The organism is Novosphingobium sp. NPDC080210 (assembly GCF_050281025.1).
GTDB lineage: Bacteria > Pseudomonadota > Alphaproteobacteria > Sphingomonadales > Sphingomonadaceae > Novosphingobium.
On record NZ_JBNNWL010000005.1, the window covers coordinates 1 to 55762 of the forward strand.

At 65.3% G+C, this 55762-nt stretch carries 52 protein-coding genes (1 of these 52 cut by a window edge); 34 read left to right on the plus strand and 18 right to left on the minus strand.

Annotation, left to right across the window (positions count from 1 at the left end; genetic code table 11):
- The first annotated feature begins 2 nt into the window (after positions 1–2).
- Both ACQKOE_RS13375 and ACQKOE_RS13380 read left to right on the plus strand, forming a co-directional pair.
- Positions 3–3038, plus strand: coding sequence for a TonB-dependent receptor (locus tag ACQKOE_RS13375; RefSeq protein ID WP_427513221.1), 3036 nt, complete (start codon positions 3–5; stop codon positions 3036–3038).
- A 527-nt stretch (positions 3039–3565) separates the two neighbouring features.
- On the plus strand, positions 3566–4153 hold the full coding sequence (locus ACQKOE_RS13380) for a hypothetical protein (RefSeq protein WP_427513222.1): 588 nt from the start codon (positions 3566–3568) through the stop codon (positions 4151–4153).
- Here the strand turns inward: ACQKOE_RS13380 and ACQKOE_RS13385 are convergent.
- Entirely contained in the window at positions 4150–5451 is a 1302-nt protein-coding gene (locus tag ACQKOE_RS13385; protein ID WP_427513223.1) for a hypothetical protein, read from the minus strand. The genes ACQKOE_RS13380 and ACQKOE_RS13385 overlap by 4 nt on opposite strands.
- Before the next feature lie 101 nt (positions 5452–5552).
- Here ACQKOE_RS13385 and glpK point away from each other — a divergent pair, with 101 nt between their 5' ends.
- Entirely contained in the window at positions 5553–7049 is a 1497-nt protein-coding gene (glpK, locus tag ACQKOE_RS13390) for a glycerol kinase GlpK (protein ID WP_427513224.1), read from the plus strand.
- Positions 7050–7068: 19 nt separating this feature from the next.
- Here glpK and ACQKOE_RS13395 read toward each other — a convergent pair whose 3' ends face one another.
- Positions 7069–7254, minus strand: a complete 186-nt coding sequence (locus tag ACQKOE_RS13395; protein WP_427513381.1) for a hypothetical protein — start codon at positions 7252–7254, stop codon at positions 7069–7071.
- Between ACQKOE_RS13395 and ACQKOE_RS13400 the strand changes: the two genes are divergently transcribed.
- Both ACQKOE_RS13400 and ACQKOE_RS13405 read left to right on the plus strand, forming a co-directional pair.
- A complete protein-coding gene (locus ACQKOE_RS13400; protein WP_427513375.1) occupies positions 7177–7392 on the plus strand; it encodes a sigma-70 family RNA polymerase sigma factor in 216 nt (71 codons plus the stop codon). The genes ACQKOE_RS13395 and ACQKOE_RS13400 overlap by 78 nt on opposite strands.
- Before the next feature lie 36 nt (positions 7393–7428).
- A complete protein-coding gene (locus ACQKOE_RS13405; RefSeq protein WP_427513225.1) occupies positions 7429–8127 on the plus strand; it encodes a Crp/Fnr family transcriptional regulator in 699 nt (232 codons plus the stop codon).
- A 140-nt stretch (positions 8128–8267) separates the two neighbouring features.
- On the opposite strand, the gene ACQKOE_RS13410 is transcribed toward ACQKOE_RS13405, so the two are convergent.
- Positions 8268–8951, minus strand: coding sequence for an OmpW/AlkL family protein (locus ACQKOE_RS13410; RefSeq protein WP_427513226.1), 684 nt, complete (start codon positions 8949–8951; stop codon positions 8268–8270).
- Positions 8952–9220: 269 nt separating this feature from the next.
- On the opposite strand from ACQKOE_RS13410, the gene ccoN reads away from it, so the two are divergent.
- The 10 genes from ccoN to hemN all read left to right on the plus strand — a co-directional run bounded on the left by ccoN (position 9221) and on the right by hemN (position 18528).
- Positions 9221–10876: a cytochrome-c oxidase, cbb3-type subunit I gene (gene ccoN, locus ACQKOE_RS13415; RefSeq protein WP_427513227.1), complete on the plus strand. Its 1656-nt coding sequence runs from the start codon at positions 9221–9223 to the stop codon at positions 10874–10876.
- 14 nt (positions 10877–10890) lie between these two features.
- Positions 10891–11655, plus strand: coding sequence for a cytochrome-c oxidase, cbb3-type subunit II (ccoO, locus tag ACQKOE_RS13420; protein WP_427513228.1), 765 nt, complete (start codon positions 10891–10893; stop codon positions 11653–11655).
- On the plus strand, positions 11652–11840 hold the full coding sequence (locus ACQKOE_RS13425; RefSeq protein WP_374589567.1) for a cbb3-type cytochrome c oxidase subunit 3: 189 nt from the start codon (positions 11652–11654) through the stop codon (positions 11838–11840). The genes ccoO and ACQKOE_RS13425 overlap by 4 nt, the downstream gene beginning before the upstream one ends.
- Entirely contained in the window at positions 11830–12753 is a 924-nt protein-coding gene (ccoP, locus tag ACQKOE_RS13430; protein ID WP_427513229.1) for a cytochrome-c oxidase, cbb3-type subunit III, read from the plus strand. The genes ACQKOE_RS13425 and ccoP overlap by 11 nt, the downstream gene beginning before the upstream one ends.
- Positions 12740–14194 (plus strand): cytochrome c oxidase accessory protein CcoG, encoded by a 1455-nt coding sequence (gene ccoG / locus ACQKOE_RS13435; RefSeq protein ID WP_427513230.1) that lies wholly within the window; start codon positions 12740–12742, stop codon positions 14192–14194. Before ccoP ends, ccoG begins: the two co-directional genes overlap by 14 nt.
- Positions 14191–14652 carry a FixH family protein gene (locus ACQKOE_RS13440; RefSeq protein ID WP_427513231.1) on the plus strand — a complete coding sequence of 154 codons (462 nt, stop codon included), beginning with the start codon at positions 14191–14193 and terminating at the stop codon, positions 14650–14652. Before ccoG ends, ACQKOE_RS13440 begins: the two co-directional genes overlap by 4 nt.
- A gap of 62 nt (positions 14653–14714) precedes the next feature.
- The gene (locus ACQKOE_RS13445; RefSeq protein ID WP_427513376.1) at positions 14715–16784 is read left to right on the plus strand and encodes a heavy metal translocating P-type ATPase; all 2070 of its coding nucleotides are present in this window, start codon (positions 14715–14717) and stop codon (positions 16782–16784) included.
- Entirely contained in the window at positions 16781–16942 is a 162-nt protein-coding gene (gene ccoS, locus ACQKOE_RS13450; protein WP_374589563.1) for a cbb3-type cytochrome oxidase assembly protein CcoS, read from the plus strand. Before ACQKOE_RS13445 ends, ccoS begins: the two co-directional genes overlap by 4 nt.
- Entirely contained in the window at positions 16939–17169 is a 231-nt protein-coding gene (locus ACQKOE_RS13455; protein WP_427513232.1) for a hypothetical protein, read from the plus strand. Before ccoS ends, ACQKOE_RS13455 begins: the two co-directional genes overlap by 4 nt.
- 45 nt (positions 17170–17214) lie before the next feature.
- The gene (hemN, locus tag ACQKOE_RS13460; protein WP_427513233.1) at positions 17215–18528 is read left to right on the plus strand and encodes an oxygen-independent coproporphyrinogen III oxidase; all 1314 of its coding nucleotides are present in this window, start codon (positions 17215–17217) and stop codon (positions 18526–18528) included.
- A gap of 73 nt (positions 18529–18601) precedes the next feature.
- On the opposite strand, the gene ACQKOE_RS13465 is transcribed toward hemN, so the two are convergent.
- On the minus strand, positions 18602–18910 hold the full coding sequence (locus ACQKOE_RS13465) for a GIY-YIG nuclease family protein (protein ID WP_427513234.1): 309 nt from the start codon (positions 18908–18910) through the stop codon (positions 18602–18604).
- A 306-nt stretch (positions 18911–19216) separates the two neighbouring features.
- Between ACQKOE_RS13465 and ACQKOE_RS13470 the strand changes: the two genes are divergently transcribed.
- Both ACQKOE_RS13470 and ACQKOE_RS13475 read left to right on the plus strand, forming a co-directional pair.
- A complete protein-coding gene (locus tag ACQKOE_RS13470; RefSeq protein ID WP_427513235.1) occupies positions 19217–19972 on the plus strand; it encodes an SDR family NAD(P)-dependent oxidoreductase in 756 nt (251 codons plus the stop codon).
- Complete coding sequence (locus tag ACQKOE_RS13475; protein ID WP_427513236.1) at positions 19972–21483, plus strand: acetyl-CoA acetyltransferase; 1512 nt, start codon at positions 19972–19974, stop codon at positions 21481–21483. The genes ACQKOE_RS13470 and ACQKOE_RS13475 overlap by 1 nt, the downstream gene beginning before the upstream one ends.
- 314 nt (positions 21484–21797) lie before the next feature.
- Here the strand turns inward: ACQKOE_RS13475 and ACQKOE_RS13480 are convergent, their stop codons facing one another.
- Positions 21798–23834 carry a protein-disulfide reductase DsbD family protein gene (locus tag ACQKOE_RS13480; RefSeq protein WP_427513237.1) on the minus strand — a complete coding sequence of 679 codons (2037 nt, stop codon included), beginning with the start codon at positions 23832–23834 and terminating at the stop codon, positions 21798–21800.
- A 95-nt stretch (positions 23835–23929) separates the two neighbouring features.
- Between ACQKOE_RS13480 and ACQKOE_RS13485 the strand changes: the two genes are divergently transcribed.
- Together ACQKOE_RS13485 and ACQKOE_RS13490 are read left to right on the plus strand one after the other, a co-directional pair.
- Positions 23930–25609: an alkaline phosphatase family protein gene (locus ACQKOE_RS13485; protein ID WP_427513238.1), complete on the plus strand. Its 1680-nt coding sequence runs from the start codon at positions 23930–23932 to the stop codon at positions 25607–25609.
- 331 nt (positions 25610–25940) lie between these two features.
- Entirely contained in the window at positions 25941–27155 is a 1215-nt protein-coding gene (locus ACQKOE_RS13490; RefSeq protein WP_427513239.1) for an FAD-dependent monooxygenase, read from the plus strand.
- Positions 27156–27292: 137 nt separating this feature from the next.
- Here ACQKOE_RS13490 and ACQKOE_RS13495 read toward each other — a convergent pair whose 3' ends face one another.
- Genes ACQKOE_RS13495 through hemC form a run of 3 tightly spaced genes read right to left on the minus strand, consistent with a single transcriptional unit; the run spans position 27293 to position 29825 of the window.
- On the minus strand, positions 27293–28132 hold the full coding sequence (locus tag ACQKOE_RS13495) for a hypothetical protein (protein ID WP_427513240.1): 840 nt from the start codon (positions 28130–28132) through the stop codon (positions 27293–27295).
- A gap of 60 nt (positions 28133–28192) precedes the next feature.
- A complete protein-coding gene (locus tag ACQKOE_RS13500; protein WP_427513241.1) occupies positions 28193–28930 on the minus strand; it encodes a uroporphyrinogen-III synthase in 738 nt (245 codons plus the stop codon).
- Positions 28902–29825, minus strand: a complete 924-nt coding sequence (hemC, locus tag ACQKOE_RS13505) for a hydroxymethylbilane synthase (protein WP_427513242.1) — start codon at positions 29823–29825, stop codon at positions 28902–28904. The genes ACQKOE_RS13500 and hemC overlap by 29 nt, the downstream gene beginning before the upstream one ends.
- A gap of 43 nt (positions 29826–29868) precedes the next feature.
- Here hemC and tsaD point away from each other — a divergent pair, with 43 nt between their 5' ends.
- From tsaD to ACQKOE_RS13525, 4 genes are read left to right on the plus strand one after another with little or no spacing between them, the layout of a single operon-like run.
- Complete coding sequence (tsaD, locus tag ACQKOE_RS13510; protein ID WP_427513243.1) at positions 29869–31008, plus strand: tRNA (adenosine(37)-N6)-threonylcarbamoyltransferase complex transferase subunit TsaD; 1140 nt, start codon at positions 29869–29871, stop codon at positions 31006–31008.
- A complete protein-coding gene (locus tag ACQKOE_RS13515; RefSeq protein WP_427513244.1) occupies positions 31005–32000 on the plus strand; it encodes an NAD(P)H-dependent glycerol-3-phosphate dehydrogenase in 996 nt (331 codons plus the stop codon). Before tsaD ends, ACQKOE_RS13515 begins: the two co-directional genes overlap by 4 nt.
- Positions 31997–33478: a lipopolysaccharide biosynthesis protein gene (locus ACQKOE_RS13520; RefSeq protein WP_427513245.1), complete on the plus strand. Its 1482-nt coding sequence runs from the start codon at positions 31997–31999 to the stop codon at positions 33476–33478. The genes ACQKOE_RS13515 and ACQKOE_RS13520 overlap by 4 nt, the downstream gene beginning before the upstream one ends.
- 16 nt (positions 33479–33494) lie before the next feature.
- Positions 33495–34217 (plus strand): hypothetical protein, encoded by a 723-nt coding sequence (locus tag ACQKOE_RS13525; protein ID WP_427513246.1) that lies wholly within the window; start codon positions 33495–33497, stop codon positions 34215–34217.
- A 133-nt stretch (positions 34218–34350) separates the two neighbouring features.
- On the opposite strand, the gene uvrB is transcribed toward ACQKOE_RS13525, so the two are convergent.
- Genes uvrB through ACQKOE_RS13540 form a run of 3 tightly spaced genes read right to left on the minus strand, consistent with a single transcriptional unit; the run spans position 34351 to position 37619 of the window.
- A complete protein-coding gene (gene uvrB / locus ACQKOE_RS13530) occupies positions 34351–36537 on the minus strand; it encodes an excinuclease ABC subunit UvrB (protein ID WP_427513247.1) in 2187 nt (728 codons plus the stop codon).
- A 42-nt stretch (positions 36538–36579) separates the two neighbouring features.
- Positions 36580–36963 (minus strand): DUF5615 family PIN-like protein, encoded by a 384-nt coding sequence (locus ACQKOE_RS13535; protein ID WP_427513248.1) that lies wholly within the window; start codon positions 36961–36963, stop codon positions 36580–36582.
- A gap of 14 nt (positions 36964–36977) precedes the next feature.
- Positions 36978–37619: a DUF433 domain-containing protein gene (locus ACQKOE_RS13540; RefSeq protein ID WP_427513249.1), complete on the minus strand. Its 642-nt coding sequence runs from the start codon at positions 37617–37619 to the stop codon at positions 36978–36980.
- Positions 37620–38160: 541 nt separating this feature from the next.
- Here ACQKOE_RS13540 and ACQKOE_RS13545 point away from each other — a divergent pair.
- Positions 38161–38937, plus strand: a complete 777-nt coding sequence (locus ACQKOE_RS13545; protein WP_427513250.1) for an SDR family NAD(P)-dependent oxidoreductase — start codon at positions 38161–38163, stop codon at positions 38935–38937.
- Between the two features lie 172 nt (positions 38938–39109).
- Here ACQKOE_RS13545 and ACQKOE_RS13550 read toward each other — a convergent pair whose 3' ends face one another.
- Complete coding sequence (locus ACQKOE_RS13550; protein ID WP_427513251.1) at positions 39110–39826, minus strand: Crp/Fnr family transcriptional regulator; 717 nt, start codon at positions 39824–39826, stop codon at positions 39110–39112.
- A gap of 144 nt (positions 39827–39970) precedes the next feature.
- Here ACQKOE_RS13550 and ACQKOE_RS13555 point away from each other — a divergent pair, with 144 nt between their 5' ends.
- Positions 39971–40327 (plus strand): hypothetical protein, encoded by a 357-nt coding sequence (locus ACQKOE_RS13555; RefSeq protein WP_374591588.1) that lies wholly within the window; start codon positions 39971–39973, stop codon positions 40325–40327.
- Between the two features lie 8 nt (positions 40328–40335).
- Here ACQKOE_RS13555 and ACQKOE_RS13560 read toward each other — a convergent pair whose 3' ends face one another.
- Together ACQKOE_RS13560 and ACQKOE_RS13565 are read right to left on the minus strand one after the other, a co-directional pair.
- Entirely contained in the window at positions 40336–41466 is a 1131-nt protein-coding gene (locus tag ACQKOE_RS13560) for an acyl-CoA dehydrogenase family protein (RefSeq protein ID WP_374591590.1), read from the minus strand.
- Positions 41467–41478: 12 nt separating this feature from the next.
- Positions 41479–42672 carry an acyl-CoA dehydrogenase family protein gene (locus ACQKOE_RS13565; RefSeq protein ID WP_427513252.1) on the minus strand — a complete coding sequence of 398 codons (1194 nt, stop codon included), beginning with the start codon at positions 42670–42672 and terminating at the stop codon, positions 41479–41481.
- Positions 42673–43095: 423 nt separating this feature from the next.
- On the opposite strand from ACQKOE_RS13565, the gene ACQKOE_RS13570 reads away from it, so the two are divergent.
- The 3 genes from ACQKOE_RS13570 to ACQKOE_RS13580 all read left to right on the plus strand — a co-directional run bounded on the left by ACQKOE_RS13570 (position 43096) and on the right by ACQKOE_RS13580 (position 45315).
- Positions 43096–43635: a DUF3617 domain-containing protein gene (locus ACQKOE_RS13570; protein ID WP_427513253.1), complete on the plus strand. Its 540-nt coding sequence runs from the start codon at positions 43096–43098 to the stop codon at positions 43633–43635.
- A gap of 72 nt (positions 43636–43707) precedes the next feature.
- The gene (locus tag ACQKOE_RS13575) at positions 43708–44493 is read left to right on the plus strand and encodes an arginine deiminase family protein (protein ID WP_427513254.1); all 786 of its coding nucleotides are present in this window, start codon (positions 43708–43710) and stop codon (positions 44491–44493) included.
- A gap of 81 nt (positions 44494–44574) precedes the next feature.
- Positions 44575–45315 (plus strand): peptidase, encoded by a 741-nt coding sequence (locus ACQKOE_RS13580; RefSeq protein WP_427513255.1) that lies wholly within the window; start codon positions 44575–44577, stop codon positions 45313–45315.
- Here ACQKOE_RS13580 and ACQKOE_RS13585 read toward each other — a convergent pair whose 3' ends face one another.
- Positions 45316–45972 (minus strand): extensin family protein, encoded by a 657-nt coding sequence (locus ACQKOE_RS13585; RefSeq protein ID WP_427513256.1) that lies wholly within the window; start codon positions 45970–45972, stop codon positions 45316–45318.
- A gap of 172 nt (positions 45973–46144) precedes the next feature.
- On the opposite strand from ACQKOE_RS13585, the gene ACQKOE_RS13590 reads away from it, so the two are divergent.
- From ACQKOE_RS13590 to ACQKOE_RS13600, 3 genes are all read left to right on the plus strand, one after another.
- Positions 46145–47278 (plus strand): phosphoserine transaminase, encoded by a 1134-nt coding sequence (locus tag ACQKOE_RS13590; protein WP_427513257.1) that lies wholly within the window; start codon positions 46145–46147, stop codon positions 47276–47278.
- A gap of 114 nt (positions 47279–47392) precedes the next feature.
- Positions 47393–48976, plus strand: a complete 1584-nt coding sequence (gene serA, locus ACQKOE_RS13595; protein WP_427513258.1) for a phosphoglycerate dehydrogenase — start codon at positions 47393–47395, stop codon at positions 48974–48976.
- A 185-nt stretch (positions 48977–49161) separates the two neighbouring features.
- A complete protein-coding gene (locus ACQKOE_RS13600) occupies positions 49162–50280 on the plus strand; it encodes an ATP phosphoribosyltransferase regulatory subunit (protein WP_374591606.1) in 1119 nt (372 codons plus the stop codon).
- Between the two features lie 7 nt (positions 50281–50287).
- Here the strand turns inward: ACQKOE_RS13600 and ACQKOE_RS13605 are convergent, their stop codons facing one another.
- Positions 50288–50746 (minus strand): PA2169 family four-helix-bundle protein, encoded by a 459-nt coding sequence (locus ACQKOE_RS13605; protein WP_427513259.1) that lies wholly within the window; start codon positions 50744–50746, stop codon positions 50288–50290.
- 307 nt (positions 50747–51053) lie between these two features.
- On the opposite strand from ACQKOE_RS13605, the gene ACQKOE_RS13610 reads away from it, so the two are divergent.
- The 3 genes from ACQKOE_RS13610 to ACQKOE_RS13620 all read left to right on the plus strand — a co-directional run bounded on the left by ACQKOE_RS13610 (position 51054) and on the right by ACQKOE_RS13620 (position 54243).
- Positions 51054–52346: an adenylosuccinate synthase gene (locus tag ACQKOE_RS13610; protein WP_374591610.1), complete on the plus strand. Its 1293-nt coding sequence runs from the start codon at positions 51054–51056 to the stop codon at positions 52344–52346.
- Between the two features lie 110 nt (positions 52347–52456).
- On the plus strand, positions 52457–53188 hold the full coding sequence (locus ACQKOE_RS13615) for a class I SAM-dependent methyltransferase (protein WP_427513260.1): 732 nt from the start codon (positions 52457–52459) through the stop codon (positions 53186–53188).
- Between the two features lie 68 nt (positions 53189–53256).
- The gene (locus tag ACQKOE_RS13620) at positions 53257–54243 is read left to right on the plus strand and encodes a winged helix DNA-binding protein (RefSeq protein WP_427513261.1); all 987 of its coding nucleotides are present in this window, start codon (positions 53257–53259) and stop codon (positions 54241–54243) included.
- Positions 54244–54253: 10 nt separating this feature from the next.
- Here the strand turns inward: ACQKOE_RS13620 and arsB are convergent, their stop codons facing one another.
- Both arsB and ACQKOE_RS13630 read right to left on the minus strand, forming a co-directional pair.
- Positions 54254–55306: an ACR3 family arsenite efflux transporter gene (gene arsB / locus ACQKOE_RS13625; protein ID WP_427513262.1), complete on the minus strand. Its 1053-nt coding sequence runs from the start codon at positions 55304–55306 to the stop codon at positions 54254–54256.
- Positions 55306–55762 carry the 3' portion of an arsenate reductase ArsC gene (locus ACQKOE_RS13630; RefSeq protein WP_427513263.1) on the minus strand. It continues 47 nt past the right edge of the window, so 457 of the gene's 504 nt are visible here — the last part of the coding sequence; the start codon falls outside the window, past its right edge; the stop codon is at positions 55306–55308. The genes arsB and ACQKOE_RS13630 overlap by 1 nt, the downstream gene beginning before the upstream one ends.

The following is a 55762-nucleotide window of genomic DNA, read 5'->3' on the forward strand; positions in this document are numbered from 1 at the left end:
CCATCCAAATCCACCGCGCACGCCTCCAATCCAACAAGGCGTCGTCATATCCCACCAAACTCAACCCGAATACGTGGGCTCCTTGCAGCGGTTACGATGATGATACCAGCAGCACGGAAATCATCGTTACCGCGCAGCGCTCCAACCAGCGGCTTCAGGACGTTCCGATCGCGGTCAGCGCTTTCAATACCGAAGCGCTCGAAAAGCAGCAGATCAAGAACACGTCCGACCTGCAGCTCTCTCTTCCGAACGTTACCTTCACCAAGACGAACTTTACCAGCGCCAGCTTTACCATCCGCGGCATCGGTGACCTTTGCGTCGGCGTGACCTGCGACAGCGCGACCGCCATCCACATGAATGACGCGCCGCTGTTCGGCACCCGCCTGTTCGAAGGCGAGTTCTATGACCTGGCGCAGATCGAAGTGCTGCGCGGTCCGCAGGGCACCCTGTTCGGCCGCAACGCCACCTCGGGCGTGGTCAACTTCCGCACGGCGCGTCCGGACCTGACCGCTTTCGGTGGCAACGTCGAAGCCGAGTACGGCAATTACAACTCGGTCAAGCTGAAGGGCGCGGTCAACCTGCCGGTTGGCGATACCTTCGGCATCCGCGTTGCCGGTTTCTACCTGAACCGCGATGGCTACACGACCAACATCTTCGACAATTCGAAGATCGACGACCGCGACATGTACGGCGTGCGCGGCTCCATGCGGTTTGAACCGGCCGCTGGCACCACCATCGACCTGATGGCGCAATACTTCCATGAGCGCGACAGCCGCATGCGCATCCAGAAGCAGATGTGCCAACGCGATCCGACCGGGGTCCTGGGCTGCTTGAATGGCGACCGCAAGTTCGAGATGACCAACGCCAACAGCACCTTCGTGGGCGTGCTCACCTCGCAGCAGTTCTTTGCAACCCAGGGCGTACCTGGCGCATTCGCACTGGGCAGCCTCTATGGCACCGGCCACACGCCGGCCGCTCCGGTCTATGGCGTTGATGCCTACAGCTGGGCCGGGGGTACCAATCCGGCGGATTACCGCACGGTCAACACCGACTTCCCGACCTCGTACTTCACCCAGGAATGGATCGTTCAGGGCTCGATCGACCAGGATCTGGGCGGCGGCCTCAGCATGAAGGTCAGCGGTAACTATCAGAAGGTGGACCTGGATTCGAGCCAGGACTACAACCTTTCGGTCCAGAACCGCGCCCTTTATACTCCGGCGCTGACCGCGCTGAGCGGCGTTGCCACCACCGGCATCGGTCTGCCCGGCTCGGCAGCCTATTTCGCTCCGATCGCGGCGGCTCTGATCCCCAATGGTCCCAACGGCGTGCTCTGCACCTCGCTGCCGGAAGAAACCGGCACGGGCGCATTCGGTGGTCACCGGATCTGTTCCTCGACGCCGCAGGACTTCGACCGTTCCAACCAGAACCATTCGAACTGGACGGCTGAAGCAATCCTGTCGTCGGATTGGGACGGGCCGCTGAACTTCCTGCTCGGCGGGATCTACGGCAAGCTCCACATGACCGAGAACAGCTACTACATTGACTCGTTCGGGATTGACTACTTCACCAGCGTCTTCGGTTCGTTCACCGGTATCGGCAGCTTCAATCCGGACACGGGCACTTATGCCCTGCCGCCGGCCTATCTGGGTACGCCGACTTATCGCAACAACTCGGACGATCTGCGGGTGACCACTTACGGTCTGTTCGGCGAAGCCTATTTCAAGTTCGCTGACGACCTGAAGCTGACCGTCGGTCTGCGCTACAACAACGACAAGAAGGAAATCACGGCGCGCACCACGCTGGCCAGCTTCCTGGTCCCCTATGGTTCGACCAACGCCTATACTTCTCCGTTCATTGCCGCTTACGATGCGGATGCGGGTACTGCCGGCAATCAGCCGTTCCAGGTCCGCACCGCGAAGTTTGCGGAAGTGACGGGCCGTGCGGTGCTGGATTACAACATCACCCCGGACAACCTGCTCTATGCCTCGTACTCGCGCGGCTACAAGTCGGGCGGTATCAACCCGCCGCTTTCGCCGGTGTTCTCGGTTCCGGAAGCTTTCTCGCCGGAATTCGTCAATGCCTTCGAAATCGGTTCGAAGAACCAGTTCGGCAATGTGACGCTGAACCTGACCGGCTTCTACTATGACTACAAGGGTCTGCAGCTTTCGCGCATCGTTGCCCGCACCTCGGTCAACGACAACGTGGACGCCACGATCTACGGTCTTGAAGCAGAAGCCATCCTGCGTCCGACCCCGGAACTCACCCTCAACCTGACGGGCAGCTACCTGCACGCCGAGGTTTCGGGTGATAAGATGCTCGCCAATCCGCGTGACTTCGGTGCCGGCCGTGCCGACGCCGTGATCATCAAGGACATCACCAACGGTGCGAACTGCGCTGTCGCATCGAACAGCGGCAACGTGGCCGGGGTGAATGCCTTCGTGGGTGCGGTGAACAACATCATCAACGGCGGCGTCGACACCGATCCCACCAAGCCTGGCCTGGAAATCAAGCCCGGTGCAGGGCTTCAGACCACCACCTATGCCTTCCCGGCAGGCGGCGGCATCAACTCCACCGGTGCCTTCAGCATCTGCGGCATGTTGAGCGCTCTTGCCTCCACGGTGGGCGCGGCGCCGTCCATCGGCGGCGTGACGGTCTACTCGTCCGGTATCCCGACCAACATCAAGGGCAACAAGCTGCCGGGCGCTCCGGACTACAAGTTCTCGGCGGGTGCGCAGTATGCTGCTTCGCTCGGCGAACTGACCCTGACCCCGCGTGCGGACTTCGTCTACACCGGCAAGTCGGTGGGCAACATCTTTGGCGGCGTCGTCAACGAAGTGCCCAGCTTCACCCAGGTCAATGCCCAGATCCAGCTGGATGGCCCGGACAAGAAGTGGTTTGCCCGCGCCTGGGTGCAGAACCTGTTCGATAAGGACTCGATCACCGGTCTCTACGTGACCGACCAGTCCTCGGGTAACTACACCAACGTCTTTACTCTTGAACCGCGCCGCTTCGGCATCACCGCGGGGATGAAGTTCTAAGTCAGCAATCCCTGGGAGGGGTGCTTACGCGAGGGGCTCCGGACTTGTCCGGGGCCCCTTTGCCTTTGGCCGAGCGATGCGAAGTCCAGAAACCGAGAGCCCCGACCGGAATGAACCGGCCGGGGCAATGACGGGCGACGCCATAGCGTCAGACAGGAGACTGCGCGGGGACAGACCGCGCAGTCCGGTATTAATCATGCCAAGGTTTAACGTGGGTAACGACCCGTTAAGCAAAACCCCCCAGGCAGTTACGCGACGATCGAGGCTTCGATCGCGATGCGGATGGCTGGCCAAAAAATGCTCATGTCGGCAGAATCAAGAATTCGAGCGATTCCAAATTTAGCAAACGCGTACTAGGCGTGGATGGAACGTCTGTGCATCTGCATAGCGTCAACAATGCAAAGAAACCAAGCCGCTAGCGTGGCCGTTGTCCCTTCAAAGCGGCGCTCGGCGATTGCGTAGTCTTTGGGCCGTTTTGCTTGAGTCCTGCTCTCGACAAGCGCGGCCCCCTTGGGCAGGTATGCCGCATGAACTTGCGCCGCATCGCCCTGGGCTTGGTGCCCTGCCTGGTCGCCGGGGCGCTGCCCGTGGCGGTCCAGGCGCATGGGGCAGGGCAGGGCGCGAACGAGCTGCTTCCCGACAATACGGCAGCCTGCATCTACGAAACCATGCCCGCCGAAGACCGCGAAATCGCCCTGCTGCTGATCTCGCGCGAATTTGCCGGTGGTGGCCGGTTCGGCCAGTCCTCGCGCAATCTGGACACGATCAACGAACTGATCGAGGAATCGCACAGCCGCTGTCTGGCGCGGTTCAACTGGTCGGTCGGTCGCTCACAGTCCGCTACCGGCTATGCGCTGACCGCGATCCTGGCGGACGCTCTGGAGCAAAGCCTGCAATCCATCGGCCTGAGCGCGGCGCCCTTGCATGCATTCTATCGCGAAAACCGGCACCTTCTGACGGGCCGTGACCGCCTGCCTGCCGCGCAGCGGGATCGCCTGACGGCCTTCGTCAAGGCGCAGGGCTGGGCCGATCCCAAGGAGCCGGAACTGGCCTTGGCTGCGCTCTATGTTGAATCCTTGATGCTGAAGGACCAGGCGCAGCGCCAGTTCCGCTAGGGCAGGGCCGACAGCGAGAGCAGGGCACGATAGGCCTTGAGCCGTTTACCGGCGGGCAGGCTGTCGATTGCCTCGAAGGTTTCAAAGCCGAACCGGCACAGCTGCCCGCTGTCCATCCGGTCGGTCTGGCTGGCCGAGTGGGCGAGCAAGGGTGACACTTCCCGGTTGAAATAGCGTTCCGCCACCGCGGGTTTCAGCGCCTTGGCCTGTTCGGGGGAGAGCAAGAGGTCAGTCATCACCGCATCTTCTTCGGCGGTGAACCGGGTTTCTTCCGGATCTTCGGCCGGGGCGGCAAGGGTTTCGGGAAAGCAGCCGGGATAGCCCCGCGCGCGCTGATTGCGCGCGGCCAGGACATAGGCGGCCAGCGCCCGGTCAAGCAGCGCCTCGCTCGCCGTGGGCAACAGCTCAGCCGCCTGGACGATCAGCGCGGCGCGGCCGATCCGCGTCGCCTCGGCCAGGGAATAGCCGCTGTTCGCGCTGCGCCAGATGTCTCCCACCGCCGTCTCGGTCGGCGCGGGCAGGCGGGTCATGGCGGCGCGCCACAAGGGCTGTTCCAGCAAGGCGGCGCGCACTGCATCGCGCGTGATCGCGCCGGGCGGAGCGGGCACTTCGGATGTCTCGGCCACACGGCTGACCAGGTGCGAGGACAGCAATTGCTCCTGATCCGGCAGCCACATGTTCTGGTGGTCAAAGCCCAGCGCCTTGTCGATGAAGGCGGGGTCCGCGCCTGCCATTTCATAGGCCAACCGCAGCGTGTCGTTGCCGTTGACGCCGAACACCAGGGTCGAATCCAGCTTGCGGTCGGTCGGTGGGCGGACCCCGGCGGTATTGCCATTCTCATCTACCATCACTGCCTGATGAAAACCCAGCCGCGCCAGCGGGCCGATCACGCGCTGCTGGCCCGCCGCGAAAATCTGGGTGCAGGCCGAGGCGCAGTAATATTCGACATAGGTGTCCAGCCGCCGCTTGCGCACCAGGGCCGAAACCAGCCGCCCCTCGATCGTGAACCCGCCGGAGGAAGAAAGGTGCACCCGCCGGACTCGGGGCGCCTTGTCCAGTGCCGCTTTGACCTGATGGAACGCCCCGTCGAGGAACATGCCGACGAGGTACAGCGTCTCGCCATCCGCCGACAGGCTGACCTTCAGCGGCGGTTCGGGCGCTTGCGGCACCGCCGGAACGGGCCTGGCGGCAGGCGGCAGGGGCTGCGCGGCTACCGGCGGGGAAGCGCCGGCGAGGGCCAGCAAAACAGCGCCAAGGCTGGCAAGCGGGGGAGTGCGGCGCGGCATAAGCAGAAACATGGCACAATCCCCTGCCAACTGGAACACCCGCGCAATTGGCGGATTGGAAGCGGCCTGCGGAAATGGCATAGCGCAGCAAACGAAAAACACAGGGAAAGCAGATGTCAGGCTATATCGGGTCGATCGATCAGGGCACCACCAGCACGCGCTTCATCATCTTTGATGCCAAGGGTGAGATCGTGTCGCTGGCCCAGACCGAGCATGAGCAGATCATGCCCCGGCCCGGCTGGGTCGAGCACGATCCGCTGCAAATCTGGACCAATACCCGCGACGTGATCGGCGCGGCGCTGGCCCACGCCAATATCGCTGCGCACGAACTGGCCGCCGTGGGGATCACCAACCAGCGCGAGACGACCCTGCTGTGGGATCGCCAGACCGGCCAGCCGGTGCACAATGCGCTGGTCTGGATGGATACGCGGACCGACCAGCTCGTCGCCGAATTCGCGGCCAATGGCGGGCAAGACCGCTTTCGCGCGCGCACCGGCCTGCCGCTGGCCACTTACTTTTCCGGCCTGAAGCTGCGCTGGCTGCTGGACAATGTCCCCGGCGCGCGGGACCGGGCCGAGCGGGGCGAGCTGCTGTTCGGCAATGTCGATACCTGGCTAGCCTGGAACCTGACCGGCGGGCCGCAGGGCGGGCTGCACATCACCGACGTCACCAATGCCTCGCGCACGCAGATGATGGATCTCGAACGGCTTGACTGGGACGAGGAAATTCTGGCGGAATTCGGCGTGCCGCGCGCCTGCCTGCCGCAGATCCGCAGCTCCAGCGAAGTCTATGGCCAGTGCACCGGCGTGCTGGACGGCGTGCCGCTGGCCGGAATTCTGGGCGATCAGCAGGCCGCGCTGTTCGGGCAGGCCTGCCTTCACCCCGGCGAGGCGAAGAACACCTATGGCACCGGCTGCTTCATGCTGATGAACACCGGGGAAAAGCCGTTCCCGTCAAAGGCCGGACTGCTCACCACGCTGGGGTACAAGCTGGGCGATGCGCCGGCGGTCTATGCGCTGGAAGGGTCGATCTCGATTGCCGGGGCGCTGGTGCAATGGCTGCGCGACAACCTGGGCCTGATCCAGCACGCCAGCGAGATCGAGGATCTGGCCGCGAGCGTGGAGGACAATGGCGACGTCTATTTCGTCCCCGCCTTTCCCGGGCTCTACGCGCCGCACTGGGATGCCAGCGCGCGCGGGGTGATTGCCGGACTGACGCGCTTTGCGGGGAAAGGCCACCTGGCCCGCGCCGTGCTGGAGGCCACGGCCTTCCAGACCCGCGAAGTGCTGGATGCGATGACGGCCGACAGCGGCGTGGCGATCCGCGAGCTGCGCAGCGATGGCGGCATGGTGATGAACGAGCTGCTGATGCAGTTCCAGTCCGACATCCTGGGTGTTCCGGTGGTCCGGCCCAAGGTGGTTGAAACGACGGCGTTGGGCGCAGCCTATGCGGCTGGCCTGGCGGTTGGTTACTGGGACAGCCCCAGCCAGATCGCAAGCAACTGGGGCGAGGACAAGCGCTGGAACCCGGCCATGGACGAAGCGCGGCGCAGCCTGCTTTACGGCAAATGGAACAAGGCGGTCGCCCGCAGTCGGGACTGGGTGGATTGAAAATAAGCGGTCTTATCGCTCACATTCGCGCGAAGCGCCTGATCGGGTACAGTTTGAATCCATCGATGACGCCTATGCCGACAGCGACTCGGCCTTTGCCGACGAACGGCCCGATGCCTTCGCGATCCTGGCCGACGAGGAACTTCGCGACCGCCTTGCAGTTGCAATTTCCCAGCTGCCAGAACGGCTGCAATTGATTGTACAATTGTACTTCGTGGAAGAGCTAAACCTGTCTGAAATCGCTGAAACAATTCAGGTTTCGGTGCCGCGCGTGCACCAGCTGAAAGCCCAGGCAATTGATCGATTACGTGTCGCTTTGGCGGGAATAGCCGACATCATCTGACTTGAACTTTGCGAGCCAGGGGAGCAATGAGGCCCCATGTCCGCCTGCGATACCTGCGTTGTCCGTAACCGTGCCATCTGTTCTTCGCTGGATAACGAGGAACTGAAAGCGCTGAACGCGATCGGTCGCCGCCGCACGCTGGAACCCGGCGAATCGCTGATGTGGGAAGGGGAGGACTCGGTTCTCGTCGCCAACGTCATCGACGGGGTGCTGAAGCTGTCCACCGGGACCGAGGACGGGCGCGAGCAGATCGTGGGCGTCGTCTATCCTTCGGACTTCATTGGCCGCCCCTTCGGCGCCACTTCCGGGCACGGCGTTACCGCGCTGACCGAATCCAAGGTCTGCGTGTTCTCGCGCCGCGATTTCGATGCCTTTGCGCGCGAGCATCCGGGGCTGGAGCACAAGCTGCTGCAACGCACCCTGGCGGAACTGGACCGCACGCGCCGCTGGATGCTGCTGCTGGGCCGCAAGTCGGCCAGTGAAAAGCTGGCGACGTTCCTGCTGGAAATGTCCGAACGCCTGGTGCAGCCGGGCTGCGTCGACGCGCCGGACCAGCCGCTCAAGACCTTTGCCCTGCCGTTCTCGCGCCAGCAGGTTGCCGACGTGCTGGGCCTTACCATCGAGACGGTGAGCCGTCAGTTCACCCGGTTGAAAGCGGAGGGGATCATCGATCTGCCTTCCCGCCGCGAGGTGGCGATTGTCGACCGCGATGCCTTGATGGCCGAAGCGGGATGAAAGCCGGGCGCTCCCCCCCATCTGCTGCAAAGCAAAGGGGGAGAGCCTGCACCGCCTGCGAAAGCCTGGCAGACCCTCCCCCGACCCCGATCTTGCGACAGGGGAGCTGGGTGGCGGCTGCCGCAGCAGCCGCCGAAAGCTCAGAAGCGGTAGGAAACGCCGCCCGAGACAACCCACGGATCAAGCTTGTGATCGGTGGAGAGCACTTCGGTCGTATCCGCATAGAAGTGCGTGGTCGTCTTCATGAAGTACTTCTTGGCGTCCAGGCTGATGCCCAGGCCAGCGTCGTTCACCGGAACGTCAACACCGGCTTGCAGGGCCACGCCCAGCTTGTTGTCAAGCTTCAGGCTGGTGGCGCCCAGACCGGCGGGAACAGTGCCGGGCTTTTCGTTGAAGTAGAAGAACAGCGACGGGCCGACGCCGACATAGGGCTTGACCGGGCCGACATTGGCATGGGCCTTCAGCGTTACGGTGGCGGGCAGGATCAGCACGTCATTGGCGATGTTCGCGCCGTTGATCGAACCGGTGCCGGTCACCTTGTGCTTGGTGAAGCAGCAGATCGTTTCGACCGAGAAGTTGGGCGAAACGAAATATTCCACGGCCAGGGTCGGCACCCAGTTGTCGTTGGCGACGGTATCGGGCGTCGCGCCGAGAGCGGTGGCGACAGCGGGGGCAGCCGAATTGACCTTGTCGATCTTGCCATCGGGCAGAACGCCGGTGGCCATGACCTTGACCTGCAGCTTGCCTTCGGCACTGCCGGCCTGGGCGGGAGCGGAAAGCATGGTGGCGGCAGCAAGGGCCGCAGCGATGGTGAGCTTCTTCATAGTGTCCCTCATGTTCCTTTTGTCCGACGGGGCCCCGCAAACGGTTGCACTTGCAGCCAGGGTTGCGGGCGGCGTCGAACGGGCTTTTGCGCCAATGCTGCACGTGCAAACATTGATCGAAAGCAATTTACCGCTGATTTCCTGTATTTTTTATTACCGCTGCGGAATTTGATCCCGGTCAATGCCGCATTGCAGTGAGAGGTCGAAACGGGTAGTGGACTGCTGTATTAGCACATCCTGATTAAACCCATCTTGAGGGGAAGGGGCCAATGGAATCTCTGGTAGCCCGCGCTGGCTGGTGGCTGGTAGCGTTGCTCTTCGCCATGTTCATGTTCGCGAATTCGCTTGATACCGGATTCGCGATCCACATGGCGATTTTTGCTCTGGCGGCACTTGCCGGGCTGGTACTCAGCCTGCGCAATGCCGACTATAAACTTGCGGTGGCCGGTCTGCGGCCGACCGTGGACCAGTCCCGTTACGACGATGGCCTGGTCCGCGCCGGGGTTATCCTGACGACCTTCTGGGGTTGCGTCGGGTTCCTGGTCGGTCTGTACATCGCGCTTCAGCTGGCCTTTCCGGTGCTGAACCTGGGCTTTGAATATACGACCTTCGGGCGGCTGCGGCCGCTGCATACGTCGGCCGTGATCTTTGCCTTCGGGGGCACGGCGCTGATTTCGACCAGCTTTTACATCGTGCAGCGCACCTGCCGCGCGCGCCTGGCTTTCCCGGCGCTCGCGAAGTTCGTGTTCTGGGGCTATCAGCTGTTCATCGTCCTGGCCGCGACCGGCTATGTCCTGGGGGTTACCCAGGGCAAGGAATATGCGGAACCGGAATGGTACGTCGACCTGTGGCTCACGCTGGTCTGGGTGGCCTACCTGGTGGTTTTCGTCGGCACGATCATCAAGCGTACCGAACCGCACATCTATGTGGCCAACTGGTTCTTCCTCAGCTTCATCCTGACCGTTGCGATGCTGCACCTGGTCAACAACGTGAACATTCCGGTCAGCCCGTTCGGGTCCGCATCCTATCCGCTGTGGGCCGGGGTCCAGGGCGCGCTGGTGCAGTGGTGGTACGGCCATAACGCGGTCGGCTTCTTCCTGACCGCCGGCTTCCTGGCCATGATGTACTACTTCGTGCCGAAGCAGGCAGAGCGTCCGGTCTATTCCTATCGCCTGTCGATCGTGCACTTCTGGGCGCTGATCTTCCTCTACATCTGGGCCGGTCCGCACCACCTGCACTATACGGCTCTGCCGGACTGGGCGCAGACCCTGGGCATGGTCTTCTCGATCATCCTGTGGATGCCCAGCTGGGGCGGCATGATCAACGGCCTGATGACGCTGAACGGCGCCTGGGACAAGGTCCGCACCGACCCGGTCATCCGCATGATGGTGATGTCGATCGCGTTCTACGGCATGTCGACCTTCGAAGGCCCGATGATGTCGATCAAGTCGGTCAACTCGCTGTCGCACTATACCGACTGGACGATTGGCCACGTGCACTCGGGCGCACTGGGCTGGAACGGCCTGATCACCTTCTCGGCCGTCTACTTCCTGGTCCCGCGCCTGTGGAACCGTGAACGGATGTATTCGCTGCGCATGATCAACTGGCACTTCTGGCTCGCCACCATCGGCATCGTTTTCTACGCCGCCTCGATGTGGGTTGCGGGGATCACCCAGGGCCTGATGTGGCGCGAATATGGCGCTGACAACTATCTGGTGAACTCGTTCGCCGAAACGGTCGAAGCGCTTCACCCGATGTACCTGGCCCGCGCATTCGGCGGTGTCCTGTACCTCTCGGGCGCTCTGATCATGGCCTACAACGTGTGGCAGACGATTGCCGGCAACCTCCGCCAGGAAGAGCCGCTGCGCCAGGCTGCCTATGACCAGAACGCCGACCGTCCGCTGGTCGCCGTGCCGGCCGAATAAGGGGGATCTTCAAAATGTCTTCTGAAACCAAGAAAGAGCCCTGGGCCCGGCACAAGAAGCTGGAAAAGAACGTGGCCCTGCTCGGCGTCTGCGCCTTTGCGGTGGTCACCGTGGGCGGCATCGTGGAAATCGCTCCGCTGTTCTGGATCGACAACACGATCGAGAAGGTGGAGGGGATGCGCCCCTACACCCCGCTGGAGCAAGCCGGGCGCGACATCTATGTCCGCGAAGGCTGCTATGTCTGCCACAGCCAGATGATCCGTCCGTTCCGCGACGAGGTCGAACGCTATGGCCACTACAGCCTGGCCGCGGAATCGATGTACGACCATCCGTTCCAGTGGGGTTCCAAGCGGACCGGGCCGGACCTGGCCCGCGTCGGCCTGAAGTACTCGGACGAATGGCACGTCCAGCACCTCAAGAACCCGCGTGACGTAGTGCCGGAATCGGTCATGCCGCCCTATGCCTTCCTGGCCGAGCGGGAACTCAATCCCGGCGACATGGGGGCCAAGCTGACCGCGCTCTACCGCGTCGGGGTTCCCTATACCGCGACCGACATCAAGCAGGCCAATGCCGACCTCAAGTCGCAGGCCGATCCGATGGCGGAAAACGGGGACCTGCAAAAGCGCTATCCCAAGTCGCAAGTGCGTGACTTTGATGGGCAGCCCGACAAGCTGACCGAGATGGACGCCCTGATCGCCTATCTTCAGGTGCTGGGTACCATGGTCGACGTCAATGCGCCGGCGGCACAGGAAGTGCTGGCCAAGGAGAAGGGCCGGTGACCGGACACTCCACTTACGAAACGCTGCGGCACTTCGCCGATAGCTGGGGACTGGCAGCCATGGTGCTGACCTTCCTGGCGCTGGCAGCCTGGCCTTTCCGCCCCAGTGCGAAGAAGGCCAACGAAGAAGCCGCGAACATGATCTTCGCCGAAGACAGCCTTGGGGGTGACGACAATGGCGGATAAGAAAATTGACGAGCCGACTGGCGTTGAAACCGTCGGTCACGAATGGGATGGCATCGAGGAACTGAACAACCCGCTGCCGCGCTGGTGGGTGATCACCACTTACCTGACGATCCTGTTCGCCATCGGCTATATCGTGGTCTATCCCGCGGTCCCGCTGCTCAACAAGGGCACCGAAGGGCTGTGGGGCTGGACCAGCCGCGGCCAGCTCGCCCAGGAAATGGCCGAAGGCGCTGCCAAGCGCAAAGCCGCGACCGACGCGATTGCTGCGACCCCGCTGGAAGACCTGGTCAAGAACGAACAGCTGATGCCGCTGGCCGTGGCTGGTGGTTCGGCCGCCTTCAAGCAGAACTGCGTGCAGTGCCACGGCTCTGGCGCGGCTGGCTCGATCGGCTATCCGAACCTGAAGGACGAGGACTGGCTGTGGGGTGGTTCGATCAACGACATCCACACCACCTTGCTGCACGGCATTCGCGCGGCTGACGATCCGGCCACCCGGACCAGCCTGATGCCCAGCTTCGGCAAGGACGGCATCCTGACCCCGGCCCAGGTCACCGATACGGCATCCTATGTCCTGTCGCTTTCGGGCAAGCATCCGAATGATGCGGCGGCCCAGCGCGGCGCGGCCAACTTTGCCGCCAACTGCGTGGCCTGCCACGGCACCGACGGCAAGGGCCTGCGTGCATTCGGCGCGCCGAACCTGACCGACGCGGTCTGGCTCTATGGCGGCAAGATGGAACAGGTCACGGCCTCGATCCACAAGGCCCATGCCGGCGTGATGCCCGCCTGGAGCAAGAAGCTGGACGCCGTCACGATCAAGATGCTGGCAGCCTATGTCTACTCGCTGGGGGGCGGTGAAGAAACTGTGAGTGCACCTGCCACGCCTGCGAGTGGAACCGGAAATGCTCAACCCTGAACCTGCCAGTACCAGCCTTTATGCGAAGCGTGAGCCCGTCTACCCCAAAGCGGTAGACGGGCGCTTCCGCCGCTTCAAATGGGCGGTGATGATCCTCACCCTGGGGATCTATTACATTACCCCGTGGCTCCGCTGGGACCGCGGACCCTATGCCCCGGACCAGGCCGTGCTGGTGGACCTTGCCCACCGCCGGTTCTACATGTTCGGGATCGAGATCTGGCCGCAGGAATTCTATTTCGTCGCCGGCCTGCTGATCATGGCCGGGATCGGCCTGTTCCTGGTGACCAGCGCTGTCGGGCGCGCGTGGTGCGGCTATGCCTGCCCGCAGACCGTCTGGACCGACCTGTTCCAGCACGTCGACCGCTGGGTCGATGGCGACCGCAACGCCCAGATGCGGCTCGATGCCGCGCCCTGGGGCCCGAAGAAGATCTTCAAGCGCGGTCTGAAGTGGTCGATCTACCTGTTCATCAGTTTCTGGACCGGCGGCGCGTGGATCATGTACTTCGCCGACGCTCCGACGCTGACCGTGGACTTCTGGACCGGACAGGCCGCGCCGGTCGCTTATGCTACCGTTGCCGTGCTGACCGCGACCACCTTCGTCCTGGGCGGCTTCATGCGCGAACAGGTCTGCGTCTACATGTGCCCCTGGCCGCGCATCCAGACCGCGATGCTCGATGAAAAGAGCCTGATCGTCACTTACAAGGACTGGCGCGGGGAAAAGCGCGGCTCGGTCAAGCAGGCGCTGAAAGACCCGGAAATCGGCGACTGCATCGACTGCAACGGCTGCGTCAACGTCTGCCCGACCGGCTATGACATCCGCAACGGGCCGGACATCCGCTGCATCACCTGTGCGCTGTGCATCGACGAGTGCGACAAGGTGATGAAGGCCATCGGCCGCCCGCGCGGCCTGATCGACTATGCCACGCTGGAGGATTGCGACGCCGAACGCCGGGGCGAGGCTCCGCGCCCCATCACCAAGGCGCTGTTCCACACCCGGACCCTGATCTACACCGGGATCTGGGCCGCCATCGGCTTTGCCCTGCTGTTTGCCCTGGGCACCCGCGACCGCATCAACATCAAGGTGCAGAAGGACCGCAATCCGCCCTATACCGTCCAGTCGAGCGGGGAGATCCGCAACGACTATACGGTCAAGCTGCTGAACATGCAGTCGCGCCCGCGCCAGATGCAGGTCAGCATCGACGGCCTGCCCGGCGGCAAGTTCTGGACCAATGACATGCCCCGCGAAAAGGCCGCGCGCGCCTTGACCCTGACCGTTCCGGCGGACCGGGTGGAGCCGCTGCGGGTCTATGTCGTCGCGCCCGACGGATCGAAGGAGCAGTCCTTCACTTTCCGCCTGCAAGCCCTGGATGGCGAGCGCGAGGCGGATTCCAACGAAGCACGCTTCGATTCCCCGATCGAGGATGAGGAAACCAGCGAATGAAAGCCTTCACCACCGGACCCTTCACCGGCAAGCACTTTGCCGCGATCATCGTGGCCTTCTTCGCCGTGGTGATCGGGGTGAACCTGTTCATGGCCACCCAGGCCAGCGCCACATTCGGCGGGGTCGTGGTCGAGAACTCCTATGTCGCCAGCCAGCACTTCAACAAGTGGCTGGACGAGGCGGCAAAGGAAAAGGCGCTCGGCTGGACCGCCCAGGCCCAGCGTCAGGCCGATGGCCGCATTGCCGTGACCTTGACGGGGGCACCGGCCAGCCAGGTCGCCCTGACTGCCGTGGCGCGTCACCCGCTGGGGCATGACCGTGACAAGGCACTGGCCTTTACCCGCCAGGGCGATGGCTCGTTCCTGTCCGACGCCGCCATTCCCGCCGGTCGCTGGCGGGTGCGGCTGGAAGCAACCGCCGGCGCGCAGCGCTGGCGCACTGAACAGGACGTGCGGTGAACGCGAATTCTCCTGTCCCGCTGGAGGCGGCGGGCGAAACGACCGTCCTGGTCGTGCCCGGAATGCATTGCGCCGGGTGCATGGCCAAGGTCGAGCGCGCGCTGGCCGCCGTTCCTGGGGTCAGTAACGCCCGCGTCAACCTGACAGCCAAGCAGGTCCGCACCCAGCACGGCGCGGAAGTGGAAGCGGCTGACCTGATCGCCGCGCTGGAAGCGGTCGGCTTTGCCAGCCAGCCGCGCACCGAAGAGCTGACCAGGGCGCCCTCTGCGGTAAAGCCGCTGCTCGCGCCGCTCGGCGTGGCGGCCTTTGCCTGCATGAACGTGATGCTGCTCTCGATCTCGGTCTGGTCCGGGGCAGAGGGCACCACGCGCAACCTGTTCCACTGGATTTCCGCCCTGATCGGCGTTCCGGCGATTGCCTATTCGGGAATGCCGTTCTTCCGCTCGGCCTGGGCCGTGCTGAAGCGCGGGCGGACCAACATGGACGTGCCGATTTCGATCGGCATCGTCCTGGCCACCGGCCTCAGTTTCTACGAGACGATGGTCGGCGGGCACGATGCCTATTTCGACGGCGTCCTGATGCTGATCCTGTTCCTGCTGGCCGGGCGCACGCTCGACGCGATGATGCGCGACCGCGCCCGCGCCGGGGTGGACGCGCTGCTCAGCCAGGCTGCTCCCGGCGCCAGCGTCGTTTCCGCCGATGGCAGCCTGCAATGGGTAGCCGCCGCCGATCTTGAACCCGGCATGGTCATGCGCATTGCCGCTGGCGAGCGCCTTGCCGCCGATGGCGAGATCGTGAACGGAGCAAGCGCGTTCGACCAGTCGCTGCTGACCGGGGAAAGCGCGCCGGTCCCGGCCCGCACGGGCGCGCTGGTCCATGCCGGGACGCTCAACCTGGATGCGCCGGTCGACGTGCGCGTGACTGCCGCCGGAGCCGATACCTCGCTGGCCGAGATTGCGCGGCTGATGGACGCGGCAGAGCAGCCGCGCTCGGTCTATGTCCGCATCGCCGACCGCGCGAGCCGGCTCTATGCACCCGCCGTGCACACCCTCGCGGCGCTCAGCTTTGCCGGGTGGATGCTCTATGGCGCGGGCTTCCATCACTCGATGGTGATCGCGATTGCCGTGCTGATCATCACTTGCCCCTGCGCTCTGGGCCTGGCCGTGCCGGTCGCGCAGGTCGTGGCGAGCGGTGCGCTGATGCGCGAAGGGATCATGGTCAAGGACGGCAGCGCGATCGAGCGCATGGCCCTGGTCGACCGTGTCCTGCTCGACAAGACCGGATCGCTGACCCTGGGCAAGCCGGAACCCGATGCGCAGGTCGTCGCCAGCCTGGATGACGAGGCGGCGGCGATTGCCCTGGGCCTCGCCTCGCACAGCCGTCATCCCCATTCGCGCGCGCTGGAATCCGCGCTGCTGGCCCGCGGCCACCGCGCCGTGCGGGTCGAAGGCGTGGCGGAAACCGCCGGGATCGGCCTGTCCGGCACCTGGAATGGCCGCGCCGTCTCGCTGGGCCGCAACGACGCTGCTGACGTAGTATCGACCACGCTCCGGATTGAGGGGCGGATCGACGGGCGCGGCGAAGTGCTGATCCCCTTTACCGACAAGCTGCGTCCCGATGCCCATGCCGCGCTGGACCGCCTCAAGGCGCTGGGCCTGAAAGTCTCGCTCCTGTCGGGCGACAATGCGCAGGCCGTGGGCGAAGTCGCGGCCGATGTCGGGCTGGAGGCGCAGGCCGCCGCCAACCCCGCCGAAAAGCGCGAAGCCATTGCCGCCCTGCAAGCGCAGGGGCACAAGGTGCTGATGGTCGGCGACGGGCTGAACGACGGTCCCGCGCTGGCCGCCGCCGATGCCTCCATCGCGCCCGGTTCGGCCAGCGATGTCGGGCGGCAGGCGGCTGACCTGGTGTTCCTGGGAGACTCGCTCAACGCCTTGCCACGCGCCGTGCTGGCAGCGCGGCGCACGATGCGCGTGGTCCGGCAGAACTTTGCCCTGGCGATTGGCTACAACGTCTTTGCCGTGCCGCTGGCCATCATGGGCTATGTCAATCCGATGATCGCGGCGGCGGCCATGTCAGGCAGCTCGCTGATCGTGGTGGCCAATTCGCTCCGACTGGTGAGGGCCGCGAAATGAACGGACTGCTGCTGCTGTTGCCGATTGCCCTGGGGCTGGGCCTGCTGGGCCTGATCGCGTTCTTCTGGGCGCTGAAGCGCGGCCAGTTCGAAGACCTGGACGGTGCGGCCAACCGCATTCTCTATGACGACGATGAAGAGGAAGGACCGCACGGATGATCGGGGCAAAGTTTGGCATCGTCGCGCTGATCCCGGCCATGCTCAACCTGACGGTCGTGACCGGCGGGGAAACCATCGCTGTCCAGATCTGCACGGGTGACGGGCAGGTCCACACCGTGCAAGTGCCCGTTGGCGGCGGGTCCGGCGATGGCAGCAGCCAGGCGCTGTGCTGCGCCAAAGGGTGTCATACCGGCGGCGGACGCAAGCGCGCGGCGGAAAATAATTGAGCCTGCGCAATGTTTCGCGCGTGAATCGCTGGCACAGACCAGCCAATGTGGAACTATTATCCCGAATTGCTTGAAACGCCCGTACCGCGTTACACCAGCTTTCCGACCGCTGCCGAATTCGGCCCGGGCGTAGGTGCGGATGACGCAGACGCGGCGCTTCATGCTGCGCGCGGGGACGTTTCGCTTTATCTCCATGTGCCGTTCTGCGAGCAGATTTGCTGGTACTGCGGCTGCAATACCGGCGCGGCGAACAAGACCCAGCGCCTCGCCAGCTATCTCGACGCGCTGCACCGGGAGATTTCGATTACCGGGGTGCGGCTGGACCGGGATGTGCGGGTGCGGCGGATCGCCTTTGGCGGCGGCAGCCCGAACGCGATTTCGCCCACCGATTTCGTCCGCCTGATCGACGCGCTGACCCTGCACATGCCGCTCGACAATCCGGCCTGGTCGATCGAGCTCGATCCCCGCACGCTGACGCGGGACTGGTGCCAGGTCATGGGCATTGTCGGCGTGACCTATGCCAGCCTGGGGGTGCAGACCTTCGACCCTGGCCTGCAAGCCGCGATTGGCCGGGTGCAGCCGGACAGCCTGATTGCCGATGCGGTCGACATGCTGCGCGCGGGCGGAATCAGTTCGCTCAATTTCGACCTGATGTACGGCCTGCCGGGGCAGACGCTGACCGCGCTGGAACAGACGCTGGAGCGGACCGTGCAACTCGGCGCAGACCGCATCGCCCTGTTCGGCTATGCCCACGTTCCGCACCTGATTCCGCGCCAGCGCCGGATCGATGCGACGGACCTGCCGGGACAGGAAGAGCGCTTTGCCATGGCCGAATTCGGCTATCGCCTGCTCACTGCCGCCGGATATGTCCCGGTCGGCTTCGATCACTTCGCGCGGCCCGGCGATCCCATGGCCCTGGCGGTGGAGCAGGGCACTCTGCGGCGCAATTTCCAGGGCTTCACCGATGACCAGTCGCGCACCCTGCTGGGGCTGGGCGCTTCGGCCATCGGCTGCTTCCCGGACCTGCTGGTCCAGAATGAAAAGAACGCGGGCCGGTACCGGATGCTGCTGTCGCAAGACCGCCTGCCCGCCACCCACGGCATTCGCCGCAGCCTGGACGACCAGCGCCGCGGCGCCGTGATCGAAGCGCTGCTGTGCCACGGAAAAGCCAGCCTCGATGCCGACCTTGCCACCGAAGCGGCAGCGCGGCTGGCCCCCTTCACCCAGCGCGGCCTGGCGCGGCTGGAGGCGGGCGTGCTGACCATCGAACCCGGCGGCCTGCCCTATGCCCGCACCATCGCGGCGCTGTTTGATCCCTACCGCCAGGATTCTGTGCGGCGGTTCAGTTCGGCGGTTTGACGTCTGGTTTTGCCAACCCGGCTTCGACAAGCTCAGCCTGAGCGGGGTGTTTTGTGGCGTTTTAAAACACCGCTCAGGCTGAGCTTGTCGAAGCCGGGTTGGCCACCCGCTTTCTAGCCAGCGCCTGGATCAGTTCCCAATCGCCAGCAATCAAAGCCTCTTTCTTCGCCCGGCCCCAGCCTTTCAGCTTCCGCTCAACCCAGAAAGCCTGATCGCGCTCTGCGAAGGTATCGCACCATGCCAGCGTAACGGGCCTGCGTTTTGCCGTGTAACCGCCCAGCGTGCCCGCCTGATGCTGCGCCAGCCGGAACTCCAGGTCTTCGGTATGCCCGACGTAATAGCTGCCATCGTTGCACCGCAGGAGGTAAACGGAAAAGGCCATGGCTTGCGTGTAAATGGAACGGTAGAACCGGCCAAGCGGCTTTTCCAGATTGCAAGGCAACAAACCCCGCTCAGGCTGAGCTTGTCGAAGCCGGATTGGTCAGCGCAAACCCCGGACAAAAAGAGAGCGGCCGTCACGAGGTAAGGCCGCTCCAGTTGGGGAGAATTGGTAGGACCGGTCTGGCCGCTTCCCGCCCCTCCTGCCTTGACCATGATCAAAGATAGAAAATTCATTCTACAACCTGCGCCAAGAAGGGCTTGCGCGGCTTAATCGCTCGGTTAAACGGAGCGGGAAGGAGAGTTTGCTGTGGATCTATCACTGTCTGGCCGGATTGCGCTGATTACTGGAGCATCGTCGGGATTTGGCGCCCATTTCGCCCGGTTGTTCGTGCGCGAAGGGGCGCGGGTGGTGATCGGGGCGCGGCGGGTGGACCGGATTGCGGCCCTGGCCGAAGAGCTGGGCGATACCGCCCTGGCCGTGGCGATGGACGTGACCGACGAAGCTTCGATCATCGCCGCCTATGACGCGGCAGAGGAGCGGTTCGGCGTGGTCGATACGGTGGTGGCGAACGCCGGGGTTTCGGCCGACGGGCGCTCTACCGATGTCACGGCGGCGGACCTGAACGGGCTGGTCGCGACCAACTTTACCGGAGTTTACCTGACCGCGCGCGAAGGGGCGAAGCGGATGATCGCGGCGGGCTTCAAGGATGGGGAGCGCGGGCGAATCGTCCTGATCGGCTCGATCACGGCGGAACTGACCGCGCAGGGCGATGCCGCCTATGCCGCGAGCAAGGTGGGCGTTGCGCACCTGGGCCGCCAGTTCGCGCGCGAATGGGTGCGCCAGGGCGTGAACGTCAACACGATCCAGCCGGGCTATATCCAGACTGAGATCGCCGGGGACTGGTTCCAGACCGAAGGGGGCCAGCGCCAGATCGCCAACTTCCACCGCCGCCGCATGTGCCCGATCGAGGCGCTGGATGCGCCGCTGGTTTTCCTTTGCTCCGATGCCGCGCGCCATGTCACCGGCGCGGTGCTGACCGTTGACGATGGGCAGGTGCTGTGATGGACGACAATACCCCGGTAATCATTGGCGTTGGCCAGTATTCGGAGCGCGTGGGCGAACCCGGCTATGCCGAGATGAGCCACATGGACCTGGGCGGGGCGGCGCTGAAGGCCGCCTTTGCCGATGCCCAGGCGGCGCAGGACCTGGGTCCGGCGCTCGATACCCTGGCCGCGATCCGCCAGTTCGAGATTTCGGCCACGCGCTATTCCGCGCCGTTCGGCCATGCCAACAACACCCCGCGCGCGATCGCCAGCCGGGCCGGAGCCAATCCCACGCGGGCCATTCTGGAAGTGGTCGGCGGGCAGGGGCCGCAGCGCCTGGTCGGCGAACTGGCGGCAGAGATTGCCGCGGGCCGGTCAAAGATGGCCGCCGTGGTCGGCTCCGAAGCGATTTCGACCATGCGCGCGCTGATGAGCCGGGGCGAAAAGCGCGACTGGTCCGAACAGCACGAAGGCAGTCTGGAAGATCGCGGTCCCGGATATGACGGGGTGGTCGATCGCACTTCGATCAAGCACGGCGTCGGCGCGCCCATCGCGGGCTATGCCATTGCCGAGAACGTGCGGCGCGAGCGGCTGGGCCTATCGCTCGACGATTACCGGCTGGAGATCGGCAAGCTCTTTGCGCCTTTCACCCAGGTCGCTGCCGCCAACCCGCACAGCGCTGCGCCGACCGCGCGCAGTGCCGAAGAACTGGCCACCCTGACCGAGCGCAACCGTCTGGTCGCCGAACCCTATGGGCGGCTGGTCGTGGCGCGCGATCAGGTCAACCAGGGCGGGGCGATTGTCCTCGCCAGCGTGGCCGAGGCGCGCCGCCTGGGCGTGCCGGAAAGCCGCTGGGTCCACATCCACGGCGTGGCCGACTGCGCCGAGCCGTCGATGCTGGGGCGCGAGAACCTGGAGAAGAGTCCGGCGGCTGTTTCGGCAATCTCAACTGCACTTGAGGTTGCTGGAAAGCGCTGGGAAAACATAAGCGCGGTGGACCTTTACTCGTGCTTTGCAATCCCCGTTTTCAACTTGCTCGACGCCTTCGGCCTGGACCGCGACGATCCGCGCGGCTGGACCCTGACCGGCGGCCTGCCGTTCTTCGGTGGGGCCGGAAACAACTATTCCGCGCACGGCATTGCCGAGGCCGTCCAGCGCTGCCGCGCCGCGCCGGGCAGCTTTGCCCTGGTCGGAGCCAATGGCGGGATCATGAGCAAATATGCCGCCGGGGTCTATTCGACCGAAGCCGCCGACTGGTCGCAAAGCCGCTGGCACAGCCTGGACAAGGTCAAGCCGGTGTTCGGCGTGCTGGACGCCCATGACGGCGAGGCGGTGGCCGAAAGCTTCACCATCCAGCCGGGCAAGGAGGGCGAGACGGCCACCTTGGTCGCCCGCGTCGGCCAGGCCCGCGTTCTGGCCAACAGCCACGATCCGGCAATCTGCGCCGAGCTGCGCGCCGGCAAGGTAAGTGGCCGAACGGTCCGCATCGAAGCGGGCGAGGGGGAGGTCAACCGGTTCTGGTTTGTGTGAGGGCGGCTGACCGGCCCGGCTTCGACAGGCTCAGCCTGAGCGGGGTTGGGAATTCGCTGCCAGAATCACGTCACCCCGGACTTGATCCGGGGGCCAGGGTTCCGAAGCTTGCGTTGCCTAGATGGCGCTGGGCCCCGGCCTTCGCCGGGGTGACGTTGCCCTTTAACCGTTCGTGGTGAGGAGGGGCCGAAATCGTAGATTGAGGGCCCGTCTCGAACCACAGCCTTGGGGCTGTCCTTCGAGATGGCCCTTCTGCCTGCGGCTTCAGGGCCTCCTCAGGACGAACGGAATTGAGGCCTGTTCGGCAGCCGCCCTTACTTCCCCACCAGTCCCGTCAGCGTCCCCACGCTCAGCACCTGCGGCAATTGCTGCGGGGCGCCGCCTCCTGCCGGGTACCAGATGTAAAGCGGCACGCCCGCTGCGCCCTGGGCGGTGAGGTAGCGGGTGATGGCGGGATCGCGGCGGGTCCAGTCGCCGCGTAGGACCACTACGCCGGCCTTGGCGAAGGCGGCGGCGGTTTCCTCGCGCTCGATCGCGGCGCTTTCGTTGACCTTGCAGGTCAGGCACCAGTCTGCGGTCATGTAGATGAAGACCGGCTTGCCGCTGGCCCGCGCCTTGGCCAGAGCGTCCTCGCTGAAGGGCTGGCTGGGCAGGACCGAACTGACCGCCGCGCTGCCCTCGCGCACCATGCCGGGCAGGCCCGCCGCGCCGAACAGCACTACTGCACCCAGCATCGCCCACCAGCGCGCTCCCGCCGAGCGGCCATGACGCTGGCGGCGGCCCAGCAGGACCAGTAGCGCCATCACGATCACGGCCAGCAGGCCCGCCGCAAGGGCAAAGCCGCTACCGGCAAGGCGGCTTGCCAGCCACAGCAGGGCCAGCGCGGTAAGGCCCATCGGCACGGCCATGGCCTTGCGGAACCAGACCATCCAGGCCCCCGGACGCGGCAGCATGGCGCGCAGGCGCGGGACATAGGCTATGGCCAGGAAGGGCAGGGCGAGGCCCAGGCCCAGAGCTGCAAACAGTGCCAGGGCTTCCGGCACGGGCAGCAGCAGCGCTGCACCCATGGCAGCGGCCATGAACGGCCCGGTGCAGGGCGTCGCGGCAAAGGCGGCGAGCAGGCCGGTGGCGAAGGCGCCCTGCGGCGATCCGGCACTGGCAAAGCCGGGGACGGCGAACTCAAACACGCCAAGCAGGTTGGCGGTTATCGCGGCGGCGAGCAACAGCAGGCCAGCCACGACCAGCGGCTCTTGCAACTGGAAGGCCCAGCCCACTTCCTGCCCCGCCGCGCGCAGGGCCAGCAGCAGCACGCCCAGCGCCAGACAGGCCAGGACGACGCCCGCCGTATAGGCCAGCCCTTCGGCGCGGGCGTGGCTTTCGCTTTCCCCGGCGCGGGCGAGGCTGAGCGCCTTGAGCGAAAGGATCGGGAAAACACAGGGCATGACATTGAGCAGCAGGCCGCCCGCCAGCGCGGAGAGCAGCAGCACCCACAGCGCCGGGGTGGCATTTGCGCCACCGGCAAGCGGGGTGCCGCCGGCCGGAACCGCGCCGCGCTCAGCCTCCAGCATGACCCCGTTGCCCGCCGCGTCAAAGCGCAGCACGGCGGTCAGCCGCGCGGGATCGAGCGGTTCGAACCTGGCGCGGGGCAGTTCCACCACCAGCCGGTCGCCATCGCGGAAGAAGGCTTGCAGCGCCGCGTAATCGACCACGCGGTGCTCGCCCAGGAACAGGTGCGGGCGGTCCAGCGGCACAGCGGCGGGCAGCGGAATGGCGATCCGCACCTTGCCGCCATCGACTGAAAAAGCCGCCTTGGCACCAAGGGGCGCGGGCAGGGCCGCGCGCCACTGGTCAAACCGCGCATCGGGCGCGGCGGGCGTGCCGACCGTGACCTGGCCGGTCAGTTCCGCCTGTTCCGGCACGCAGACCTGATCGGTGCAGGCCAGCCAGTCGAGCTTTACCCGCACTGGCAGGCGCGTTCCGGGTGCCACATTGGCAGGCAGGGTCAGCGTGGTCAGTACGGCATATTCGTGCTCGTAAACGTGGTTCATCAGGCCGGAGACGATCAGCGTCTGCGGCACCGGATAGGCCAGTTCCCCCGCCTTGGCCCCGGCAGGCAGGGTCCAGGTCGGCGTCAGGCCCAGGCCCGCATCGCCCGGATTGTACCAATAGCCGTGCCAGCCCTTGTCCGGCTTCATCAGGAAAGCGACCTGCACCGTTCCGCCCGGCGCGGCGCTGCCTTCCACCACCAGTTCCGGCTTGATATGCGTCGGCGCGGCCAGCACGGGGGCGGCCAGCAACAGGGCGCAAAGCTGCAACAGCAGTGTAACAAGGCGGCGATAGCTGCGGGCCACTTCTGGACAACTCCTTTGCTGTGCCTCTTGCACTTAGCCCGGGGCAGGGGCAACAGACTGTTCAACACAAGCCGTACCTATTTTAGGGAAGTTCCATGCGCCGTATCGCTTCTTCACTTGCCGTTTCGCTTGCTCTTGCCCTGGCTGCGCCCGCGGTTGCCGAGACGGCGCAAGCCCCTGAACAGGTTGCCGCCGAAACGCCTGCTCCGGCCAATCCGCCGCGCCTGATCGTCGCGGTTTCGATCGACCAGTTCAGTGCCGATACCTTCGCGCAGTTCCGCCAGCATTACAGCGGCGGCTTTGTTCGTTTGACGGGTGGCGTGGTCTTCCCCTCGGGCTATCAGTCCCACGCTGCGACCGAGACTTGCCCCGGCCATTCCACCCTGCTGACCGGCACGCATCCCTCGCGCAACGGGATCATTGCCAACACCTGGTACGAACCCGATGGCCCGCGCGGGGACAAGCCGATCTATTGCGCCGAGGATCAGACCGATCCCGCCAGCTCGCCGCGCAACCCGGTGGTTTCTGCCCGCAACCTGAAAGTGCCCACCCTGGGCGAAATGATGAAGAGCGTGAACCCGGCCAGCCGCAATGTCGCCGTTTCGGCCAAGGACCGTGCCGTGGTGATGATGGGCGGGCACAAGATCGACGCCGCCTGGTGGTGGAAGGGCGGCTCCTTCGTCAGCTTCAAGGACCGCGCGCCGACCGCCGCAGTGCAGGCCGTGAATGCCAAGGCAGCCGCAACGATCAAGGCAGGGGCCAAGGCCATGCCGATCCCGGTGTGGTGCAAGGCGGCGGACCGCGCCGTTCCGGTGGGCAAGACCACGCTGGGCACGGGCCGGTTCGCGCTGGAGGCGGGCAAGGAGAACCAGTTCCGCATCTCGCCCCGGATGGATGCCGCCACGGTTGACCTGGCCATCGGCCTGGCTGACGAAATGAACCTGGGCAAGGGCGCGGCGACCGACCTGCTGTCCGTCTCGCTGTCCGCCACGGACTATGTCGGCCATGCCACCGGCGTGGCGGGCGCAGAAATGTGCATCCTGCAGAACCAGCTCGATCAGGATCTGGGCCGCCTGTTCAAGCACCTCGATGCCAAGGGGATCGACTATCTGGTCGTGCTCAGCGCGGACCACGGCGGGCTCGACATGCCCGAGCGCATGGACCAGCAGGCCTTTCCGGCAGCCGAGCGCGCGGATGTGTCGCTGACCCCGGAAAACCTCTCCAAGACGGTCGCGGCCAAGACAGGGATCACGGTTGAAGGGCCGCTGGTGTTCGGCGATGCCCCGGCGGGCGACCTCTATGTCAGCCGCAAGCTGACCCCAGAGCAGCGGACCAAGGTGATTGCGGCACTGGTCGAAACGCTCAAGGCCAGCCCGCAGGTCGCCGATGCGGTGACGGCGGAGGAACTGGCGGCCATGCCGCTGCCCACCGGCACGCCGCAGGAATGGAACCTGCGCAAGCGGGCGCGCCTGTCCTATCAGGCCGGGCGGTCGGGCGACGTGCTGCTGATCCTCAACCGCGCCGTAACGCCCATTCCGGAAGCCATGCCCGGCGCCTATGTCGCCACTCACGGCAGCGCCTATGACTATGACCGCCGCGTGCCGATCCTGTTCTGGCGCAAGGGCCTGCGCCCCTTTGAACAGCCGCAGCCGGTGGAAACGGTCGACATCGCGCCGACCCTGGCGGCGGTGCTGGGCCTGAAGGTTGCCGATGGCACCTTCGATGGCCGGTGCCTGGACCTCGACGGCGGGGCAGGGGATACCTGCGCGAAGTAACGCACTTGTTCCATCGCTCGTTCGTGGTGAGGAGGGGCCGAAACTGCAAGTTGAGGGCCCGTCTCGAACCACAGAGTTGCAGGCAGTCCTTCGAGACGGCCCCTCAGCCTGCGGCTTCGCGGGCCTCCTCAGGACGAACGGGCAGGAACAGGGGGCACGCAAAGGCGTGGGGCCGGTTTTCCCCGGCGCTGTCGCTGAGGGTGCAAAAATTCCTCTTCATTCGTCATTGCGAGCGTAGCGAAGCAATCCAGGGCCGTGTAGAACCGCCCTGGATTGCTTCGCGGCTGTGCCGCTCGCAATGACGATTCCGTAAAGAGGCCAGAGGTTCAGCATGACCGATAAACGCGATCTCGTGATCCTGGGCGGCGGGCTGGTGGGCATGACCCTCGCGCTGGCGGCTGCGCGGCAGGGGATCACCAGCCACGTGATCGACAAGGCCCTGCCCGAGGACCTGACCGCAGAGGGCGTGGATGGCCGCGCTTCGGCGATTTCCACGGCCAGCTGGAACCTGTTCTGCAATATCGGGCTGGAGGATCGCCTCGCCCCGCTGGGCTGCCCGATCGAGGCGATTGCCGTGACCGACGGGATGAAGCCGGGGCGGATCGACTTCAAGCCGGAGCCGGGCGACGGCACCCTGGGCCGGATGTATGCGAACCGCGACATTCGCCTCGCCCTGTTCGATGCGGCGCGGCAGGAACCGGCGATTGCCTGGTCCAGCGGCGTCGAGCCGGTGGAGCGCACGCGCGGTGAACATGGCGTGGCGGTAACGCTCAGCGACGGGCGCACGGTGGAAGGCAGCTTGCTGATCGGAGCGGAAGGGCGGCAGAGCCCGACGCGCAAGGAAGCCGGCCTTAATTCCGCGCGCTGGGATTACAGCCACCGTGCTTTCGTGACCGGCATCACCCACGAAAAGCCGCATGGCGGGGTGGCCTGGGAAATCTTCTATCCGGCGGGGCCGCTGGCCCTGCTGCCGCTGCTCGACCTGCCCGATGGCCGCCATCGCAGCGCGGTGGTCTGGACCTTTGACGAAAAGGATGCAGCCGGGATTTCGGCGCTGAGCGATGCAGTCTTCGTGGGCGAAATGGCGCAGCGGTTGCAGGGCATTTTCGGCAAGATCGAGCTTAGCGCGCCCCGGATGAGCTATCCGCTCAACTTCCACCACGCCCCGCGCATTGTCGAGCAGCGGCTGGCGCTGGTCGGCGATGCGGCGCACGGCATGCACCCGATTGCCGGGCAGGGCCTGAACCTGGGCCTGCGCGATGTCGGCGTGCTGGTCGAATGCCTGGCCGAAGGAATGCGGCTAGGGCTGGACCCCGGCGACGCGCAGGTTCTCGCGCGGTATGAGCGCTGGCGCAGCCTGGACAACACCACCGTCATGGCGACGACCGACGCGATCGTCCGCCTGTTCGGCGTGCCGGGCCGCCTGCCCAGCCTGATCCGCCGCATCGGCATGGCCGGGGTGCAGCGCTCGGGCTGGCTCAAGCACTTCTTCATGGACGAAGCGCGCGGAATGTCCGGAGACTTGCCGCAATTGCTGCGGGCTTGAGGTTGCGGCTGACGAACAGGGTGGAGGCCAACCCGGCTTCGACAGGCTCAGCCTGAGCGGTTTTTGAAGCCGGCACCAATCTCCCCCGCTCAGGCTGAGCTTGTCGAAGCCGGGTTGGTTGGATCCGCGCCAACCAATCAGACGGTAGGCGCAGGCGCCGGATCGACCGCCGGGCCGGGTTGGCGGACTGCTTCGCCGTTACCGGCCTTCAGCTTCTCCGGTTCGGACAGCGCCGCCTGCTCGATCTGGTCGAGCGCCTGCATCGCGCCGGAATAGCGCTTGGCCTTGGCGATCCAGTCACCCGCAGCGGCGCGACCGGGGAGGCCTGCGACCAGTTCCGCAGCGGCATCGACCTGGCCGGTTCGTAGCAGCAGCTGGGCCTGGGCGAGGCGGCTTTCCACGTTGCTGGTGCCAGGCGCGGTGCGGTGCACCACGAACAGGTCCGACATCTGGCGGCGCAGGCGTGACCAGGCGCCCTGTTCCGGGCCTTCGCCGGACAGCACGGGCGTCAGCTGGTTCAGCTCGGCGCTGAGTTGCACGAGGGTTACCGGCTGCTTGGCCGCGCCAATCACGGCATCGACCGCCGCCGGGCGAGCCGTGCCAAAGCGCAGGCGCAGCTGTTCTTCGAGATAGCCCAGTTCCGCCCCGCGCTCCACCGCGCGGCGGGCGGCGAGGGCGACCAGCAGGGCTTCGGCCCGGGCAGTGTTGCCTTCGGCTGCGGCAGCCTGAAGGTCGATCCGGGCGAGGCGCTGCTCCAGGCTGGCGATGTGCTGTTCCAGCGCTGCCGTAGCGGGCGGAGCGGGATTGACGGCGGTTGCGGGCGGAGCGGCCTTGTCCGCCATGCCGACCAGTTCCACGCCGCGCTCGATCGCCAGCTTTCCGTCCCAGACCAGCCAGCCGATCAGAGCCGCGCTGGCGACCAGGGCCAGCAGCAGCCCGCCAAGCAGCGCGCGCAGCAGTCCGCCGGATCGGCTCACGGGCAATTGCGGTGAGGAGGTGTGATCTACTGGCATCTAGTCCCTTGATTTCGCGTCGGGTCAGCGCGCCCCAGGCAGGGGGTCTTGGCACATCTGGCGCGCCAATGCCAGCAAGGCCGTGTCATCGGGATAGGGAATCGACGCGACTTCGCCCCAGCCATCGCCCGCAGCCGCCACGATCCGGGGCGACAGGGCTGCCAGCCGCAAGGGCGCGCGGCGAATGCCGTGGCGCACGCACTCCGCCGCCAGATGCCGCGCCGCTTCGGCCGAATGCAGCGTGACGATGGCTGGACTGCGCAGCAAATCGACCAGTTCCGGCGGCATTTCGCGCGGCAGGCTGGCATAGACCACGCGTTCGTCCACGGTGACACCCTTGGGCGGGGTCAGGGCAACGCGTTCTTCCCCGGCCAGCCTCAACAGCCGATGGTGCGCGGGGGGAAGCTCCCCCAGCATGGCCTGCATCGAACTGGACCCGGTGGCGGCGACGGCAAAGCCCGCATCGCGCGCGGCACTGGCAGTCGCTTCGCCCACGGCCAGGACCGGCAGGGTTTTGAGTGCGGCCAGGCCCGGTCCGCCATAGCGGAAGACCATGGCGCTGCCGACCAGCAGCGCGTCGTAACGGTCCGGCAGGGCGGTTTCCCAGCTGCGCGGAGCCACTTCGAACAGCGGAAAGCCGTGGACTTCAACCCCGTGCATCGCCCGCGCCTTGGCCATGCTGGCGCTGCAACCTGGTTCGGGGCGGATGATGACCAGCGGAACCGCCATGAAGCTACCTTGCCGGAGGATCGAAATGCTCACGAATGGCCGGACCGGCCTTTCTAAGTAGTTCTCCGGCAAGTCGGGCCGGTCCGTCAAGGTCTGTGGCGGCGAATCTTGCGGTTCCTTCCACACGTTCGCTGCCATCGGGCGAAAGCAGCGCCGCGCGCAGCACCAGTTCTTCGCCCTCTTCCTGGGTCAGCACGGCAATCGGGCTGTGGCAATTGCCGCCCAGCGCCGCCAGCAGCGCGCGCTCGGCAATCACGGCGCGGTGGCTGGGGCCATGGTCGATGGCAGCAAGCAGCGCGCGGGTACGATCGTCCGCTGCGCGCGCTTCGATCGCGATGGCGCCCTGGCCGGGGGCGGGCAGCCACTCGCCCGGATCGAGCGGGGTGCCGAAATGGGCCATGCCCAGCCGGTTCAGCCCGGCCAGCGCGAGCAGGGTTACGTCGGCTTCGCCCGCTTCAAGCTTGGCCAGGCGCGTCTGCACATTGCCGCGAATGCCCACCACCTTGCAATCGGGCCGGGCGTGGAGCGCCTGCGCGGCGCGGCGCGGGGCGCTGGTGCCGATGCGGGTGCCGGGGGACAGGTCCGCCAGACTGGCCGCGCCAACCAGCACGTCGCGCACATCTTCACGCGGAAGGATCGCGGCAATCGCGATTTGCAGCGGGCGGATCGTTTCGACGTCCTTCAGCGAATGGACTGCAAAGTCGATCTCACCGGCGAGCAGCCAGGCGTCCAGTTCCTTGGTCCACAGCGCCTTGCCGCCGATTTCGGCCAGCGGACGGTCCAGCACCTTGTCCCCGCTGGCAGTGACCGGAACGATCTCCACCTCCAGTCCAGGGTGGGCGGCGCACAGGCGGTCGCGGGCTTCATGGGCCTGGGCCATGGCCAGGGGCGAAGCGCGGGTTCCGAGTTTCAGGGGACGGTCAGGCATGGCCGCTTGTCCTATTGCGCAATCTCTCTAAGGGAAAGTGGGCATGGGGATTGTCCTCGGAATTGAATCATCCTGTGATGAAACGGCAGCCGCGCTGGTGGACAGCGAACGGCGCGTTATCGCGCAACGTATCGCCTCGCAGGACGATGCGCACCGGCCCTATGGCGGAGTCGTCCCGGAAATCGCCGCCCGCGCCCATGCGGAGCGGGTAACGCCGCTGGTCCAGGCGACCCTGACCGATGCTGGCATGACCCTGGCCGATGTCGATGCGATTGCGGCCACTGCCGGTCCCGGCCTGATCGGCGGGGTGATGGTCGGGCTGGTCAGTGCCAAGGCGCTGGCCATGGCATCGGGCAAGCCGCTGATCGCGATCAACCATCTGGAAGGCCACGCCCTGTCCCCGCGTCTGGCCGATAGCGCGCTGCAATTCCCCTATCTGCTGCTGCTGGTTTCGGGTGGGCATTGCCAGATCCTGCTGGTGGAAGGGGTGGGGCGCTACAAGCGGCTGGGCACCACGATTGACGACGCCCTGGGCGAGGCCTTTGACAAGACGGCCAAGATCCTGGGCCTGGGCTTTCCCGGCGGTCCGGCGGTTGAACGGCTGGCGCGCGAAGGCGATGCGCGCAAGGTTTCCCTGCCGCGCCCCCTGCTGGGCAGCAGCGAACCGCACTTTTCCTTCGCGGGCCTGAAAAGCGCGGTGCTGCGCGCCAAGGAGGCGCTGGACCGGGCAGGGGCTTCGACAAGCTCAGCCGGAGCGGTGACAGATAGCAATTCCAACCCCGCTCAGGCTGAGCCTGTCGAAGCCGGTTTGGCCAGCGCTCCCTCTGCGCCGCCCTATTCCCACGCCGACATCGCCGCCTCGTTCCAGCTGGCCGCGATTGACTGCGTGATCGACCGCACCCGCAAGGCGCTTTCCGCTTCGATCAAGCCCACCGCGCTGGTCGTGGCAGGCGGGGTCGCGGCGAACCAGGCGGTGCGCGGTGCGTTGGAGGCACTGGCGGCGGAGTTCGGCCTGCCATTCGTCGCGCCCCCGCTGGCGCTGTGTACCGATAATGCGGCGATGATCGCCTGGGCCGGGATCGAACGGCTGGGGCAATCCGATCCGCTCGATTTTGCCGCGCGCCCGCGCTGGCCGCTCGATCCCGATGCGGCCCCGGTGCGCGGAGCAGGGGTAAAGGCATGAGTGCGGCAATCGGAGTAATCGGGGCAGGCGCGTGGGGCACCGCTCTGGCCCAGGCCATGGCCAGCAATGGCAGCGAAGTCCTGATCTGGGCGCGCGAGGCGGAACTGGTTGAGGAAATCAACACCGGCCACACCAACAGCCTGTTCCTCCCCGGCGCCACTCTGGCCCCAACGATCCGCGCCACGGGCGACTTGGCCGATCTGGCCGCGCTGCCGATCCTGCTGGTGGTAACGCCCGCGCAGCATCTGGCGCGGGTGCTGAAGGACCTGCCCGACGCGCCCCGCGATCTGGTGCTCTGTTCCAAGGGGATCGAGGCGGGGACGGGCCGCCTGATGGCTGACGTCGCGGCAGAGGCGGCACCGGGCGCGCAAATCGCGGTCCTGTCCGGGCCGACTTTTGCCCATGAAGTGGCGGCGGGCCTGCCCACCGCCGTGACGCTGGCCTGCGGGGGCGGTGAAGCGCAGTGGCAGCGGCTCTCCGCCGCGCTGTCGCGCCCGATGCTGCGGCCCTATTATTCGGATGACGTAACCGGCGCGGAAATCGGCGGTTCGGTCAAGAACGTGCTGGCGATTGCCTGCGGCGTGGTCGAGGGGCTGGGCCTGGGGCAGAACGCCCGCGCCGCCCTGATCGCGCGCGGCTATGCCGAAATGGTCCGCTTTGGCCTGGCCCTGGGTGGGCGGGCGGAAACGCTGGCCGGGCTGTGCGGCCTGGGCGATCTGGTCCTGACGTGTTCTTCCACTTCCAGCCGCAATTTCTCGCTCGGCAAGGCATTGGGTGAGGGGCAATCGGCGGCGGAGGCCCTGTCCGGCAAGTCCAGCGTGGCCGAAGGCGCGCATACCGCGCCGGTCCTGGCCGATCTGGCGCGCCAGCACCACGTTGCCATGCCCATCGTCGATGCCGTGTGCCGCCTGCTGCGCGGTGAAGCCCCGGCGCGCGGGGTGGTGGCAGAGCTGCTCTCGCGCCCGCTGACCGCAGAGGTGCTGGAAGCATGAGCGAGCCGCGCACCGAACAGCAGGACATCCAGGCCCTGGCCAAGGGCGGGCGGACCAATATCCTTGGCTTCGTCCTGCGGTTGGCCGGGCGCATCCCCTTCCTGTTCATTGCCGGGCGGCTTTACGGGGCGGAAGCTTTGGGCCGGTTCGCCTATGCCCTGGCGATTGTCGAACTGGCCGTGCAGCTCTGCACGCTGGGGCAAAAGCGCGGATTGGCGCAGGAACTGGCGCGCGAAGACGCCCATCCGGCGAACGTCGTGGCAGACGGAATGCTGCTCAGCGCCGCGCTGGCGGCCGTGGTCGCGCTGGGGTTTTACTTCTTCCCGCTGCCGGTGTTCCCCAGCGGGCAGTACAATGAAATCGACCGCCTGATCCCGCTGGTCATGGTGCCGATGGTGCTGACCGACATCGCCTTGTCGGCGCAGGCCTACCGCTTTGACGTTGCCACCACGGTCCGCGCCCGCGCACTGGTGGAACCGTGGACGCTTTCGATCCTGGCCGGGGTGTTGTGGTTCGTCGTGCCGGAGAGCGGCATGATCATCGCTTATATCGCCTCGGTCTTTGCAGCGGCAGCCACGGCGCTGTGGCCGGTTTACAAGACCTATGGCCTGCCGCGCGCGTGGCAGCCCCATCCGCTGAAGCTGGCGCGACTGGCGCTGGGCAATCTCCCGCTCGCCGTGGCCGATGCGGTGGAATGGGGCACGCGGCGGCTGGACCTTGCGATCCTGGGCATCTTTGCCGGGCCCAAGGCGGTGGGGATCTATTACGTGGCGCAGCAGATCGCTTCGCTGCCGCAGAAGTTCAAGACCAGTTTCGAACCCGTGCTCGGCCCGGTCATCACCCGCAATCTCAAGGAACAGAACTACGCCGCGATTTCCAAGCAGGTCTGCCAGGTCGGCTTCTGGATCACCGCCGCGCAGGCGGCTGTGGCCCTGGCATTGGGCCTTCCGGGCGAGGGCGTTATGGGCCTGACCGGTCCGGCCTTCGTGGGCGGGACCGGCGCGCTGGCCCTGTTGCTGACGGCGGAAGTCGTCGCCTCGGCCGCCGTGGTGGCCGAAGCCGCGCTGATCTATGTGAAGCGCATGACCAACCTGTGGATCTCGCTCGCCACGGTGGCGGTGCAGGTGGCGGCCTCGGTCGGCCTGATCCTGCTGGCCAAGCGGATGGGGCTGGGGGAACTATACTGGGCCGCAGCCGTTGCAGCCGGGTTGATGGTTGCGCTGGGCTTTGCCTCGCTGGCCAAGTCGCTGGTCCTGTCGCGGTTCCTGGGCCATCCCGCCAATCCGTGGCGCTGGTCGGTGGTCTGGGCGGCGGCTCCGGCAGTAGTGGTCGGCTGGTTCGTGACCAGCTATCTTCCCGAATGGGCGGAGCTGGCCTTCGGTATCCCGGCCATCCTTGCCGCCTATTGCTGGGTCCTGTGGGTCAAGGGCTTTGGCCCGGAAGACCGCGTGCTGTTCCGCCGCAATGTCGGCGCTTGATGAAGGAAGCCGTGCGATGATGCAGACGATCGAAGCCAACTGGGTCGCCTTTGCCGTGGCGCTGCTGGCCATTCTGGTGGTCGGCTGGCTGCTGCTGGCCCGCGCGCGCAAGGGTGCGCCGCGCCGCGAATACAAGCCCGACGTGCTGGACCAGGGCGCGGCCTCGGTCCACCGCAACCAGGCGCTGATCGACGCGCCCCCAGCCGCGCGGGTGGAGCCGCCGGCAATCGGCGCGGCCATGGCCGGAGTGGCCGAAGCCGTGGCCATCGGCGCACAGGACGTGGTGGAAGAAGCCGCGACCCAGCCGGACTCTCCGCCCGAAATCCAGCCCGCACCCCCGCCGCCGCCTGCGCCCGCGCCGCAGCCGGAAGTGGAGCCGCAGCCTCAGCCTCAGCCGGAAATCGAACCGGCCCCGCAGCCTCAGCCCGAAATCGTCCCCTCGGTCGAGCCCATCCCCGCGCCCAGCCCGCCGACTGCCGCGCCGCAGGGCGACGTGCTGCTGGCCGATGACCTGTCGCGGATCAAGGGCCTGGGGCCCAAGCTGCAGAAGCTGCTCCCCACCCTGGGCCTGTCCACCTACGCCCAGATCGCCGCGCTGACCGAGGCGGACCTGGCGGAACTGGATACGAAACTGGGCGCCTTCGCGGGCCGCCCGGCCAAGGACAACTGGGTCGAACAGGCCAAATACCTCGCCGCCGGGGATACGGCGGGTTTCGAGGGACGCTTCGGCAAGGTTTGAGCGACCCAAACTGTCGTCACCCCGGCGCAGGCCGGGGCCCAGAGCGTCATAAATAGCCTTTGCGTCACGCGCACTGGACCCCGGCCTGCGCCGGGGTGACGGTAAGGGCGGGGCAGGCGGCGCGGTATCCGCCCTACCGCCCCCACTTCTTCTGGGTCTTGCCATAGCGCGTCTTGCGCGTGCCCGGCTTGCCCTCGTTGCTGCGGCCGACGCGGGGGGCCTTGTGTTCGGCCTCGGGCAGGCCGAGTTCGGTGGCCTCTAGCCTCCGGATTTCGTCGCGCAGGCGGCCGGCTTCCTCGAACTCCAGGTCGGCGGCGGCGGCGCGCATCCGGCCTTCCAGTTCCTCGATATAGGCGCGCAGGTTGTGGCCGACGAGGTTGTTGCGCTCGTCGTCCTCGATATCGACCACCACCCCGTCGCGGCTGGCCGCATCGGCCACGATATCGTGGATGTTGCGCTTGATCGTTTCGGGCGTGATCCCGTGCGCCTCGTTATAGGCGCGCTGCTTTTCGCGGCGGCGGTCGGTTTCCGCCATGGCGCGCTCCATTGATCCGGTGATCCGGTCGGCGTAGAGGATCACGCGGCCATCCACGTTGCGCGCGGCGCGGCCGATGGTCTGGATCAGCGACGTTTCGCTGCGCAGGAAGCCTTCCTTGTCCGCGTCCAGGATGCAGACCAGCCCGCATTCCGGAATGTCCAGCCCTTCGCGCAGCAGGTTGATCCCCACCAACACGTCATAGACTCCCAGCCGCAGGTCGCGGATCAGCTCGATGCGCTCCAGCGTTTCGACGTCGGAGTGCATGTAGCGCACGCGCAGGCCCGCCTCGTGCATGAATTCGGTCAGGTCCTCGGCCATGCGCTTGGTCAGCGTGGTGACCAGCGTGCGATAGCCCTTGGCCGCGGTCTGGCGGCATTCCTCGATGCAGTCCTGCACCTGGTCCTCGACCGGACGGATCAGCACCGGCGGATCGATCAGGCCGGTCGGGCGGATCACCTGTTCGGCAAAGACCCCGCCGGACTGCTCCATTTCCCACGATCCGGGCGTGGCTGAAACCGCCACGGTCTGCGGCCGCATCGCATCCCACTCGTTGAATCTCAATGGACGATTGTCGATGCAGCTGGGCAGGCGAAAGCCATATTCGGCCAGCGTGATCTTGCGGCGGTGGTCGCCCTTGGACATGGCCCCGATCTGCGGGATCGTCTGGTGGCTTTCGTCCACGAACAGCAGGGCATTGTCCGGCAGGTATTCGAACAGGGTCGGCGGTGGCTCGCCCGGCAGGCGTCCGGTCAGGAAGCGGGAGTAGTTCTCGATCCCCGCACAGCTGCCGGTGGCGGCGATCATTTCCAGGTCGAAATTGGTCCGCTGCTCCAGCCGCTGCGCTTCCAGCAGCTTGCCCTCGGCGTTCAGCTCCTTCAGCCGCTCGGCCAGTTCAAAGCGGATCGCCTCGGCGGCCTGCTTCATCGTCGGGCCGGGCGTGACATAGTGCGAATTGGCATAGACCCGCACCGAATTGAGGCTGGCCCCCTTCTTGCCCGTCAGCGGATCAAACTCGGCAATCTCCTCGATCTCGTCGCCAAAGAACGAGACGCGCCAGGCCATGTCCTCATAGTGGCTGGGGAAGATTTCCAGGTTGTCGCCCCGCACGCGGAAAGTGCCGCGCTGGAACGCGGCGTCGTTGCGCTTGTATTGCAGGGCCACCAGCTTGCGGATGATCTCGCGCTGGTCCTCGCTTGCGCCCTTTTTCAGGTCAAAGATCATCGCCGAATAGGTTTCGACCGAGCCGATGCCGTAAAGGCAGGATACCGAGGCGACGATGATCACGTCGTCGCGTTCCAGCAGCGAACGGGTGGCGGCATGGCGCATCCGGTCGATCGCCTCGTTCACCGAGCTTTCCTTCTCGATGTAGGTATCGCTGCGCGGCACATAGGCCTCGGGCTGGTAATAGTCGTAGTAGGAGACGAAGTATTCCACCGCGTTGTCGGGGAAAAAGCTCTTCATCTCGCCATAGAGCTGCGCGGCCAGGATCTTGTTCGGCGCCAGGATCAGCGCGGGCCGCTGCGTCGCCTCGATCACCTGGGCCATGGTGAAGGTCTTGCCGGAGCCAGTGACGCCGAGCAGCACCTGCGTCGCCTCGCCATTCCTGATGCCCTCCACCAGCTCCGCAATCGCGGTCGGCTGGTCCCCGGCGGGGGAATAGTCCGACACGATCTTGAACGGCCGCTGCTCCAGCGCCTTTTCCGGACGCGCGGGTTTGTGCGGAACAAAGGCGTCCGTGGTGTCGGGCTCTTCCAGCCCACGGCGGATTATGAGTTCGGCCATGGGCTGGGATATGGGGGGTTATGGGCGGGAGGGGAAGGGGGATCAGCGATGGGTTTTTATGATTGATGGCTGGATCACTAAATGCATGCGCTTGTCGCGGCACTGCTGCGCAATTTGCCACTCAAATTCAATGAATGATATGGCATCTTCTAATCTATTCTTCGATTTGACTTGCGGAATAGACAAATGAATTTTGCTAAGCTTTTTGAACCTTGTTTTATTTCCGGCAGGAATTCTTGGTGCAATTTTCTTAAAATCTCCATCATGGGTCAGCAAAATTGCATCGCTATCTTGCGCCACTTTTGCAACAATTGGATCCGGAGTATCAGTTGCAAGAACGTTGCGAAGCCGAATAACGGTATGGCCGCGTTGCTCTAACCATAAGCAAGCAGATTCTGGGACGCAGTGATCAGCAAAGAAGCGCAATGCAGTGGAAGTAATCAGGCGACATTCCTCAATTTCGTGCGAACAGTTTTAATATCACTTAGTGTCAGATTAGGGTACTCATCGATAATTTCCTGATCCGAGTATCCCTCTTTGATGAAGCCCTCTACGGCGGATACTGGTATTCGGGTTCCTGCAAAAACAGTTGAATTATGCGCGATAAATCGTTTCTTTTCTAGAGATCCAATTTTGTTGACTTCTCTTACTCGAAGAGTTTCTGACCGCCGGGTGACTTCCTCTGCAATGGTTGGCAGCTCGATATGCTTTCCAACATATTGACCATGCCGATCATGGGGAATTTTGTCCAAATTCCAAACGATCTTCTTTTTCCAAACAGCAAGCTGCGTTTCAGACCACGGATTCTTCACCCTCTTTGCAAGTTCCGGATAAGTCTTTCTGAGCTCAGAGAGAGATATTCGATACTTGTCAGTGAGAATGGCAAGTGTGCGAAGGCCAACCAAATCAGTAAACGAATATATCCTGCTGTATGGATTTCCCCGGTCTTCTTCGTCGGAATATTGAGGAGAGAAAAACCCTTCTCTATCCCAACGGGCCAGCCGTGACATAGACAAACCCGTAACGCGAGAAGCGTGTTCGACGCTGAACGCAGCTATGACGTTGCTTCCTTTCTGCGCCATGTCTCCACTTCCCTTCGGGATAAGTGGTTATATTCAGTTGCATATTTCAGCAACAAAAAATGCGTTTGGTCAGCCCATTTTTCTAAGCCTAGGTTACCGCTCACGCCGGGCGTAAGCGTCTGCTTTCGGTCCACGCCCCACACTTTAGAGGCATTTTCCTACTGCGTCTGAATCTGCGAAATGCTGATCATCCCTTTCTCAATGTTACCGTTTATGCCACCTAAAATGTCGCAGCCCGCTCGATCGCACAATCTTGCAGTTCAGTCCCCCGTTCCTCGTCAGAGGAGCCGCCTGTGAGCAATTCACACCTCACACCCCCTCCACCATGCTGCGCATGGTCCCCCTCCCCGGGACGGGGAGGATTGGGGTGGTTTTTTCCTGGTCCGGGGGCGGCGTGGAACCGGCAAGGGCTCGTGCGGCGCGGAGTTGTGCCGGTCCTGGGCTGTTGGAAGAAGTGGACAGGGTGTCAACTGTGTCAACCTCGACAAGGGGGGCGGGGGCGGGCAGGATGGCTTGGGACGGATAACAAGGAGAGCATGGGATGGGCGTGCAATTGAGCCGGTCGGTGGCCGGGCTGACAGTGCTGGTGACCGGCGCGGCGAGCGGGATGGGGCGGGCGACGGCGGAGGTCTTCGCCGGCGAGGGCGCGAATGTGGCGCTGACCGACCTGTCCGGCGGCGCAGTGGAGGCGATTGCGGCTGAGCTGCGGGCCGCGGGGCACTCGGCGCGGGGCTGGGCGCTCGACGTGGCGGACCACGGCGCGATCCGGCGGGTCGTGGATGAAGTGGCGGGTGCCTTCGGCGGGCTCGACGCGCTGGTCAACAATGCCGGGATCAGCGCCTTTTGCCCGATCGATGACGAGGACCATTACGACGCGGTGTGGGACCGCGCCTTTGCCGTGCTGCTGACCGCGCACCAGCGGCTGGTCCGCGCCGCGCTGCCGCATCTGCGCCGCTCGGCCAGCCCGCGCATCGTGAACATCGCCAGCACCGAGGCGCTGGGCGCTACCTCGCGCGACAGCCCCTATAGCGCGGCCAAGGCGGGCGTGACCGGCCTGACCCGCGCCCTGGCGGTGGAGCTGGGGAAAGAGGGGATCACGGTCAACTGCATCTGCCCCGGCCCGATCGATACCGGCATGACCGCCAATGTGCCGGACGGCGACAAGCAGACCTATGCCCACCGCCGCACCGCGCTGCGCCGCTATGGCCTGCCGGAGGAAGTGGCGCACATGACGCTCAGCCTGTGCCTGCCCGCGGCGAGCTATATCACCGGGGCGACGATCCCGGTCGACGGCGGGCTGATGGCGCGCAATGCGTGAGGGTTAGCACCTCGTTCAGTGGCAATGTCCGTTCGTGGTGAGGAGGGAACGGGACTGAGCGAAGCGAAGGTTCGTTCCCGTCTCGAACCACCGCGTGGCGGCGCCGGTCCTTCGTGACGGCGCTTCAGCCTGCGGCTTCAGCGCCTCCTCAGGACGAACGGGGTGGTGGCGCTCACTCCGGGTACACGCCCCGCAGGACGGTGTCGAAATGGGCGCGGATGGTCTGGTTGCAGGCGCAGGCCATCTCCGCCAGGCGGCGCTCGTCGGTGACGGCGATGGACTTGCGGCTGGTGCTGACGATGCCGGCCACGCGGAACCGGCCAAGCACGCGGGCGACGTAGCTGCGGCCCACGCCAAGCAGTTCGGCCAGCTGGTCCTGGGTCAGCTCGACCTGGCGGCTGTTGGAGCGCTGCTGCGCGGCGAGCAGCCAGCGGGCGGTGCGCTGTTCTATGTCGTGCGCGGCATTGCAGGCCGCGGTCTGGAAGATCTGGGCCAGGAAGCAGTCGGCGTAGCGGTCGAACAGGTGGGCGACGCTGGGGTGCGTGATCTTGACGCTCTCCAGGTCGGTCAGGGAAATGCGCAGGAAGGGGCCGCCTTGCAGCACGCTGGCGCGGGCAAAGGCGGGCAGGCGGCCGTGGCTGACCATGCCGCCCAGGGCGCCCTCGCGGCCGACCATCGCGGTTTCGAGGGCCTCGCCGTCCTCCATGACCACATAGAAGCCGGCCACGGCGCTGTGACAGGGGAAGTAGCAATGCTCGATCACGTCCCCCGGCTCGTACAGGGTCGAACCGCTCGCCAGTTCGCTGCGGGTGAGGAGGGGGGCAAGCGCGGCGCGGTCGTCAAGTGCCAGCGCGGCAAGCAGGTTGTTCGCGGCAAGGCGCGCGGTCATGGGGCTTAACGCATTCACGAAACGGGTGGTCCTTCCCAGCCCATGCCTAGGCAATGTACACTAGTGCACAGACGTCGGGCAGAACTTGGTGCAATAACGCCTCTCGGCTCCAATTGGTTCCGGTATGGGAAAGGTTGGTGACGAATGACGAAGCCGCGTACGGCTCTGGTAGTGGAAGAGAGTCCGCTGATTGCCATGAACGCCGAGCAGACCCTGCTGCGCTGCGGCTTCGATGCGGTGCACGTCGCCTGCTCGCCCGTGCAGGGCGCGGAACTGGCGGAAAGCGCGCAGCTGGACTTTGCATTGGTGGCAGTGGAACCGGGCGGTTCGCATGGCCTGGTCCTGGCGCCAATGCTGGCGCAGCGGAACGTGCCCTTTGCCTTTATCTGCGACCTGTCGGACGGAAGCGACGTGCCCTCCGCTTGGAAGGGCACGCCGTTCCTGGCAAAACCTTATACCGAGGCGGAGCTTGCCACGCTGCTCGCCCAGGTTGGGGCCTGAGCCGAAGCTCAGGCCGGAAGGGTCAGCGCCTCATAGCGCTCAAGATGCCAGTCGGGCGTGCCGAACTGGTTCTCGATCATGGTGCTGCGCTTGAAGTAGTGGCCGATGGCCAGTTCCATGGTGATGCCGATGCCGCCATGGGTCTGGATCGCGTTCTGGCCGACCGCCTTGATGCTGCGGGCAACCTTGGCCTTGACCTGGCTGACCGCGGCCTTGCGCTGATCAGCGGGCAAGCCCAGCTTGAGCGTACCCATCAGGCTCATCGAAGCGATCTGCTCGGCATCGACCAGCATGTCGGCCATGCGGTGCTGCAGGGCCTGGAACTTGCCGATGGGCTGGCCGAACTGCTTGCGCTGCTTGGTGTATTCCACCGTGCCTTCCAGCAGCTTGCGGGCAATGCCGGTGCCTTCGGCGCAGATCGCGACAGTGGCTTCGTCCACCACGCGCTCGATCAGGTCGATCCCGCCGGGCAGCAGAGCTTCGGCCGGAATGCTGACGTTCTCGAAATAGACCTCGGCCCCGCGGAAGCCGTCGACCATCGCGTATTCGCGCATGGTAATGCCGGCAGCCTTGGCGTCGACCAGGAACAGCTCAACCCCGGCGCGTTCGCGGCGGCTGCCGCCGGTGCGCGCGGTGACCAGCAGGTGCGTGGCCCAGGGGGCGGCATAGACGGCAGCCTTGTGGCCGTTCAGGACATAGCCCGAACCGTCCTGCTTGGCCGTGGTGCCGATGTCCGCCAGGTTGTAGCGGCCCTGCGGCTCGGCATAGGCAAAGGCCGTGATGCAATCGCCGCTGATGATCTGCGGGATCACCTCGGCGGCAACCGCGCCGCCCACTGCCTGGAGCGCACCGCCGCCGATCACGACGGTCTGCAGCCAGGGCTCGATCGCGATGACCTTGCCCAGTTCTTCCATCATGATCGCGTTTTCCAGGTAGCCGCCACCCATGCCGCCGTATTCCTCGGCAAAGGGAGCGCTGGTCAGGCCCAGTTCGCTGGAAAGCGCGCGCCAGATACCGGGATCGCGCCCTTCGGGGCTGGCCAGCATCTTCTTGCGGGTTTCAAAGTCGTAGGTATCGGCCAGGAACCGCGCGAGGGTGTCGCGCAGCATGTCCTGCGTTTCGGTATAGCTCAGGTCCATGTCTTCAATTCCTCAGAGGCCGAGAACCATCTTGGCGATGATGTTGCGCTGGATCTCGTTCGACCCGCCATAGATCGTGGTCTTGCGGGTGTTGTAGTACACCGGCGCGGCGCGGTTGGCCCATTCCGGACCCACGGCGTGCTGGTTGTCGCCCTCGCCAAAGCTGCGCGAATAGGGCGCGCCGTAATGGCCGGCCATTTCCAGGGTCAGCTCGGTCAGGCGCTGCTGGATTTCCGAACCCTTGATCTTCAGCACCGAGCTTTCCGGCCCCGGACCGTGGCCAGCGGCCATGCCCGACAGGGTGCGCAGTTCGGTGAATTCCAGAGCGGCCAGGTCCATTTCCAGTTCGGCCACCTTGCGGCGGAAGAACGGATTGGCGAGCAGCGGCTTTTCGCCGTCCAGTTCGGTGCTGGCGATCTCGCGGATGCGTTCAACACCGCGCTTGGAGCTGGCGACACCGGCAATGCCGACGCGTTCGTGGGCGAGCAGGAACTTGGCGCAGGTCCAGCCCTTGTTCTCTTCGTAAACGCGGTTTTCGACCGGCACCTTGACGTTGTCGAGGAACACTTCGTTGACTTCGTGTTCGCCGCCCAGGGTGATGATCGGGCGCACTTCGATGCCCGGCGACTTCATGTCGATCAGCAGGAACGAGATGCCTTCCTGCTGCTTGGCGTCAGGCTCGGTGCGGACCAGGAAGAAGCCCCAGTCAGCGTGCTGGGCCATGGTGGTCCAGGTCTTCTGCCCGTTGACGATGTAGTGATCCCCTTCGCGCACCGCGCGGGTGCGCAGCGAGGCAAGGTCCGAACCCGAACCCGGCTCGGAATAGCCCTGGCACCACCAGTCCTCGCCCGACAGGATGCGGGGCAGGAACTTGGCCTTCTGCTCTGGCGTGCCGAAGGTGTAGATCACCGGGCCGACCATGGTTAGGCCGAAGGGCATCAGGCGAATGCAGTCGGCGCGCGCGGTTTCTTCGGAGAAGATGTAGCGCTGCGTGATCGACCAGCCGGTGCCGCCGTATTCCACGGGCCAGGCCGGGGCGACCCAGCCCTTCTTGTAGAGAACGCGGTGCCAGGAGAGGAAGTCCTCCTTGGTCAGTTCGTCCCCTTCGTCCTGCTTGCCGCGCAGTTCCTGGGGGTAGTTTTCGGCGATGAAGGTGCGCACTTCCTCGCGGAAGGCGATCTCTTCGGGGCTGAATTCAAGGTCCATGGCCTCTCTCCGATGACGTTGTACGGAACGTGTTTGGCGCGGTTTTCCGCCCTTCGCAAGGGGCTGGGCAACCTGTCCGGAGAGGCATGCGCCGGCCAGCGCCCCCTGCCGTTACGGCAAGGCGGATGGAGGGGCGGCGATTGCAGGTGCGAAAGCCTTGCGGTGATTGGGAAACAGCCACGCATACGGTGCTTGAGGTGGGCATTTGGGGCGAATCGGGGATCAGGATTGCCCTCTGGTTTCCCGTTCGTCCTGAGGAAGTGCCGAAGCCGCAGGCAGAGGCGCTGTATCGAAGGACTGCCTCTGGCGCAGTGGTTCGAGACGGGTCCTCAATCTGCGATTTCGGACCCTCCTCACCACGAACGGTGTGTGGTGGCGTTAGAGCCTGCTATGTCGGAACTCACGTCCAGGAGAGTCGTTGCCATGGGTAAATTCAAGGATGTGGTTCCAGTCGGCCTTGTTGCCTTGGCCCTGTCGGCCTGCGGCCCATCCGCGCGAGAGGATCAGGCTGGAGACGCTGCCAACAAAGCTCACGATGCAGCAGCAGAGACCGCCTTTCAGATGCAGCCCGGGCGTTACCGCACTACGGTCACCGTTGAGTCCATCGAAATCCCCGGAATGCCCGCCGCCATGGCGGGGCAGATAAAGGCGATGATGGCCAAGGCCTCGGCCCAGGAAAGCTGCGTCACCCCGCAGCGTGCGGCGCGCGGGCTTGATGTGGTGAAAGAGCAGATGGCGCGGGGCCAGTGCAACTATGCGCGCTTTGATGCGGCAGAGGGCAATCTGGACGCTGCCTTCACCTGCCAGACCGGCGAGGGCATGGCGATGACCGCGACATCGCGCGGGACCTATTCCAGTACGGGCTCGACGGTCAAAGTGGATGCGGCCCTGTCCGGTCCGCAGGGCAAGACGATGCACGTCGTGCAAACCGTCACGACCGAGCGGATCGGGGATTGCGTCTGAGCGCCCTTGTGCAGCGTGGTTCGGGGCGGATAGGAACCTGCGCCTGAAACTTGAGCCAGCGGGGGAAACGCCATGCCATCGGTCTATGAATTCAACCGCGCAATCCTGCGCCGTCCGGGGGCAAGCGTGGTCAAGGGACTGCGCGCGGGTGGCGGACCCGATCCGGTGCTGGAGGACGTCCTGGCCGAGCATGCCGGATATGAGCGCGCCCTGGCCGATGCCGGACTGACGTTGACCGTGCTGGACCCGCTGGAGGAATTTCCGGACGCGATCTTCGTGGAAGACCCTGCGCTGGTTTTTCCTGAAGGCGCAATCCTGCTGAAACCCGGCGCGCCCAGCCGCGAGGCAGAGGGAGAGTACCTGCGCTCCACCCTGGACGCCCTGTTCGATCAGGTGCTGGACCTGCCCGCAGGCCACGCAGATGGCGGCGACGTGCTGGTCCTGCCGGACAAGGTGCTGATCGGCCTTTCCGCGCGGACCGACCGGGAAGGGGCCCAGGCCCTCGCTGCCCTGCTGGCCCGGCTGGGCTACAAGGCCGAGGTCGCCGCGACCCCTGCCGAAGTGCTGCACCTCAAGACGGCCAGTTCCTTGCTGGACGAAGAAACCGTGCTGTCTACCCGTGCCCTGGCCGCTACCGGCATATTTGACGGTTACCGCGTAATCGAGGTTCCGGCCGAGGAAGAGGGCGGGGCCAACGTGCTGCGCGTCAACGACCGCGTGATTGCCGGGGCCGGGCACCCGCGCGTGCTCGATCTGCTGGACGGTCACGGTCTGAAACTGGTTGCCCTGCCGAACAGCGCGATCGCCGCGATTGACGCGGGCTTTACCTGCATGTCGCTGCGCTGGCGGGCTGGCTAGGCAGGGCTGAGCGGAGGGAACCAAACCGCGCCCGGCGCACTACTTCGATAGGGAACGTGAAAGAAGAGAAGGGAGCTTCTCGTGACCTATTGCGTCGGAATGCTGCTGGACCACGGCCTGGCCTTGATGAGCGACACCCGCACCAATTCGGGCGTCGACAACATCTCCACTTTTCGCAAGATGCATTGCTGGACCGTTCCGGGCGAGCGGATCGTGGCGATCATGACGGCGGGAAACCTGGCAACGACCCAGGGGGTAATCAGCCAGATCGAGCAGCGTGACCGGCCGCATGCCGAGCGCAGCAATGCCTTGCTGGGTGCCGACACCATGTTCCAGGTCGCCAACCTGGTGGGCAAGCTGCTGCGCGAAACCATTGCCACGATTGACGAGCGCAACGGCGAGGACGGATCGGGCACTTTCTCCGCCTCGATGATCGTCGCGGGGCAGATCAAGGGCGGGCAGCCGCGCCTGTTCCTGATCTATCCCGAAGGCAACTTCATCGAGGCGAGCTTCGACACGCCCTTCTTCCAGATCGGCGAGACGAAATATGGCCGCCCGATCATCATCCGTGGCTATGACCGCGACATGGGCTTTGAAAACGCGGTGAAGCTGCTGATGGTCAGCTTCGATTCCACGATCAAGGCCAACCTCTCGGTCGGCCTGCCATTGGACCTTTTGCTGATCGAGCGCGACCGGTTCGAGCCGCTCCACCAGCGGCGGATCGTATCGCAGGACCCCTATTACCAGGCGCTGTCCGAACACTGGAGCGAGGCGCTGCGCAAGGCGTTTTACTCGCTGCCGGACTACAGTCTCGATAGCTGATCACTTGCAAAAGGCGCTGCCGCTCATTTCCAGGTGCAGGTGATCGTAATGCGCGGCGTTATAGGCCGGGCCCAGGACCGTGCCGAACCGCTTGCAGGCGCTGGCCTGGATCGTGGCGAAGAACTGGCGCACCTTGGGCGAGGGATCGTTCCAGTTGCCGGAAACGGTGATCCGCCGCCCGTCGGCCAGGATGAAGCCCGATACGTCGATGGCGCTGGCCGTGGCATGGGCGCTGCGGCGCGGCGTTCCAGCGACGTTGCGACAGCTGAAGCTGCCCATGGTTTCGATCTTGACGATGGGGCTGCCCAGAATCTGCTGCGCCGCGCGGTCCGCGCCGAAGCGGGCCCAGGCGGCGAAAGTTTCGGCGAGAGGGCAAGTAACCGGCCCCAGGTTGCTCAGCGCCAGCTTTGCATCGTCGCTCTTAACGCTGGAAATCTGCACGGTCCCCAGCGTGGAACAGCCCGCGCCGTAATACTTGTCCGGCAGGGGAGAGAAGGCGGCCTTGCTGGCGCCCAGTTCGGCCAGGCAGGCGCGCGTGTCCGGGCGGGGCGTCAGGACAGCAGCGGATTTGCGCGGGGCCGGCTGGTCGCTTTGCGGCACTGCGCCGCAACCGCCCAGCAACAGGGCCAGAGACATTGCGGGCAGGACAATGCGCATGACCGGAAAATCCCATGCAACGGATTAATGGCAGGCTAACCCTCCGGGCAGACTTATCACAAATTCGTATGGAGCGAACCGGTTTCGCTTGACTCCCTGCCGGGCGCCACTAACTGCGGCTCCGGGCCACGCGGTCCCAACGCCGCGCGTGCTCTCTGTGAGGAGAGTCTATATGACTGATACTGTGAAGCCTGCGGCAAAGCCCGCGCGCCCGTTCTTTTCTTCCGGTCCCTGCGCCAAGCCGCCGGGCTATTCCCCCGAAAAACTCGCCACCGAATCGCTGGGCCGCTCGCACCGCGCCAAGATCGGCAAGACGCGCCTGCAATACTGCATCGACCTGATGCGCGAAGTGCTGGGCCTGCCCGATACGCACCGCATCGGCATCGTGCCCGGTTCGGATACCGGCGCGTTCGAAATGGCGATGTGGACCATGCTGGGTGCCCGCGGGGTAACCTGCCTCGCCTGGGAAAGCTTTGGCGAAGGCTGGGTCACGGATGCAGTCAAGCAGCTCAAGCTGGAACCCAAGATTCACCGCGCCGACTACGGCCAGCTGCCCGACCTGTCGAAGGTCGACTTTGCCGATGACGTGCTGTTCACCTGGAACGGCACCACGTCCGGCGTGCGCGTGCCCGATGGCGAATGGATCCCCGACGACCGCGAAGGCCTGACCTTTGCCGACGCGACCAGCGCCGTCTTTGCCTATGACATTCCGTGGGACAAGATCGACGTTGCCACCTTCTCGTGGCAGAAGGTGCTGGGCGGCGAAGGCGGTCACGGCGTCCTGATCCTGGGCCCCCGCGCGGTCCAGCGGCTGGAGGAATATACTCCCAACTGGCCGCTGCCCAAGGTGTTCCGCCTGGTTTCCAAGGGCAAGCTCAGCGAAGGCATCTTCAAGGGCGAAACCATCAACACGCCCTCGATGCTGGCCGTGGAAGACGCGATCTTCGCGCTGGAATGGTCGAAGTCGGTCGGCGGGCTGGAAGGCCTGAAGAAGCGCTGCACGGCCAATGCCGACGCGCTGAACAAGATCGTTGCGGAACGCGACTGGCTGGGCCACCTGGCGGTCGATCACGGCATTCGGTCCAAGACCTCGGTCTGCCTGACGGTCGAAGGCGCCGACGCCGATTTCATCAAGGCCATGGCGGGCTTGCTGGAAAAGGAAGGCGCGGCCTACGACATCGCCGGTTACCGCGATGCTCCGGCCGGCCTGCGCATCTGGTGCGGCGCGACGGTTGAAACCGCCGACATCGAAGCGCTTGGCCCGTGGCTCGACTGGGCCTACGCCAGCACCAAGGCTGCTGCTTAACGTCATCCCGGCGAAGGCCGGGACCCAGCGCGCATAAAAAGCCGCTCCGCGACATCATTTTTACGGTCTGGACCCCGGCCTGCGCCGGGGTGACGGGCCAAAGGGATCACAAACATGACCAAGCCCCGCGTACTCATTTCCGACAAGATGGACCCCAACGCCGCCCGCATTTTCGAAGAGCGTGGCTGCGACGTCGATGTCATCACCGGTGAAACCCCGGAACAGCTGATCGCCCGCATCGGTGACTACGATGGCCTCGCCATCCGTTCCTCGACCAAGGTGACCAAGGAAATCCTGGCTGCGGCCAAGAACCTCAAGGTCGTCGGCCGCGCTGGCATCGGTGTCGACAACGTCGATATTCCGGCTGCTTCGGCCCAGGGCGTGGTGGTGATGAACACCCCGTTCGGCAACTCGATCACGACTGCCGAACACGCCATCGCCCTGATGTTCGCGCTGGCTCGCCAGATCCCGGAAGCCAATGCCCAGACCCAGGCCGGCAAGTGGCCGAAGAACGACTTCATGGGCGTTGAAGTGACCGGCAAGACCCTGGGCCTGATCGGCGCGGGCAACATCGGCTCCATCGTCGCCAGCCGCGCGCTGGGTCTGAAGATGAAGGTCGTGGCCTTTGACCCGTTCCTGACCCCGGAACGCGCGGTGGAAATGGGCGTGGAAAAGGCCGATCTGGACACTCTGCTGGCCAAGGCGGACTTCATCACGCTGCACACCCCGCTGACCGACCAGACCCGCAACATCCTGTCGAAGGAAAACCTGGCCAAAACCAAGAAGGGCGTGCGGATCATCAACTGCGCGCGCGGCGGCCTGATCGACGAAGCGGCGCTGAAGGAAGCGCTGGATTCGAGCCAGGTTGCAGGCGCGGCGCTCGACGTGTTCCAGACCGAACCGGCCAAGGAATCGCCGCTGTTCGGCACCCCGAACTTCATCTGCACCCCGCACCTGGGCGCTTCGACCAACGAAGCCCAGGTCAATGTGGCGCTCCAGGTGGCCGAGCAGATGGCTGATTACCTGGTCAACGGCGGCGTCACCAATGCGCTCAACGTGCCCAGCCTCTCGGCGGAAGAAGCGCCGAAGCTGAAGCCCTACATGGCCCTGGCCGAACAGCTTGGCTCGATGGTTGGCCAGCTGACCACCGGCGCAATCCCGCGCATCTCGATCCATGCCGAAGGCGCAGCGGCAGAGCTGAACATCAAGCCGATCGTCGCTGCCGTTCTCGCCGGGTTCCTGCGCGTCCAGTCGGACACGGTGAACATGGTCAACGCCCCGTTCCTGGCCAAGGAGCGCGGCATGGAAGTGCGCGAGGTCAAGACCGAGAAGGCCGGTGACTATCACACCCTGATCCGCGTTTCGGTGAAGACCGATGCGGGTGAGCGTTCGGTGGCCGGAACCCTGTTCTCTAACAGCGAACCGCGCCTGGTCGAACTGTTCGGCATCAAGGTCGAAGCCGAACTGGCTGGCCACATGATGTATATCGTCAACGAGGACGCCCCCGGCTTCATCGGCCGCGTCGGCACCCTGCTGGGCGAAAACTCGATCAACATCGGCACGTTCAACCTGGGCCGCCGCGAGGCGGGCGGGGAAGCCGTGCTGCTGCTGAGCGTGGACAGCCCGGTCAATGGTGACCTGATCGAACAGGTCCGCAAGCTGCCGGGCGTCAAGCGCGCGATGGCTCTGGCGTTCTGATTGCGCCGCGCCGCGTAGCTGGCGCGCCCCTGATCCCCCTCCCGCTTGCGGGAGGGGCTAGGGGAGGGCCTGTTAAGCGCGAGGGCCTGTTTGGCGTTTCAGGCAAACTGGGATAACTGACCCTCCCCCGACCCCTCCCGCAGGCGGGAGGGGAGATTTCGTCAGCCACCTCCGGGGCCGAATTTATGCAAGATAACGACCGCGACCTGTTGCCCGAAGGCCTGCAAGACCGGCTGCCCGCTGCGGCGGCAGCCGCTGCACGCGTCACCCGCGCGGTGATCGACGTGCTGGATTCGCACGGATACGACCGCGTCCAGCCGCCCAGCATCGAATTCGAAAAGTCGATGGCCAGCCGCATGGCCGGGGTGCAGCCGCGCCGCATGTTCCGCTTTGTCGATCCGGCCTCGCTGCGTACCTTGGCGCTGCGCAGCGACATTACCGTGCAGGTCGGCCGCATTGCCGCCACGGCCCTGGCCGATCAGGCCCGTCCGCTGCGGCTTTGCTATGCCGGACAAGCCGTGACCATCAAGGGCGACGGCCTGGACCCGACGCGGGAACGGCTTCAGCTTGGCGCGGAATTGATCGGGACTGACAGCGTTGCCGCGGCGGGTGAAATCGTTGCCGCCGCGATCGAAGCGCTGACCGCTGCCGGAGCGACCGGCCTTTCGGTCGATTTCACCATGCCTGACCTGGTCGACACCCTGGCCGCGCAGGCCCTGCCGCTGCCAGCGGACAAGATCGAGGCCGTGCGGCGTGAACTCGATGCCAAGGACGCTGGCGGATTGGTTGAGGCGGGCGGCGAGGCCTATCTGCCACTGCTGACCGCCATCGGCCCGTTCGACACAGCTATTGAGCGCCTTGCCGCGATTGACGCGGGCGGCGCGCTGTCCTCCCGCATCGCAGCTTTGCGCGAAGTCGCCGCACGCGTCGCTGGCAAGGCGCGGCTCACGCTGGACCCCAGCGAGCGGCACGGCTTTGAATACCAGTCGTGGTTCGGCTTCACCATCTATGCCGACGGCGTTTCCGGTGCCCTTGGCCGGGGCGGTTCCTACCGCATTCTGGGCCTGGACGAACCAGCCATCGGCTTCTCGCTCTATCCCGACCGCCTGATCGACGTGCTGGCCGCGCGCGAAGAACGGCGCGACACGCTGTTCCTGCCGCTGGGTCACGATCCCGCGCAGGCAGAGCGGCTGCGCGCTATCGGCTGGCGCACGGTTGCCGCGTTGTCCGATGCCTGCGAGCCGGGCGCGCTGGGCTGCACGCACCGGCTGCAAGACGGGGAAGCGGTCAAGCTTCCGGGCTGAACCGGACCTATTGCCCGAAGGTGCTGTCGCCTACGCGGCCCAGCTGCTCGGCCAGCTGTTCGCCCTGGCGGATTTCGGTGAGGGCACGCTGGATGATTGCGCGGGTCTGCGAATCCAGGTCGGTTTCCTCCAGCGCGGTTTCGAATTTCCCAGCCAGGTAATCCTCGCCTTCCTGCACCCGGTCGATGGCGGCGCGGTCGCCCGACTGGAACAGTTCCGTCACTTTCAGCCAGACCTGGTGCAGCCCCCCCGCCATGGTGCCCTTGGTCACGAGTTCCCCGCCCTGGCGCACCAGTTCCTGGTTCAGCATGTCCAGCGTCGATTGCCGGCGCTCGATCTGGTTGGCGAATGCCGATTTGACCGCCTGCGAATCCGCCGCGTCGCTGGCGTTGCGATAGCCGTTCAGCGAATCGTAGACCGTGTCGATCAGGGTTTCGAGCATGGTGCGGCTGGGGTTGTCTGACATGGCGGCAATCTCCTTTGCGCGCGGCGCGGGTGCGCCGCTTCAATCAAGGAAAACCGCTGGTTCCGTCGCTTTGTTCCGCTCGCTGCGCCACTGCCGGTCGCGCGTTCGCACCGGTTGAGCCGCCGCGCCGCTGCGCACCCGGTTCAATCGATCGCGGATTGTCGCGCAGAGCCTTGACTCCTGGCCCCCGCAGCCCCTAGGGGCCGCACCGCACAGCGGGCCCGCGCGGCCCATCTAGTCCATCCCTTGCGCCGAGTCCTGTCGAAGGGCGCTTGCGGATAACCTGGCAGGGGTAGGACTGTATCCAATGGCCAACGTAACCGTAATCGGCGCCCAGTGGGGTGATGAGGGCAAGGGCAAGATCGTCGACTGGCTGGCAAGCCGCGCCGATGCCGTGGTGCGCTTTCAGGGCGGCCATAATGCCGGTCACACGCTGGTTGTGGGCGATCAGGTCTACAAGCTGTCGCTGCTCCCCTCGGGGATCGTCACCGGCACCCTTTCGGTGATCGGCAATGGCGTCGTGCTTGATCCCTGGCATTTCCGCGATGAAGTGGCCAAGCTGAAGGGGCAGGGGGTCGATGTGAACCCGCAGAACCTGCAGGTCGCTGAAAATGCCCCGCTGATCCTGCCCTTCCACCGCGATCTCGACGCCCTGCGCGAAGATGCCAGCGGCGCGGGCAAGATCGGCACCACGCGGCGCGGGATCGGTCCGGCCTATGAGGACAAGGTCGGTCGCCGCTCGATCCGGGTTTGCGATCTGGCGCACCTGGACGATCTCGGCCCGCAGCTTGACCGCATCTGCGCCCACCACGACGCCCTGCGCGCGGGCTTCGGCCAGCCGCCGATTGACCGCGAACGCCTGCTGGCCGACCTGTGGGACATCGCGGCCTTTATCCTGCCGTTCTCCAAGCCGGTCTGGCGCACGCTGAACGAGGCGAAGAAGGCGGGCAAGCGCATCCTGTTCGAAGGGGCGCAGGGCGTGCTGCTCGATGTCGACCACGGCACCTATCCCTTCGTCACCAGCTCCAACACGGTCAGCGGCACGGCCGCCAGCGGTTCCGGCCTGGGGCCAAGCGCGGCGGGTTTCGTGCTAGGGATCGTCAAGGCCTATACCACCCGCGTCGGCTCCGGCCCGTTCCCCACCGAGCTGGAGGATGAAACTGGCCAGCGCCTGGGCGAGCGTGGTCACGAATTCGGCACTGTCACCGGGCGCAAGCGCCGCTGCGGCTGGTTTGACGCCGTGCTGACCCGCCAAAGCTGCGCGATCAGCGGCGTCACCGGCATTGCCCTGACCAAGCTGGACGTGCTCGACGATTTCGAAACGGTGAAGATCTGCGTCGGCTACAAGCTGCGCGGCGCCGACATGGACTATTTCCCTGCCCACGCCGCCGATCAGGCCGCGGTCGAGCCGGTCTATGAAGAAATGGAAGGCTGGAAGGGCCAGACCACGGCCGGCGCGCGCAGCTGGGCCGATCTGCCCGCCCAGGCGATCAAGTATATCCAGCGCGTGCAGGAACTGATCGAAACGCCGGTCGCCCTGGTCAGCACTTCGCCCGAGCGCGAGGACACGATCCTGGTCCGCGATCCTTTCGTGGATTGATCTGGCCTTTCGTGGATTGATCCGGCCCTGGGCTCGGCTCCGCCCAGGCACTGCAACGAAACTGCCACATGGGGCGTTCACAGAGGCATTGTCTCTGCGAAAGGCCCCATGTGACGACCCGCGAAACGACCCCGCTCCTCGCCCAGCCTGAAGAACTTGCCCTCAGCCTGAAAGGGCGCGCCGTGGTTGCGGGGTGGGGCGCGATCCAATGGCCGTGGTTGCTGCGCAGCCTCTATGGCGGACCGGAGGCCGACAAGCAGGCGCTGCTGCGGCGGCTGGGCCTGCCCGCCGATGCCTTGCCCAACCTGGGCAGCTGGAAAGCGGATACGGCTTTCCTCACCCACATCGCCAATGCGGTCGAGGAACTGCAACCCTTCGACGTGGTGGAACTGGGCTGCGGTGCTTCGTCACTCGTCGCGGCCAAGGCGCTGGAACTTCACGGGGGCGGGCGGCTGACCTCGTTCGATCAGCACGCGGCCTATCTCGATGCCACGCGCGACTGGCTGCGCGACCACGGCCTGCGCGCGCGGATGCGCCATGCGCCGATCGTGCCGCAGCCGTCGCGCTGGTCCGAATCCTGGTACGATCTCGACAGCCTGCCCACGGCCATCGACCTGCTGGTGATCGACGGTCCGCCCTGGGCGCTGGGGCCATTCGGCCGGGGCCGGGCGGAAGTACTGTTCAACCGCATTTCGGCGGGCGGCATGATCCTGCTCGACGATGCGGCGCGGCCTGGAGAGCGGGTGATCGCGAACCAGTGGCGCAAGCGCTGGCCGGAGTTTGAATTCAGGCTGGACCGGTCCGGTTCGAAGGGAACGCTGATCGGGCGAAGGTTGCGCTAAAGCTTTATAAATCCTTGACAAGACTGTTATTTGTTCTACCTATGTTCGCGAAACATGGAGTGCGGATAATGGCGCAATCGGATTTCATCTACGCATCGCGGGACAGTGCTGCCGGGGTGAAGATGTCCGTTTCCGTCTATGCGGACCGGGTCCATGTCAGGGCCATGCTGGCCGATGATGCTGCCGCGATTGGCCTGCCAGTGCTGCACTCTGGCGGACTGGATGGGTTGTTCGGCGCGGACTCTCCGCCGCTGCCGCAGATCGTCATGGTCGACTGTCCGGATGCCAGCGCGGACAGGCTCGCCCAGCTGGCGGAACTGGACGTGCGGGTGGCCCAGGCGGGCACGAACCTGATCGTTTCAACCTCGGTCGCATCGCTTGACGGGGTGTTTGGCTGCCTGGACCAGTCGGGCGCGCAGATCCTCGTCGATCCCAGCCGGGCCGAGCGCACGCTGGCCATTGGCCGGATCATGGCGCGCGATCCGCACTTGCGGGTTGCGGAATTGTCGGAAGAAGACCGCCTGACCCTGCTGCGCCTGACCGAACAGGTGAGCGAGATGGCCGCACGGCTTGACCGGATCGTCCCGCCTGCTGCGATGGATGAAGAGGGCGGCAGTGCGTTCCGCCTCGAAAGCCCCCGGCCTGCCTTTGCGCAGGCTTCCGATGCGGACGGGAGCGAGCGTCTGATCCGTGCAGCGCGGCCACCGCTGCCCGATCCGCGCCTTATCCGCCGGATCATCCGCCAGCGTCAGCTGCGCAGACGGTTCTTCGAGGGCGACCTGTTCGCCGATCCCGCCTGGGACATGTTGCTGGACCTCACGGCGGCCCGGGCGGAACATATCCGCGTTTCGGTGACCAGCCTGTGCATCGCCTCGGCTGTCCCGCCCACCACCGCGCTGCGCTGGATCGGGCAGTTGACCGATGCGGGCCTGTTCCAGCGGGTCGAGGACGAGGCCGACCGCCGCCGCGTGTTCATCGCCCTGACCGATCAAGCCGCCGACGCCATGGCCCGCTATTTCGCGGAACTGGGCAGCAACGCGGTGCGCCTGGTTTAAAGGGCGGCGCTCACCACAGCCGCCCTTTGAACCACAGCGCAAGGTTCACCAGTCCGATCAGGACCGGCACTTCGACCAGCGGACCGATCACAGCTGCAAAGGCCACGGGAGAGGCCAGGCCGAACGCGGCGATGGCAACCGCAATGGCAAGTTCGAAGTTGTTGGATGCCGCAGTGAACGACAGCGCCGTCGTGCGCTCGTAATCCGCCCCCAGCGCCTTGCCGCTCAGGAAAGCCAGCACGAACATCGCCAGGAAGAAGATCACCAGCGGAATGGCGATCCGCACCGCATCCATCGGCAGCGCCAGGATCTCTCCGCCCTTGAGGCTGAACATGGCGACAATGGTGAACAGCAGGGCCACCAGGGTGATCGGGCTGATGTGCGGCAGGAACGTGTTTTCGTACCATTCCGCGCCCTTGGAGCGGACCAGGCTGCGGCGCACCAGGAACCCGGCCAGGAACGGTACGCCAAGATAGGTGAGAACCGCCTTGGCAATGGTCGCGAACTCGATGTTCACCACGTGGGCTTCCAGTCCGAACACGGGCGGCAGCACGGTGAGATAGAACCAGGCGTAGGGGACGTAGAACACGATCTGGAACAGCGAATTGAACGCCACCAGACCGGCCACATATTCCGAACTGCCGCGGGCAAGCTGGTTCCAGACCAGCACCATCGCGATGCAGGGGGCAATGCCGATCAGCACCAGGCCGGTCAGGTATTCGGGCCTGTCGCCCAGCAGGAGCGAGGCGAGCGCGAACATGAAGGCCGGGGCGACGATCCAGCACAAGGTGAAGGACAGGGCCAGGATCTTGCCGTCGCGGAAAACCTTGCCCAGTTCCTCGTAACGGACCTTGGCCAAGGGCGGGAACATCATCAGGATCAGACCCAGGGCAATCGGGATGCTGGTCGAGCCAACCGACATCGCATCAAGCGCCTTTGGCACTGCGGGCGCGGTCGATCCGATCGCGATTCCCAATGCCATGGCGGCAAAGATCCAGATCGTCAGATAGCGGTCGAGAAACGCCAGACGCGGGCGCTCTGCTTCAAGTGCGAGACTGGCCATCAGGCGGCTCCTTCCATCTGTCCGATTTGCGCGAGCGCGCCGCTTAACGCAGCGCGGTCCATGGTTTCGAACGGCAGGGCCAGGAATGCGCGCACCCGCATTTCCAGCAGGCGCCAGGTCTCTTCAAAGGCTGCGTCCACTTCATCGTCACTGCCCGTCATGTCAGCCGGATCGGGCAGGCCCCAGTGCGCTTTGAGCGGCGCGCCGAAAAACACCGGACACGCTTCACCCGCCGCGTTTCCGCAAACCGTGATCGCCAGGTCGATCGGCGGCGCATCGCCCCCCGTGAATTCGTTCCAGCTTTTCGAGCGGAAGGGCGAGGTGTCGATCCCCCGCCGCGCCAGCAGCCGCAGGGCACCCGGATGCGGCTGCCCCTTGGGCTTGCTGCCCGCGCTGTGGGCGGCAACCCGCCCGGCGCCCAGCTGGTTCAGGATTGCCTCGCCCAGGATCGAGCGG

Coding starts and splice junctions, on each gene's coding strand:
- ACQKOE_RS13515 (WP_427513244.1), top strand. CDS start 31,005: ATGAGTGCGGCAATCGGAGTAATCGGGGCAGGCGCGTGGGGCACCGCT.
- ACQKOE_RS13605 (WP_427513259.1), bottom strand. CDS start 50,746: ATGTCAGACAACCCCAGCCGCACCATGCTCGAAACCCTGATCGACACG.
- ACQKOE_RS13575 (WP_427513254.1), top strand. CDS start 43,708: ATGCCATCGGTCTATGAATTCAACCGCGCAATCCTGCGCCGTCCGGGG.
- ACQKOE_RS13440 (WP_427513231.1), top strand. CDS start 14,191: ATGAAAGCCTTCACCACCGGACCCTTCACCGGCAAGCACTTTGCCGCG.
- hemC (WP_427513242.1), bottom strand. CDS start 29,825: ATGCCTGACCGTCCCCTGAAACTCGGAACCCGCGCTTCGCCCCTGGCC.
- ACQKOE_RS13555 (WP_374591588.1), top strand. CDS start 39,971: ATGACGAAGCCGCGTACGGCTCTGGTAGTGGAAGAGAGTCCGCTGATT.
- ACQKOE_RS13585 (WP_427513256.1), bottom strand. CDS start 45,972: ATGCGCATTGTCCTGCCCGCAATGTCTCTGGCCCTGTTGCTGGGCGGT.
- ccoN (WP_427513227.1), top strand. CDS start 9,221: ATGGAATCTCTGGTAGCCCGCGCTGGCTGGTGGCTGGTAGCGTTGCTC.
- ACQKOE_RS13560 (WP_374591590.1), bottom strand. CDS start 41,466: ATGGACCTGAGCTATACCGAAACGCAGGACATGCTGCGCGACACCCTC.
- serA (WP_427513258.1), top strand. CDS start 47,393: ATGACCAAGCCCCGCGTACTCATTTCCGACAAGATGGACCCCAACGCC.
- hemN (WP_427513233.1), top strand. CDS start 17,215: ATGTGGAACTATTATCCCGAATTGCTTGAAACGCCCGTACCGCGTTAC.
- ACQKOE_RS13520 (WP_427513245.1), top strand. CDS start 31,997: ATGAGCGAGCCGCGCACCGAACAGCAGGACATCCAGGCCCTGGCCAAG.
- ACQKOE_RS13490 (WP_427513239.1), top strand. CDS start 25,941: ATGACCGATAAACGCGATCTCGTGATCCTGGGCGGCGGGCTGGTGGGC.
- arsB (WP_427513262.1), bottom strand. CDS start 55,306: ATGGCCAGTCTCGCACTTGAAGCAGAGCGCCCGCGTCTGGCGTTTCTC.
- tsaD (WP_427513243.1), top strand. CDS start 29,869: ATGGGGATTGTCCTCGGAATTGAATCATCCTGTGATGAAACGGCAGCC.
- ACQKOE_RS13405 (WP_427513225.1), top strand. CDS start 7,429: ATGTCCGCCTGCGATACCTGCGTTGTCCGTAACCGTGCCATCTGTTCT.
- ccoS (WP_374589563.1), top strand. CDS start 16,781: ATGAACGGACTGCTGCTGCTGTTGCCGATTGCCCTGGGGCTGGGCCTG.
- glpK (WP_427513224.1), top strand. CDS start 5,553: ATGTCAGGCTATATCGGGTCGATCGATCAGGGCACCACCAGCACGCGC.
- ACQKOE_RS13455 (WP_427513232.1), top strand. CDS start 16,939: ATGATCGGGGCAAAGTTTGGCATCGTCGCGCTGATCCCGGCCATGCTC.
- ccoO (WP_427513228.1), top strand. CDS start 10,891: ATGTCTTCTGAAACCAAGAAAGAGCCCTGGGCCCGGCACAAGAAGCTG.
- ACQKOE_RS13565 (WP_427513252.1), bottom strand. CDS start 42,672: ATGGACCTTGAATTCAGCCCCGAAGAGATCGCCTTCCGCGAGGAAGTG.
- ACQKOE_RS13410 (WP_427513226.1), bottom strand. CDS start 8,951: ATGAAGAAGCTCACCATCGCTGCGGCCCTTGCTGCCGCCACCATGCTT.
- ACQKOE_RS13525 (WP_427513246.1), top strand. CDS start 33,495: ATGATGCAGACGATCGAAGCCAACTGGGTCGCCTTTGCCGTGGCGCTG.
- ACQKOE_RS13380 (WP_427513222.1), top strand. CDS start 3,566: ATGAACTTGCGCCGCATCGCCCTGGGCTTGGTGCCCTGCCTGGTCGCC.
- ACQKOE_RS13600 (WP_374591606.1), top strand. CDS start 49,162: ATGCAAGATAACGACCGCGACCTGTTGCCCGAAGGCCTGCAAGACCGG.
- ACQKOE_RS13545 (WP_427513250.1), top strand. CDS start 38,161: ATGGGCGTGCAATTGAGCCGGTCGGTGGCCGGGCTGACAGTGCTGGTG.
- ACQKOE_RS13570 (WP_427513253.1), top strand. CDS start 43,096: ATGGGTAAATTCAAGGATGTGGTTCCAGTCGGCCTTGTTGCCTTGGCC.
- ACQKOE_RS13540 (WP_427513249.1), bottom strand. CDS start 37,619: ATGGCGCAGAAAGGAAGCAACGTCATAGCTGCGTTCAGCGTCGAACAC.
- ACQKOE_RS13475 (WP_427513236.1), top strand. CDS start 19,972: ATGGACGACAATACCCCGGTAATCATTGGCGTTGGCCAGTATTCGGAG.
- ACQKOE_RS13550 (WP_427513251.1), bottom strand. CDS start 39,826: ATGACCGCGCGCCTTGCCGCGAACAACCTGCTTGCCGCGCTGGCACTT.
- uvrB (WP_427513247.1), bottom strand. CDS start 36,537: ATGGCCGAACTCATAATCCGCCGTGGGCTGGAAGAGCCCGACACCACG.
- ACQKOE_RS13445 (WP_427513376.1), top strand. CDS start 14,715: ATGCATTGCGCCGGGTGCATGGCCAAGGTCGAGCGCGCGCTGGCCGCC.
- ACQKOE_RS13610 (WP_374591610.1), top strand. CDS start 51,054: ATGGCCAACGTAACCGTAATCGGCGCCCAGTGGGGTGATGAGGGCAAG.
- ccoG (WP_427513230.1), top strand. CDS start 12,740: ATGCTCAACCCTGAACCTGCCAGTACCAGCCTTTATGCGAAGCGTGAG.
- ccoP (WP_427513229.1), top strand. CDS start 11,830: ATGGCGGATAAGAAAATTGACGAGCCGACTGGCGTTGAAACCGTCGGT.
- ACQKOE_RS13590 (WP_427513257.1), top strand. CDS start 46,145: ATGACTGATACTGTGAAGCCTGCGGCAAAGCCCGCGCGCCCGTTCTTT.
- ACQKOE_RS13620 (WP_427513261.1), top strand. CDS start 53,257: ATGGCGCAATCGGATTTCATCTACGCATCGCGGGACAGTGCTGCCGGG.
- ACQKOE_RS13465 (WP_427513234.1), bottom strand. CDS start 18,910: ATGGCCTTTTCCGTTTACCTCCTGCGGTGCAACGATGGCAGCTATTAC.
- ACQKOE_RS13385 (WP_427513223.1), bottom strand. CDS start 5,451: ATGTTTCTGCTTATGCCGCGCCGCACTCCCCCGCTTGCCAGCCTTGGC.
- ACQKOE_RS13485 (WP_427513238.1), top strand. CDS start 23,930: ATGCGCCGTATCGCTTCTTCACTTGCCGTTTCGCTTGCTCTTGCCCTG.